This is a genomic window from Bordetella sp., assembly GCF_057362025.1.
In genome coordinates this window covers 1-55,804 of sequence record NZ_JBMQQZ010000037.1, presented here as the reverse complement: position 1 = coordinate 55,804, position 55,804 = coordinate 1, and the positions used below count along the sequence as shown (strand labels likewise).

51 protein-coding genes and 3 tRNA genes (1 of these 54 cut by a window edge) are annotated in these 55,804 nt (G+C 65.1%); 27 read left to right on the top strand and 27 right to left on the bottom strand.

The annotated features are described in order from the left end of the window. From ACO1P8_RS08515 to radC, 4 genes are all read right to left on the bottom strand, one after another. Positions 1-137: the 5' portion of an MATE family efflux transporter gene (locus ACO1P8_RS08515; protein WP_486295449.1), read on the bottom strand. 1,264 nt of this gene lie to the left of the window's left edge; the window shows 137 of its 1,401 coding nt (coding positions 1-137); it begins with the start codon at positions 135-137; the stop codon falls past the left edge of the window. Then, positions 134-1,870, bottom strand: a complete 1,737-nt coding sequence (locus ACO1P8_RS08510; RefSeq protein WP_486295448.1) for an ArnT family glycosyltransferase — start codon at positions 1,868-1,870, stop codon at positions 134-136. The genes ACO1P8_RS08515 and ACO1P8_RS08510 overlap by 4 nt, the downstream gene beginning before the upstream one ends. A gap of 151 nt (positions 1,871-2,021) precedes the next feature. Further along, positions 2,022-2,288 carry a type B 50S ribosomal protein L31 gene (locus ACO1P8_RS08505; protein ID WP_094842898.1) on the bottom strand — a complete coding sequence of 89 codons (267 nt, stop codon included), beginning with the start codon at positions 2,286-2,288 and terminating at the stop codon, positions 2,022-2,024. 233 nt (positions 2,289-2,521) lie between these two features. Beyond that, the gene (gene radC, locus ACO1P8_RS08500; protein WP_486295447.1) at positions 2,522-3,202 is read right to left on the bottom strand and encodes a RadC family protein; all 681 of its coding nucleotides are present in this window, start codon (positions 3,200-3,202) and stop codon (positions 2,522-2,524) included. Positions 3,203-3,309: 107 nt separating this feature from the next. Here radC and ACO1P8_RS08495 point away from each other — a divergent pair, with 107 nt between their 5' ends. From ACO1P8_RS08495 to maiA, 3 genes are read left to right on the top strand one after another with little or no spacing between them, the layout of a single operon-like run. Next, on the top strand, positions 3,310-3,774 hold the full coding sequence (locus ACO1P8_RS08495) for an FKBP-type peptidyl-prolyl cis-trans isomerase (protein WP_486295446.1): 465 nt from the start codon (positions 3,310-3,312) through the stop codon (positions 3,772-3,774). Beyond that, entirely contained in the window at positions 3,774-4,763 is a 990-nt protein-coding gene (gene ispH, locus ACO1P8_RS08490; RefSeq protein WP_486295445.1) for a 4-hydroxy-3-methylbut-2-enyl diphosphate reductase, read from the top strand. The genes ACO1P8_RS08495 and ispH overlap by 1 nt, the downstream gene beginning before the upstream one ends. A gap of 24 nt (positions 4,764-4,787) precedes the next feature. Continuing rightward, complete coding sequence (gene maiA, locus ACO1P8_RS08485) at positions 4,788-5,432, top strand: maleylacetoacetate isomerase (protein ID WP_486295444.1); 645 nt, start codon at positions 4,788-4,790, stop codon at positions 5,430-5,432. 21 nt (positions 5,433-5,453) lie between these two features. Here maiA and garD read toward each other — a convergent pair whose 3' ends face one another. After that, positions 5,454-7,007 (bottom strand): galactarate dehydratase, encoded by a 1,554-nt coding sequence (gene garD, locus ACO1P8_RS08480; RefSeq protein WP_486295466.1) that lies wholly within the window; start codon positions 7,005-7,007, stop codon positions 5,454-5,456. Positions 7,008-7,214: 207 nt separating this feature from the next. On the opposite strand from garD, the gene kdgD reads away from it, so the two are divergent. After that, positions 7,215-8,129 carry a 5-dehydro-4-deoxyglucarate dehydratase gene (kdgD, locus tag ACO1P8_RS08475; RefSeq protein ID WP_094842893.1) on the top strand — a complete coding sequence of 305 codons (915 nt, stop codon included), beginning with the start codon at positions 7,215-7,217 and terminating at the stop codon, positions 8,127-8,129. 129 nt (positions 8,130-8,258) lie between these two features. Here the strand turns inward: kdgD and ACO1P8_RS08470 are convergent, their stop codons facing one another. From ACO1P8_RS08470 to ACO1P8_RS08460, 3 genes are all read right to left on the bottom strand, one after another. Continuing rightward, positions 8,259-9,134, bottom strand: a complete 876-nt coding sequence (locus tag ACO1P8_RS08470; protein ID WP_486295443.1) for an NAD(P)-dependent oxidoreductase — start codon at positions 9,132-9,134, stop codon at positions 8,259-8,261. Positions 9,135-9,164: 30 nt separating this feature from the next. Continuing rightward, on the bottom strand, positions 9,165-9,917 hold the full coding sequence (locus ACO1P8_RS08465; protein WP_094842891.1) for a GntR family transcriptional regulator: 753 nt from the start codon (positions 9,915-9,917) through the stop codon (positions 9,165-9,167). 144 nt (positions 9,918-10,061) lie between these two features. Beyond that, positions 10,062-10,664 carry a diguanylate cyclase gene (locus ACO1P8_RS08460; RefSeq protein ID WP_486295442.1) on the bottom strand — a complete coding sequence of 201 codons (603 nt, stop codon included), beginning with the start codon at positions 10,662-10,664 and terminating at the stop codon, positions 10,062-10,064. A 223-nt stretch (positions 10,665-10,887) separates the two neighbouring features. On the opposite strand from ACO1P8_RS08460, the gene ACO1P8_RS08455 reads away from it, so the two are divergent. Both ACO1P8_RS08455 and ACO1P8_RS08450 read left to right on the top strand, forming a co-directional pair. Beyond that, on the top strand, positions 10,888-12,096 hold the full coding sequence (locus ACO1P8_RS08455; protein ID WP_486295441.1) for a zinc-dependent alcohol dehydrogenase: 1,209 nt from the start codon (positions 10,888-10,890) through the stop codon (positions 12,094-12,096). A gap of 17 nt (positions 12,097-12,113) precedes the next feature. Continuing rightward, positions 12,114-12,575 (top strand): hypothetical protein, encoded by a 462-nt coding sequence (locus ACO1P8_RS08450; RefSeq protein ID WP_486295440.1) that lies wholly within the window; start codon positions 12,114-12,116, stop codon positions 12,573-12,575. Positions 12,576-12,605: 30 nt separating this feature from the next. Here the strand turns inward: ACO1P8_RS08450 and ACO1P8_RS08445 are convergent, their stop codons facing one another. From ACO1P8_RS08445 to ACO1P8_RS08430, 4 genes are all read right to left on the bottom strand, one after another. Beyond that, positions 12,606-13,481, bottom strand: coding sequence for a c-type cytochrome (locus tag ACO1P8_RS08445; RefSeq protein ID WP_486295439.1), 876 nt, complete (start codon positions 13,479-13,481; stop codon positions 12,606-12,608). Next, entirely contained in the window at positions 13,478-15,250 is a 1,773-nt protein-coding gene (locus ACO1P8_RS08440) for a GMC family oxidoreductase (protein WP_486295438.1), read from the bottom strand. The genes ACO1P8_RS08445 and ACO1P8_RS08440 overlap by 4 nt, the downstream gene beginning before the upstream one ends. Next, positions 15,247-16,092 (bottom strand): gluconate 2-dehydrogenase subunit 3 family protein, encoded by an 846-nt coding sequence (locus ACO1P8_RS08435; protein ID WP_486295437.1) that lies wholly within the window; start codon positions 16,090-16,092, stop codon positions 15,247-15,249. Before ACO1P8_RS08435 ends, ACO1P8_RS08440 begins: the two co-directional genes overlap by 4 nt. A gap of 215 nt (positions 16,093-16,307) precedes the next feature. Then, a complete protein-coding gene (locus ACO1P8_RS08430) occupies positions 16,308-16,811 on the bottom strand; it encodes a CinA family protein (protein ID WP_486295436.1) in 504 nt (167 codons plus the stop codon). Positions 16,812-16,943: 132 nt separating this feature from the next. Between ACO1P8_RS08430 and ACO1P8_RS08425 the strand changes: the two genes are divergently transcribed. Continuing rightward, positions 16,944-17,435, top strand: a complete 492-nt coding sequence (locus ACO1P8_RS08425; protein WP_486295435.1) for a DUF421 domain-containing protein — start codon at positions 16,944-16,946, stop codon at positions 17,433-17,435. A gap of 66 nt (positions 17,436-17,501) precedes the next feature. Here the strand turns inward: ACO1P8_RS08425 and ACO1P8_RS08420 are convergent. Next, positions 17,502-17,577 (bottom strand) — tRNA-Thr (locus tag ACO1P8_RS08420). 372 nt (positions 17,578-17,949) lie between these two features. Between ACO1P8_RS08420 and ACO1P8_RS08415 the strand changes: the two genes are divergently transcribed. From ACO1P8_RS08415 to ACO1P8_RS08395, 5 genes are all read left to right on the top strand, one after another. Then, positions 17,950-18,654 (top strand): GntR family transcriptional regulator, encoded by a 705-nt coding sequence (locus ACO1P8_RS08415; protein ID WP_486295434.1) that lies wholly within the window; start codon positions 17,950-17,952, stop codon positions 18,652-18,654. 62 nt (positions 18,655-18,716) lie between these two features. Further along, the gene (locus ACO1P8_RS08410) at positions 18,717-19,394 is read left to right on the top strand and encodes a DUF2848 domain-containing protein (RefSeq protein WP_486295433.1); all 678 of its coding nucleotides are present in this window, start codon (positions 18,717-18,719) and stop codon (positions 19,392-19,394) included. Positions 19,395-19,422: 28 nt separating this feature from the next. After that, positions 19,423-20,742 (top strand): amidase, encoded by a 1,320-nt coding sequence (locus ACO1P8_RS08405; RefSeq protein WP_486295432.1) that lies wholly within the window; start codon positions 19,423-19,425, stop codon positions 20,740-20,742. A 60-nt stretch (positions 20,743-20,802) separates the two neighbouring features. Then, entirely contained in the window at positions 20,803-22,128 is a 1,326-nt protein-coding gene (locus tag ACO1P8_RS08400) for an MFS transporter (RefSeq protein ID WP_486295431.1), read from the top strand. 65 nt (positions 22,129-22,193) lie between these two features. Further along, positions 22,194-22,269 (top strand) — tRNA-Asn (locus tag ACO1P8_RS08395). Positions 22,270-22,690: 421 nt separating this feature from the next. On the opposite strand, the gene ACO1P8_RS08390 is transcribed toward ACO1P8_RS08395, so the two are convergent. Together ACO1P8_RS08390 and ACO1P8_RS08385 are read right to left on the bottom strand one after the other, a co-directional pair. Beyond that, positions 22,691-24,364, bottom strand: a complete 1,674-nt coding sequence (locus tag ACO1P8_RS08390) for a S53 family peptidase (RefSeq protein WP_486295430.1) — start codon at positions 24,362-24,364, stop codon at positions 22,691-22,693. Between the two features lie 70 nt (positions 24,365-24,434). Continuing rightward, a complete protein-coding gene (locus ACO1P8_RS08385; RefSeq protein WP_486295429.1) occupies positions 24,435-25,583 on the bottom strand; it encodes a serine hydrolase domain-containing protein in 1,149 nt (382 codons plus the stop codon). Positions 25,584-25,795: 212 nt separating this feature from the next. Between ACO1P8_RS08385 and ACO1P8_RS08380 the strand changes: the two genes are divergently transcribed. Continuing rightward, positions 25,796-27,007, top strand: coding sequence for an MFS transporter (locus ACO1P8_RS08380; RefSeq protein ID WP_486295428.1), 1,212 nt, complete (start codon positions 25,796-25,798; stop codon positions 27,005-27,007). Positions 27,008-27,012: 5 nt separating this feature from the next. Here ACO1P8_RS08380 and ACO1P8_RS08375 read toward each other — a convergent pair whose 3' ends face one another. Then, the gene (locus tag ACO1P8_RS08375) at positions 27,013-27,264 is read right to left on the bottom strand and encodes a hypothetical protein (protein WP_486295427.1); all 252 of its coding nucleotides are present in this window, start codon (positions 27,262-27,264) and stop codon (positions 27,013-27,015) included. A 373-nt stretch (positions 27,265-27,637) separates the two neighbouring features. Here ACO1P8_RS08375 and ACO1P8_RS08370 point away from each other — a divergent pair, with 373 nt between their 5' ends. Continuing rightward, positions 27,638-28,552, top strand: coding sequence for a LysR family transcriptional regulator (locus ACO1P8_RS08370; RefSeq protein ID WP_486295426.1), 915 nt, complete (start codon positions 27,638-27,640; stop codon positions 28,550-28,552). On the opposite strand, the gene ACO1P8_RS08365 is transcribed toward ACO1P8_RS08370, so the two are convergent. From ACO1P8_RS08365 to ACO1P8_RS08335, 7 genes are all read right to left on the bottom strand, one after another. After that, positions 28,543-29,481, bottom strand: a complete 939-nt coding sequence (locus tag ACO1P8_RS08365) for an SMP-30/gluconolactonase/LRE family protein (RefSeq protein WP_486295425.1) — start codon at positions 29,479-29,481, stop codon at positions 28,543-28,545. The two genes, ACO1P8_RS08370 and ACO1P8_RS08365, sit on opposite strands and share 10 nt — an antisense overlap. After that, entirely contained in the window at positions 29,478-30,494 is a 1,017-nt protein-coding gene (locus ACO1P8_RS08360) for an ABC transporter substrate-binding protein (RefSeq protein WP_486295465.1), read from the bottom strand. Before ACO1P8_RS08360 ends, ACO1P8_RS08365 begins: the two co-directional genes overlap by 4 nt. Positions 30,495-30,551: 57 nt before the next feature. Then, positions 30,552-31,394 (bottom strand): fumarylacetoacetate hydrolase family protein, encoded by an 843-nt coding sequence (locus tag ACO1P8_RS08355; protein WP_486295424.1) that lies wholly within the window; start codon positions 31,392-31,394, stop codon positions 30,552-30,554. Positions 31,395-31,474: 80 nt separating this feature from the next. Next, positions 31,475-32,236, bottom strand: coding sequence for an SDR family NAD(P)-dependent oxidoreductase (locus ACO1P8_RS08350; protein WP_486295423.1), 762 nt, complete (start codon positions 32,234-32,236; stop codon positions 31,475-31,477). A 45-nt stretch (positions 32,237-32,281) separates the two neighbouring features. Further along, on the bottom strand, positions 32,282-33,088 hold the full coding sequence (locus ACO1P8_RS08345; RefSeq protein ID WP_094842874.1) for an ABC transporter permease: 807 nt from the start codon (positions 33,086-33,088) through the stop codon (positions 32,282-32,284). Next, a complete protein-coding gene (locus ACO1P8_RS08340) occupies positions 33,069-33,905 on the bottom strand; it encodes an ABC transporter ATP-binding protein (RefSeq protein ID WP_486295464.1) in 837 nt (278 codons plus the stop codon). The genes ACO1P8_RS08345 and ACO1P8_RS08340 overlap by 20 nt, the downstream gene beginning before the upstream one ends. 32 nt (positions 33,906-33,937) lie before the next feature. After that, positions 33,938-34,960, bottom strand: a complete 1,023-nt coding sequence (locus ACO1P8_RS08335; protein WP_486295422.1) for an ABC transporter substrate-binding protein — start codon at positions 34,958-34,960, stop codon at positions 33,938-33,940. A gap of 162 nt (positions 34,961-35,122) precedes the next feature. Between ACO1P8_RS08335 and ACO1P8_RS08330 the strand changes: the two genes are divergently transcribed. Both ACO1P8_RS08330 and ACO1P8_RS08325 read left to right on the top strand, forming a co-directional pair. Then, on the top strand, positions 35,123-35,539 hold the full coding sequence (locus ACO1P8_RS08330; protein WP_486295421.1) for a RidA family protein: 417 nt from the start codon (positions 35,123-35,125) through the stop codon (positions 35,537-35,539). After that, the gene (locus ACO1P8_RS08325) at positions 35,539-36,603 is read left to right on the top strand and encodes a CobW family GTP-binding protein (protein WP_486295463.1); all 1,065 of its coding nucleotides are present in this window, start codon (positions 35,539-35,541) and stop codon (positions 36,601-36,603) included. Before ACO1P8_RS08330 ends, ACO1P8_RS08325 begins: the two co-directional genes overlap by 1 nt. A gap of 716 nt (positions 36,604-37,319) precedes the next feature. On the opposite strand, the gene ACO1P8_RS08320 is transcribed toward ACO1P8_RS08325, so the two are convergent. Beyond that, positions 37,320-37,396: transfer RNA gene (locus tag ACO1P8_RS08320), tRNA-Met, on the bottom strand. An 80-nt stretch (positions 37,397-37,476) separates the two neighbouring features. Here ACO1P8_RS08320 and scpB point away from each other — a divergent pair. From scpB to ACO1P8_RS08265, 11 genes are all read left to right on the top strand, one after another. Next, positions 37,477-38,769 carry an SMC-Scp complex subunit ScpB gene (scpB, locus tag ACO1P8_RS08315; protein WP_486295462.1) on the top strand — a complete coding sequence of 431 codons (1,293 nt, stop codon included), beginning with the start codon at positions 37,477-37,479 and terminating at the stop codon, positions 38,767-38,769. A 593-nt stretch (positions 38,770-39,362) separates the two neighbouring features. Next, entirely contained in the window at positions 39,363-41,195 is a 1,833-nt protein-coding gene (locus ACO1P8_RS08310) for a pseudouridine synthase (RefSeq protein WP_486295461.1), read from the top strand. A gap of 501 nt (positions 41,196-41,696) precedes the next feature. After that, complete coding sequence (rimP, locus tag ACO1P8_RS08305; RefSeq protein WP_486295420.1) at positions 41,697-42,185, top strand: ribosome maturation factor RimP; 489 nt, start codon at positions 41,697-41,699, stop codon at positions 42,183-42,185. Then, positions 42,182-43,663, top strand: a complete 1,482-nt coding sequence (nusA, locus tag ACO1P8_RS08300; RefSeq protein WP_486295419.1) for a transcription termination factor NusA — start codon at positions 42,182-42,184, stop codon at positions 43,661-43,663. Before rimP ends, nusA begins: the two co-directional genes overlap by 4 nt. A 99-nt stretch (positions 43,664-43,762) precedes the next feature. Further along, positions 43,763-46,891 carry a translation initiation factor IF-2 gene (infB, locus tag ACO1P8_RS08295; RefSeq protein ID WP_486295418.1) on the top strand — a complete coding sequence of 1,043 codons (3,129 nt, stop codon included), beginning with the start codon at positions 43,763-43,765 and terminating at the stop codon, positions 46,889-46,891. A gap of 18 nt (positions 46,892-46,909) precedes the next feature. Next, on the top strand, positions 46,910-47,311 hold the full coding sequence (rbfA, locus tag ACO1P8_RS08290; RefSeq protein ID WP_094842867.1) for a 30S ribosome-binding factor RbfA: 402 nt from the start codon (positions 46,910-46,912) through the stop codon (positions 47,309-47,311). 36 nt (positions 47,312-47,347) lie between these two features. Further along, the gene (gene truB, locus ACO1P8_RS08285; protein WP_486295417.1) at positions 47,348-48,085 is read left to right on the top strand and encodes a tRNA pseudouridine(55) synthase TruB; all 738 of its coding nucleotides are present in this window, start codon (positions 47,348-47,350) and stop codon (positions 48,083-48,085) included. A 10-nt stretch (positions 48,086-48,095) separates the two neighbouring features. Continuing rightward, a complete protein-coding gene (gene typA, locus ACO1P8_RS08280; protein WP_486295416.1) occupies positions 48,096-49,922 on the top strand; it encodes a translational GTPase TypA in 1,827 nt (608 codons plus the stop codon). A 493-nt stretch (positions 49,923-50,415) separates the two neighbouring features. Then, a complete protein-coding gene (locus tag ACO1P8_RS08275) occupies positions 50,416-51,405 on the top strand; it encodes a tripartite tricarboxylate transporter substrate binding protein (RefSeq protein WP_486295415.1) in 990 nt (329 codons plus the stop codon). Between the two features lie 56 nt (positions 51,406-51,461). Continuing rightward, positions 51,462-52,394 (top strand): Bug family tripartite tricarboxylate transporter substrate binding protein, encoded by a 933-nt coding sequence (locus ACO1P8_RS08270; RefSeq protein ID WP_486295414.1) that lies wholly within the window; start codon positions 51,462-51,464, stop codon positions 52,392-52,394. A gap of 86 nt (positions 52,395-52,480) precedes the next feature. Then, positions 52,481-53,470: a Bug family tripartite tricarboxylate transporter substrate binding protein gene (locus ACO1P8_RS08265; protein WP_486295413.1), complete on the top strand. Its 990-nt coding sequence runs from the start codon at positions 52,481-52,483 to the stop codon at positions 53,468-53,470. A gap of 48 nt (positions 53,471-53,518) precedes the next feature. On the opposite strand, the gene ACO1P8_RS08260 is transcribed toward ACO1P8_RS08265, so the two are convergent. The 3 genes from ACO1P8_RS08260 to ACO1P8_RS08250 all read right to left on the bottom strand — a co-directional run bounded on the left by ACO1P8_RS08260 (position 53,519) and on the right by ACO1P8_RS08250 (position 55,772). After that, complete coding sequence (locus ACO1P8_RS08260) at positions 53,519-54,118, bottom strand: nitroreductase family protein (RefSeq protein ID WP_486295412.1); 600 nt, start codon at positions 54,116-54,118, stop codon at positions 53,519-53,521. Between the two features lie 208 nt (positions 54,119-54,326). Continuing rightward, positions 54,327-54,953: an urease accessory protein UreG gene (ureG, locus tag ACO1P8_RS08255; protein ID WP_094842859.1), complete on the bottom strand. Its 627-nt coding sequence runs from the start codon at positions 54,951-54,953 to the stop codon at positions 54,327-54,329. A gap of 138 nt (positions 54,954-55,091) precedes the next feature. Continuing rightward, positions 55,092-55,772 carry an urease accessory protein UreF gene (locus ACO1P8_RS08250; RefSeq protein WP_486295460.1) on the bottom strand — a complete coding sequence of 227 codons (681 nt, stop codon included), beginning with the start codon at positions 55,770-55,772 and terminating at the stop codon, positions 55,092-55,094. Between the last annotated feature and the right edge of the window lie 32 nt (positions 55,773-55,804).

Here is a 55,804-nt window from a genome sequence, read left to right as displayed (position 1 = left end):
GCGTGGCCCGTCATGGCGGTATCCAGGACGCCGAAGGCGATGCCTGCCCACTGGCTGATGAGCACCGGCCAGGCCTGTCGCGCGATGGCGCGCACGGAGGCCCCGAAAGGGGCTTCGGTGGGCAGCGTTTGCGTCATCGGGGAGTGGTGGGGGGGACGCGCAGGAGGCGGAAGACTTCGCTGCGATCCGACAGGCGTCCTCCCTGCCACAGCACGTCCGCGCCATCGCTGTAGGCGGCCGTACCGTCCCGCAGGCTGCTGCGCGAGGTCTGCTGCAAAATCAGCGTGCAGCGGTTGTCATAGGGGAAGTTCAGGTCGTCGAAGACCAGGAAGGATGCGCGCTGGCCGCTGCCCAGTCCGAGCCCGCGCACGCACTCGCCCGGCCGCATGTTCTGCGCCAGCGCCGCGGCCAGTTCGCCGGAGACCTTGCGATAGCTGCGCGCGTAGTCCACGGGCGGTTGCCACAGCAGGACCAGCAGAATCCAGGTGGCGGCGAGTCCGGCCGCCGACATGACCGTGCCGCGCCACAGCGCGGTCGGCCGCACGCGCAGCCGCCATGCCACCAAGAGGATCCAGCCCACCGTGACGGCCAGGGCCAGCGCCACGGCGAGCCAGGAGATTTCCGGCACATAGCCGGTGGTCTGGCGCTGGATATTGCGGGCGATCTTGGCAGGGAAACCGAAATTCAGCGCAATCCATCCCAGCCAGACCGTAGCCGCGGTCAGCGAAAAACACATGACCGCAAACCAGTCCAGCGTATTGACCACGGCCCGCCGCAGGGTGGGCAGCGAAAACGCGGCCAGGCAGGCGCAGGGCAGGACCAGCAGGATGAATTCGCCTTCGGAAGGTTCGTCCGTGAACGCGATAAGGATCAACGGGCATACCAGCATGGCCACCGGCAGCCAGACGTGGGGGGCGTAGCGCCATGCCCACCAGCGCGATAGGGCCAGGATGGCAAGCGGCCAGGTGGGCCACAGATACCAGGGAAGATCGCGTAGCGTGCGCAGCAGGTCGCCGACTTCCGGCAGCGCGTAGTTATCGATATTCCAGAGCTTCCAGTTGCGGATCCAGTATTCGCTGGTCAAGGTGGCGGGAATCCACCACGCCAGCATGATCGCGGCGCACAGCGCGGCGGCCAGCAGCAGCCAGCGGCGCTGGACCCACAGGCCGCTCTTGGGATGGAAGGCCAGCAGGGAGCCCAGCATGATGGGCAGGGCGCCGACCCAGCCGCGCACGAGAAAGCTGGCGGCCAATGCCACGCCCAGGCTGACCGCCCCCACGCGAGGGCGGTCCAGCATGCGCGCCAGCGAATAAAAGGCGGCAGCCTGTGTCGCCATGATGGCGGGAATTTCGGAGGTTTCGTGTACGCGCTGCAGAATGCCCACCGTCGCCAGCAGCAGCAGCAGCGCCGCGTCGGCGAGCATACGCCCGTAGTCGCGCACCGTCGGTTCGCCGCCGAAGGGCAGGGCCAGCGGCTGGGCCTCCGGACGGCGGCCCAGCAGGTAGGTGCCGTACCACAGGGATGCGGTGGTAATGAAGAACCACAGCAGGTTCGGCAGCCGTCCCGCGGTGATATCGCCCATGATCGGGCCGAACAGCCACATCGATGCAGCGCCCACCCACGTGATAAGAGGGCCTTCCTCCGCATGCGCCAGGACGCCGACCTGTGGCAGCATCCAGGTATGGCCGCCATCGCGCACCGCGGTGAGCATGGTCGCCAGTCCCACCACGTCGTCCGTCTTCCACGGATCCCGCATGAACAAGCCGAACACGATATAGGCAACCGCCAGCCCCAGCAATGCCAGCCGGGGCAGTTTGACGGTTGCCGGCGCGGTCAGCCGGGCGGGGGTGGTGCGGGATATGGGGGACACGGGGCGTACTGTACCGGATAGATGACCGTCGTTTCTGTCTGAGAATGATCGGGCGTAAGAAAAAACCGCGCGGCGCCGGTCGGGGCGCTTGCTGGCGGCAAAAAAAAGCAGCCCGCAGGCTGCTTTTTTCGTGCGCGCGCTGTGCCGGCGATCAGGAGGCCGACTTGGCGGCACCCGTGGTGCGGGCGAAACGGGCGCGGAATTTTTCCACACGGCCGGTCTCGACGATGCGGGTCTGCGCACCGGTGTAGAACGGATGCGACTTGGACGTCACGTCGCACTTGAACAGCGGGTAGGTCGTGCCGTCCACGTCGATGGTTTCACGCGTGTTGATGGTGGAACCGATAATGAACTTGTCGCCCGTCTGGACGTCCATGAACACCACTTGGCGGTATTCAGGATGCGTATTCTGTTTCATGGATTTTCCTAGGAGTGCGGGTCGCCTGTGGCCGCCATTCGCGCATGCCTCGGCCGGCGTTGTCTGCGGCGGTGTTGTCTGCCGCAGTGTTATCTGCCGTATTGCCAAGCATGCTTTCCGACTCGTGCTGCCACCACGTATCCAGAAAGAACTCGGCATTCTAGCCCGATCGTCGCCCGTTCGCAAGCCACGGCCCCAAGGGGCCGCCTGGGGGGCTTGCCCTCGGCGCAGGATCACATCCGTCCCTGTTCCGCCATCGACAGCGCGGCGCCCCCGGCGATGATCAGGTGGTCCAGCAGCCGTACGTCCACCAGCGCCAGCGCCTGCTTCAGGTGGCGGGTGAGGCGCTCGTCGGCTTCGCTGGGAATCGCCAGGCCGGAGGGATGGTTATGCGCCAGGATCAGCGCGGCGGCGTGATGGCGCAGGGCGTCGCGCACGACTTCACGGGGATAGACCGAAGCCTGCGACAGCGTGCCCCGCGCGACTTCGCCGGTGGCGATCAGCCGCAGGCGGTTGTCCAGGTAGAGCGCAATGCAGTACTCGATGTCGTAATGGCCGAGCAGGGCGACGCAGTATTGCTTGACGCGGTTGGGCTGGTCCAGCGCGCAGCCTTCCACCAGGTCTTCGCGCATGGCGCGGCGCGCCAGTTCCAGCACGCTCAACAATTGGCAGATCTTGGCGCTGCCCAGGCCGTGGACCTGTTCCAGCGTGTCCGCGCCGGCGCGGAACAGCCCGCGCAGGCCGCCGAAATGGCCCAGGACGTCGTGCGCCAGGGCAAGCACCGGACGCCCGGACGTGCCGGTGCGCAGCACGACGGCCAGGAGCTCGGCGTCGGTCAGCACGCAGGCGCCATGGCGCAGCAGCCGTTCGCGGGGGCGTTCCGTGTCCGTATCCGATGGCTTGGGCGTGGGCATGAGGGCAACTCCTGGCATGGCGCGGCGGGGTAATGCGAAGGCACCCGCGCGCCTGGGACTAAAATGGGGGATTCAGCCCGATACGGTGGCATATCTTGAGCACCGCCATGCCCAGCACGAACGTTTTTGTCCGTCCGGATTCCTACCTCACCCTGCACTACCGCATCGTCCTCGCCTCCGGGCCGGGCGAAGGGTCCGTTTTCGCCGATACCTTCACCGGCCGTCCGGCCACGCTGCAACTGGGAACGGGCCAGTGGGCGCCCGGCATGGAAGCCGCGCTGCTGGAACAGGCCGAAGGCAGCAGTTTCAGCGTGACGCTGCCGCCGGCACAGGCCTACGGCGATCGCAACCCCGAGCTGATTCAGCGCGTCAGCCGCGCCATGCTGGCCGAGCATGCCGGCGCGGACGCCGGCTTCGAGCCGGGCGATCTGGTGGAATTCCAGGCGCCCAACGGTGGCCGCTATTCGGGCGTGCTGAAGTCCCTGGACGATGACGGCGCCTTGTTCGACTTCAATCATCCATTGGCGGGCACGGCGCTGCGGCTGGATGTCCAGATTCTCGGGGTGCTCTGATGACCGCGACTTCCCGCTCCGTGACGGCTCCGCAGGCCGAAGTGCTGCTGGCCCAGCCGCGCGGCTTTTGCGCCGGCGTGGACCGCGCCATCGAGATCGTCGAACGTGCCCTCGAACTGCACGGCGCCCCGATCTACGTGCGCCACGAAATCGTCCACAACCGCTATGTCGTCGCGGACCTGCGCGGCAAGGGCGCGATCTTCATCGATGAACTCGACGACGCCCCTGCCGGCGCCATCGTGGTGTTTTCGGCGCACGGCGTATCCAAGGCGGTGCGTGCCGAGGCCGAACAGCGTGGCCTGCGCGTCTTCGACGCCACGTGTCCGCTGGTGACCAAGGTCCACGTGGAAGTCGCGCGGATGCGCGCGGCGGGCCGCGAGATCGTCATGATCGGCCACAAGGGACATCCGGAAGTGGAAGGTACGCTGGGGCAGTCCAGGGACGGCATGTACCTGGTCGAGACGGTGGAAGACGTGCACGCCCTGCGGGTCGCCGATCCTGAACAGCTTGCCTTCGTGACCCAGACGACGCTGTCGGTGGACGACGCGGCGGCAGTCGCGGCGGCGCTGCGTTCGCGTTTTCCCACCATCATCGAACCGCGCAAGAGCGACATCTGCTACGCGACGCAAAACCGCCAGGACGCCGTCAAGGTGCTGGCGCCGGAATGCGATCTGGTGCTGGTCGTGGGCAGCACCAACAGTTCGAACTCCAACCGGCTGCGCGAAGTCGCCGAACGCAAGGGCGTGACCGCCTACCTCGTCGACGGCGCTGAGGCCATCGATCCTTCGTGGCTGCAAGGCCGCAAGCGCATCGGCATTACCGCGGGCGCATCGGCCCCGGAGATCCTGGTGCGCCAGGTAATCGATCGCGTCAAGGAGCTGGGTGCCGTGTCGGTCAGGACCATGCCGGGCCTGGAAGAGAACGTGGCGTTTCCGCTGCCCAGGGGGCTGGCGCGCAAGCCCGCCGAATCCGACCAGCCGCCGCGCTGAACGGCCATCCCCCAAGGAGCCCGCATGCAGCTTTATAGTTATTTCCGCAGTTCGGCCGCCTACCGGGTGCGTATCGCGCTGAACCTGAAGGGATTGGCGTATGACTATGTGCCGGTGCATTTGCTCAAGGACGGCGGCCAGCAGCTCCAGCCCGAATACCTGCGGCTGAATCCCCAGGCGATGGTGCCGACGCTGGTCGACGGCTCGGCCGTGCTGACGCAATCCATGGCCATCATCGAATACCTGGAAGAAACCCACCCGCAGCCGCCGCTACTGCCTTCCACGCCGATTGCGCGGGCGCGGGTGCGTGCCCTGGCGCAGGGAATTTCCTGCGACATTCATCCGCTGAACAATCTGCGCGTGCTGCGTTACCTGAAGAAAGAACTGGATGTACCGGACGCGGCGCGCGACGCCTGGTACCGGCACTGGGTGCAAACCGGCCTGCTCGCGCTGGAGCATATGCTGGCCGATTCGCCCGACACGGGCGTGTATTGCCATGGCGATAGCCCGACGCTGGCCGACGCCTGCCTGGTGCCGCAGCTGTTCAATGCGCGGCGGCTGGATTGCGACCTGTCGGCCATGCCGGTCATCGCGCGCATCGATGCGGCTTGCCGCGCCTTGCCGGCCTTCGAGCAGGCCGCGCCGGAAAACCAGCCCGACGCGGCTTAGGTGGTCCCGTCCGGCGCTGCCTCAGGTCACCGGCGCCGGATTGAACAAGGCCAGCGCATTGTGCAGCCGCAGTGCCTCGGCACAGCTCTTCTTGCGGCCGCTGGCCACGTCCAGCATGGTATGGAACAGTTCCCAGCCGACATCGGCGATCGTTGCCTCGCCGGTCGCGATGCGGCCGGCGTTCACGTCCATCAGGTCCTGCCAGCGGCGTGCCAGGTCATTGCGCGTCGCTACCTTGATGACCGGCACCTCGGCCAGCCCATAGGGGGTGCCGCGGCCCGTCGTGAATACGTGCAGGTTCATGCCGGCCGCCAGTTGCAGCGTGCCGCAGATGAAGTCGCTGGCCGGCGTGGCGGTGTACACCAGGCCCTTGGACGCGAGCTTTTCGCCCGGCGCGACCACGCCTGAGATCGCCGAGCGGCCGGATTTCGCGATCGATCCCATGGCTTTCTCGACAATGTTCGACAGGCCGCCTTTTTTGTTGCCCGGCGAGGTGTTCGCGCTGCGATCGGCATTGCCGCGCGCAAGATAGGCGTCGTACCAAGCCATCTCGCGGATCAGGGCCTGCGCCACCTCCGGCGTGGCCGCGCGCGCCGTCAATTGCGCAATGCCATCGCGCACTTCAGTGTTCTCCGAAAACATGACGGTCGCGCCCGCGCGAACCAGCAGGTCGCTGGCATAACCGACCGCCGGATTCGCGGTGATGCCCGAGAACGCATCGCTGCCGCCGCATTGCACGCCCACCACCAGGTCCGAGACGGGGCATTCGACGCGACGTCGCGCGTCCAGTCTGGCCAGGTGGCGCTCGGCGGTCCGCATGATGGACGCCACCATCGATTCGAATCCGACGTGCGCCTCGTCCTGCAGGGTGACCGTATCGACGCGGTTGCCGCCGCCCGCGATGGGGATGCTGCCCGGCGGCATCAGGCGGTCCGGCTGCAGCTTCTCGCATCCCAGGCTGACCATCATGGCGGTACCGCCGAAGTTCGGATTGAGCGCGATATTGCGCAGCGTGCGGATGGGGATCACGGCATCCGGCGCGTCGATGGCGACGCCGCAGCCATAGGTATGTTCCAGCCCCACCACGTCGTCCACGTTCGGATATCGCGGCAGTAGTTCGGCGCGGATGCGCTTGACGGCGTGCTCGACCACGCCGGACACGCATTGGACCGTGGTGGTAATGGCCAGGATATTGCGGGTGCCCACCGAGCCGTCGGCGTTGCGATAGCCCTGGAAGGTGTAGCCTTCCAGGGGTTCGGGTTGCGGCGGGACGCGCGTGGAGATCGGCAATCGATCCAGCGCGGGCGGCTCCGGCAGGGTGGTGACCCGTTCGTTGACCCAGCTGCCGCGCGGCAGGGGCTGGGCGGCGTAGCCGATCACGACGCCATAGCGCACGATGGCGTCTCCCTCCGCGAGATCGCGCAACGCGACCTTGTGCCCTTGCGGGATGGCCTCGCGCAGGGCCAGTCCATCGGCGAACACGGCGCCGGCGGGCAAGCCGCCGTCGTTCACGACAATCGCGACATTGTCGTCGTCATGGATGCGTATATAGAGAGGATTTCGCGGCTCGGACATGGCGTCGGTATGAAAGTGGCGGCTAAACGGTGCGATGGCGGAATTGATGTTTGTCATCGTACAACGTATTCCTCTAACTTGTCAGCCAAGTTGGATTTTGTGGCGGACAAGTAGCTGTTCCAAAAAGCGCTGGCAACTCGGGCATGTATGTTGTACGATAACGTATAACTTCTTACCCGCCTCGCAACTCTCCAGTACCGCCCCACAATGACCACGCCGCTAGAACTGAAGCAAATCATCTCGGAAGGCCTGTTGTCCTTCCCCATCACGGACTTCGACGAGCAGGGCGACTTCCGTCCGCGTACCTATATCGAGCGCCTGGAATGGCTCGCGCCGTATGGCGCCAGCGCGCTGTTCGCGGCCGGGGGCACCGGCGAGTATTTTTCCCTGGCGCCCGCCGAATACGCGGATGTCATCCGTACCGCGGTCGACACCTGCGCCGGCAAGGTTCCGATCCTGGCCGGGGCGGGCGGGCCGACCCGCACGGCGATCGCCTACGCGCAGGAAGCCGAGCGGCTAGGCGCAAAGGGCATCCTGTTGATGCCGCATTACCTGACGGAAGCCAGCGCGGACGGCATCGCCGAACACGTCGAGCAGGTGTGCAAGTCGCTGAAGATCGGCGTCATCGTGTACAACCGCGCCAATTCGCGCCTGGGCCCGGACCATCTGCGCCGCGTCGCCGACCGCTGTCCGAACCTGATCGGTTTCAAGGATGGCGTGGGCGATATCGAAAACATGGTGCGCGTGCGCCGCGCCATGGGGGACCGTTTCGCCTACCTGGGCGGCCTGCCCACCGCCGAAGTCTATGCGGCGGCCTATAAGGCGCTGGGCGTGCCGGTGTATTCCTCGGCCGTATTCAACTTCATCCCGAAGACCGCGATGCAGTTCTATCGCGCCATCGCCGCCGACGATCACGCCACCGTCGGCAAATTGCTGGATGAATTCTTCCTGCCGTATCTGGAGATCCGCAACCGGCGCGCCGGCTACGCGGTCAGTATCGTCAAGGCCGGCGCGCGCCTGGTCGGCCGCGACGCGGGCCCCGTGCGCGCGCCGCTGACGGACCTGACGGAAGAGGAAAGCGCCATGCTGGACGCGCTGATCCGCAAGCTCGGACCGCAGTAAGCGCAATCGGCCGGCTATGGCAAAGGGCCTGCTTCACGGGAAGCAGGCCCTTATGCTTTGCGGGCGGCTTCGGCAATGTGGAGCCCAGATGGGATCACCTATGGCCCGTTGGATCACCGGGCCATAGGGTCACTGACGCTTGTTGCGATTCAGCGCCACCTGGCCCAGGACGGCCAGGTCGTGGTCGCCCAGTCCCTGGTCGATGGCCTCGCGCATGCTCGCCGCGACGACATCCGCCAAGGGCAGGGAGGCGCCCGCCTCCCGCGCGGCTTCCTGCGCCAGGGACACGTCCTTCAATCCCAGACGCGCCCGGAAACTCGCCGGCTCGTAGCTGCCCTTGGTCATCAAGGCGCCATAACCCGTGTGCACCGGGCCCGGCAGGATGGTGCTGGTCAGCAAGTCGACCAGCGTACCGGTACCGATGCCGTAGGCGTTGGCCAGGGCGGCGCCTTCCGCCAAGGCCTCCACGGCGCTGGTCAGGATGAAATTCGCCGTCAGTTTCATGGCGTTGGCGGTATACGGCGTATCGCCCAGCATCACCGTCTTGTGACCGACCAGTCCAAAGAGCGGCTCGACGATGCGCACCGCGCCGGCTTCGCCAGCGACCAGCAGCGTCAGCTTGGCGGCGGCGGCCGCGTCGGGCCTGCCCATCACGGGCGCGGCAACATAGCCCACACCCTGTGCCGCGTGGGCATCGGCCAGCCTGCGTGCCGCCGGGATGGAGATGGTGGCCATGTTGACGTGGACGGTACCCTTGCGCATGCGGGACAGCGCGCCGCCATCCAGGAACACCTGTTCGACGGACCGGTCGTCGGCCAGCATGCTGAACACGACATCCGCTTCGCAGGCTTGTGCCGCGTTGTCGGCCACGCGTGCGCCCAGTTCGCGCAGCGGCGCGGCGGCTTGCGCCGAGCGGTTCCAGACGGTCAGCGTGTGTCCGCCCTTGATGAGATTGGCCGCGATCGCGCGGCCCATATTGCCCAGACCAATGAATCCGATATGCATGGCGATGCCTCGAAGCAGGAGGGCCGGCGATCAGGCGCCGCCCGTGTATTCCTGCCCGAGATATTCGTAGGCTTCGGTGTTCACATGGGAAACGCGCCATTCCACCGGCTGGCGGTGATAGGAATAGGCCACGCGGCGAATCTGCAGCAGCGGTTCGCCCTCCGGAACGCCCAGCCACTGCGCGTGGATGGCGCTGGCGCGGCAGGTCCGCAGGCGTTCATCGGTTGCGATGACATTCACGCCGAACATGTCCTGGTAGAGACTATACAAGGTGCTCGGCCGTTCGCGCAGGTGGCGTTCCGTCATGCCGGGAAACAGCGTTTCCGGCAGGCTGACTTCATCGAACATCACGACATCGCCGTGCAGGGACAGCACGTTATTGAATTCGAAGACATGGCCGCCGGCGGGCAGGCCCAGTTTTTCCCGCACCAGCGGCGTCGCCCGGACGCGGCGAAAGCGCGTCAGCTCGGTGGTGGGATAGGATTTATCGCCGTCCTGCCGGACGATGCGGAAGAACTTGAAGAAATGGGAATTGCGCGTGTGGACGGCGACGTAGGTGCCACGGCCCTGGTGGCGCACGAGGATATTCTCCGCGGCCAGCTCGTCAACCGCCTTGCGCAGCGTGCCGATGGATACGCCGAACCGCTCGGCCAGGATTTTCTCTGGCGGAATGGCCTCGCCCTGCTTCCACTCTCCGTGAGCCAGCGCGGTCAGCATTGCCTTTTTGACCTGTTCGTAGAGCGGGCTGCCCAATGGCACTGCCGAGGACGGCTGATGATTCATATCGCTTCCAGAATGATGGCGCGGAATTGTAAGGCGAGGTCCGGATTCGGCTCGTGGTGGATATTATATATATGATTTATATGAATACACCGCAAGCGCGTTACACGCAATAGCGCGGCTCATGGCGCCGCGCGTGGCGCCCCGTCAGACGTCCGCCTCCGTTTTCCGCGGCGCGTCTCCCGTCGCGCCACGCGCCCGCAGGCCGCGCCGCAGCTCCTCGATATAAGGCAGCAATTCCAGCACGACGGCCGCCAGCAGGACGAAAGCCACGTAGCCAGTGGGAAGCGGGGGATCCTTCCATTGCACATCCCAGCGCGCCGCCTCGGACCCCAGCCCGACCAGCGCGAGGAATTGCGGCCAATGAAGCACTGCGACCAGCATGCCCGCCGCCAGCGGCAGCAATTCCAGGAAGCTGTGTACGTGCTGTTCGAACGGCCCGATGTGGCGGCACCGGCTCGCATAGCTCACGTCCCAGAGCGCGGTGGCTTCATGCGCGATGAAGGCCAGGATCATCGCCAGGAACACCAGGGCGTTGACCTGCAGGAACAGGCAGGCAAGCAGGGGGATGCCGATTTCCGCGAACATCAGCAGGTGAAGCGCCGATTCCTTGGGTCCGGCCGTGTGCGCGATATCGGTACGGCGGTGGCAAAGGTAATCCGCGACGCCGGCGGCGATCCACAACGGCATGATGAAGTACATCAGGATGCGCAGCGCGGCATCCCCGGTGTCCTGCATTTCGTTTCCCATGTCCGATCCTTGCGGTTGTTCGCTTTGCGGCGAGCGGCCACGGCGGCGGCCGCATTGCCGTTCAGCAGGTCCTATGCCATTGGGGTTGCCTGGCGATGCTCCACGGTGGCGCGCATGCGGCTTGCTGCGTCAGGCGCGAGTCGCATCGCCGATGCGCCGCCCGGCCGGCCCGCGCCGCGTCCGGCGTCCGCGCCCTATCCGCGCCATTTGCAAGGAGTCATTCATGAAAGCTGTCGTATTCCACGGGATCGGGGACATCAGACTGGACGATGTACCGGATCCCCAACTGAAAGAAGACACCGATGCCATCGTCCGGCTGGTGGCCAGTGCCATATGCGGCACCGACCTGCATTTCATCCGCGGAACGATGGAAGGGGTGAAGCCGGGGACGATCCTGGGCCATGAGGGCGTGGGCATCGTAGAGCAGGTCGGCCCCGGCGTCCGCAACCTGGAGGTGGGCGACCGCGTCGTGATTCCGTCCACCATCGCTTGCGGATATTGTTCGTATTGCCGTGCCGGCTATTACGCGCAATGCGACAACGCCAACCCTCATGGGAAATCCGCGGGCACCGCCTTCTATGGGGGGCCCGACCAGACCGGGAGCTTCAACGGCCTGCAGGCCGAGAAGGCGAGAATCCCCTACGCGCACGTCAATCTGCTCAAGCTCCCGGACGAGATCGACGATGAGCGGGCGATCATGCTCTCCGATATTTTTCCCACGGGATATTTCGGGGCCGACCTGGCGCAGATCGAACCCGGCCGCGCGGTGGCGGTGTTCGGGTGCGGCCCGGTGGGGCAATTCGCGATTGCGTCGGCCAAGTTGATGCACGCCGGGCGCATCTTCGCCATCGATGCCGTACCGGATCGCCTGGCCATGGCGCGGGCGCAGGGCGCCGAAACCATAGACTTCAATGCAGAGGACCCGGTCCAGACCCTCAAACGCCTGACAGGCGGCATCGGCGTGGATCGCGCCATCGACGCAGTGGGGGTGGATGCGGTTCACCCGCATGACGGTCCCGCCTCCAAGCCGGACGAGAATGCCGCCAAGGAGGCGCAGTCGCGCCAGACGGCGCCGCATGCGCATCCCCAAGGGAAAAACTGGGTACCTGGAGATGCGCCGGCCCAGGCTTTGGACTGGGCCGTGCAGGCGCTGGCCAAGGCCGGAACGCTGGCCATCATCGGCGTGTATCCGCCCACCGACAACCTATTCCCCATCGGGATGGCGATGAACAAGAACCTGACGGTGCGCATGGGCAACTGCAATCACCGCAAGTACATTCCCTTGCTGATCGAGCTGGTGCGGTCGGGCCGGGTGGATCCGGCGGCCATCCTGACGAAGCGCGAGCCGCTTTCATCCGTCATCGATGCCTACAAGGCGTTCGACACCCGGCAGCCGGGATGGATGAAGGTAGAGCTTGCGCCGGTGGCGTAGTCGATAAGGAGAACCCCATGAAGCCACGCACGAATAACGCGATTACCGGCCGCATCGCGGTCGCCCTGTCCGGCGCCGCGTTGTGCGCCGCGAGTCCCGCGTGGGCCGCCCCGCACGCGGCCAGGATGCTTATTGCCCAGGCCGACCACGGCGCGGGCGGGCAGGGCGGCGGCTCTACCGGCGGCGGGCAATGGAAGCATCCGGAGTCCGGTTCTACCAGCCCCGAGGGCTCCAGCGCGACCGGGCCGGGAGCAGCCCAGGGGCAGAAACGCGATGCGACGCCCGCAACCGGCCGGCCTCCCGCCACCGGCCGCGCGGACGACGACATGCAAGGACACCACGGCAGCGATACGCCGCCCGGCAGCGAAGGCGCCTCATCGCGAGGCGGGATGGGCAGGAACGACGGCGCGAAGGGCAGCGCGGCCAACAGCGACAAGGGGCCCGGCCATCGTGGCCCGGACACCAAGCCCGGCCATTGAAATCCCTGGCATCGCGTCAACGCGGCCGCTTCATTGCGGCCGCATTCCGGCGTAGTACTTCGCCAGCGCGGCCGTGTCCTGCGCGCTCAACCGCTTGGCGATATCACGCATGGTCCCCAGGTCGTCGTTGGTGCGCTGGCCATTGCGAAACGCCTCCAATTGACCGGAGATATAGGCTTCAGGCTGGGCGGCCAGGCGCGGCAGACTGGGGCCTTCGCCCTCGCCATTGGCGCCATGGCAATTCGCGCAGGCGGCCAGCGCCAGGCCGTTGTCTCCGAAACCATGCAGGCGCTGGCCTCGGTCGGCCGGATTCGCGGCCGGCGCGGCGATCGCCGGCGCCGGCAGGCTGCCGTAGTAGCGCGCCACCGCCGCGATGTCCTGGTCGTTCAATCCCTTGGCAATGCCCGTCATGATGGGGTGCTGGCGCGTGCCGTCGCGATAGTCCAGCAATTGCTTGGCGATATACGCGGGCGGTGTGCCTGCCAGGATGGGAAACACCGTCCCGGCCGCGGGTACGCCTTGCGCACCATGGCAGGACGCGCAGGCCGCGACGCCGGCCGACGGCTTGCCGGCGTTCGCCAGCGCGGCGTCGATCGGTGCGTTGGCATCCTGAGCCAGCAGCTGTTCCCAGCGTGCCTGGGGGAACGAGAAATCCGTGGCCTTGCGCGGCGGCGGCGCCGGCGGAGCGGCGGCAGCCTGCGGTGCGGGCGCGCCGGGCGCCGCGGCCTGCGGCGGCGTCTTGGGGGCGGGCGCCGATTCGCTGGCGGCTTTCCCGGCGCCGGGCGACGGCGGATTCTCGCGATGCGGCGGAATGCGGAACAGCGACGATACGCCGGCGACCAGCACGATGAACGCCGCGCCGACCGTCGCGGCGCCTTTGGCAAGCGCGGCCATGTTCGCGTTCATATTTTCACCAGCGGGCCGGGAGCTTTCAGGTAATCGCGCTTGACGGCATCGACGATCCAGTACGCGGTGGCGCCGACCGTGCCCGTGGGGTTGTAGCAGGAGTTCTGCGGGAACAGCGACGCGCCCGTGACGAACACGTTGGGGACGTCCCAGCATTGCCCGTACCGGTTGACCACGCTGGTGCGCGGGTCCGCGCCCATCGCGGCCCCGCCGGTCAGGTGCGTGGACTGGTAGCTGGCTGAGGTATAAGGCCGGCTGCGCGGCGCGGGTTCGGTATGAACGACGCCGCGCATCGCCTTGCCGATCTCGTCGCCCTTCGCGGTGACGAAGCGCGACATGCGGATGTCATTGTCCGGGAAGTCGTAGGTAATGCGCAGCAGGGGCTGGCCCCAGGCATCCTTGTACGTAGGGTCGAGGTCCAGGTAGCTGCCGCGCGTTGGCAGCGCCGATCCCGTAATGGTGATGGGTATGGCGTGGTTGTAGTAGCGCTTGACGGCCTTCTTCCACTCGCCACCCCAGTTCGGCGTACCCGACGGCACGGGATGGTTGCTGATTGGCGTGCCGCTGACCACCTGGATCTGGATATACGCGCCGCCGACGAAGCCCTGCGGGCCATGGTCGAAGTTATCCGTACAGAAGTCGTCCATCGTCACCGCCACGGCGCCGGCACCCATGAAGGGATTGATCGGCGTCTTCTCGTCGAAAAAGAGCCCCACGCCGGACGTGGTCTGGTGCGTGTAGTTGCGTCCCACCACGCCTTCGTTGGTCTTGGGGTCGTAGGGTTTGCCGATCTTCGAAAGCAACAGCAGCCTGACGTTGTTGATGCTGAACGCGCACAGGAACACCAGTTCGGCCGGCTGGAATACTTCCTCTCCCGCTTCATCGACGTAGGTCACGCCGGTCGCGCGCTTCCTGTCCCGGTCCAGCTCCACGCGCAGCACGTGCGCACCGGTGCGCACTTCGAAGTTGCTCAGCTTCATCGCCACCGGCAGGATGCACACCTGCGGGGAAGCCTTGGCGAAATGTTCGCATCCGTAGTTGGAGCAGAAGCCGCAGTACACGCAGGCGTTCATATGCAGCCCTTCGGAATTGACGTATGGGCGTGTGCACAACGCCGAGGGCTGAACGTAGGGGTGGTAGCCCAGCGAGCGTGCCGCGTCGCCGAACAGCGCCGGCGCGTAGGGCACTTTCATCGGCGGGTTGGGGTAGGGGTTCGAACGCCAGGGCTCGAACGGGTTTCCGCCTTCCTGCTTCCGGCCCTTCAGGTTGCCCGCGAAACCCGAGGCACCGATCAGGCGGTCGAAGCGATCGTAGAAGGGTTCCAGTTCCTCGTAGCGTACCGGCCAATCCTGCGCGGTGATGTCTTCATCGAAAATGTTGGCGCCGTACTTGCCGGTGTAGTGCGATCGCAGCTGGAATTCGACTTCGTCGAAGCGGTAGTAGGCGCCGGACCAGTGATTGCCGGCGCCGCCCAGATGCGTGCCGGGATAGGCGAACGCCCAGCGCCGCATCGGCAAAGCGGTCTGGTTGATATTGTTCCGGAAGGTGAAGGTCTCCGTGGCGGCGTTCTGGTGCAGAGCGTGCCTGCGGACGTACTTGACCTCGTCATGCACCATGGGGCCCTGGAAATCCGGGGAAGGCCAGCGCGGCTGGCCGCGCTCCAGCATGACGACCTTCTGGCCGTTGGCCGCCAATTCCTTGCCGATGATCGAGCCGGTCCAGCCGCCGCCCACGATGGCGACGTCCACGGAGGGAAGTGTACGGGTCATGCGGTCTCCTTCGCGCCGGTGCCCAGATCGCTGCGTGGGCGGGGCACATCGCGCGGGGCATCCCGCTTCATCGGGGCCACCGGCTGGCCATTCATTTTCATATCGTGGACGGGGCTGTTCGCGATGGAGACCGGGGGGCGCACGAAGGCCACGCCGTGCCGTTCGATGTCGTTCGAATAACTGGCGTAGGCGCCAGGAAACTGCACCAGCTTCCAGCCCACCATATCGCGGTTGCCGCCGTGGATGGGATCGCAGAAGAATCCCTCGACCGTGGTGTCCATCAGCGCGGCGAAGAAGATCGCCGAGGGCAGCGGCGAAAAGTCCAGCTTGCCGGTTTCCATGAGTGTCAGCGTTTCATCCTGCGCCGCGGCGTCCAGTTCGGCGAAGGACTTGCCGTTGCGGCTTTGCCGCACGGCTTGCGCCAGGCGCGCCAGACCGGTGCGGAACATCTGCGCGGGTGTGTACGAAAGCTGATACCCCTGCTGCGGCGTGCCCGCCGCGAACGGCCCGGATTGATAAAACTGGTCGCCGGCGCCCCACGCGCCGGCCAACTGCTGATCGATGTATGCCGTCACGCCCGCCTCGCGCGCGCCGGGACCGAGCTCGTCGGTCGGAATCAGCCGCGCGACGATCGCGTCCATCAGGGCGGCCTCTTCGGTATTGAAGAATTTCCAGGTGGGGTTGGCCGCCGCCTGCGCCGCAGTCGCGGCAGGCGCGGCGGCATCGTGCGGCTGACCGTCCGCCGCCGATACCTTGCCCGTCAGCGCGGCGGCCGGCAGCCCGACGGTAATCGCCTTCAGTACCTGCCGGCGCGATGCGGGGTCGACGGTCTTGGGTTTCATGCGGCCTCTCCGTGCAAAGAGCCGCTCGGACTGCAACTGTTATGCCCATGGCCGACGGAAAGGGCGGCCGGTCGGGGAGGCCATGCGAGCGCGCCGGCCGCCCGACGGGCCATGCCCGGGGACGTGTGGGTCGATACGGCCTGGGGGGGCGATGCGCGGCGGAGCCGCCGATGCAAGGAACGCCGACGGATGAGTAGGTGCGGGAATGAGGCCGGCTACCTGCCGTCCTTGCGCCATTCCCGGTACAGGGCCGGCATCCGTTCCAGCGCATAGGCCGCGGCGGCTTTCCGGATGCCATGCCTGCCGCCGTCGAAGTTGCGCGTCTCCGCGTACACCGCCGGCGCCGCATCGGCCGGACTGGCCTTGAAGACCCAGGCGTAGCATTGTGTGCCGGGGGGCAGTCCGTCATCCGTGCCGTCGGCCAGCCCGGTATTGGCGATTGCCACATTGGCGGGACTGCGGGCGGCGGCGCCCATGGCCATTTCGCGCGCAATCGCTTCGCTGGTGAGATTGTGCGTGTCCAGGATGCGTTGCGACAGGCCCAGGCAGCGCCGCTTGGCGTCCGGGGAATAGACGACGAAGGCGCAGTCCAGCAGTGCTCCTGCCCCGGGTATATCGGCCAGGATGCTGGCGATCAGGCCGGCCGTGCAGGATTCGGCGGTTACCAGCGTCAGATCGTTGTCGCGCATGAATACGGCGACGCGTTCGATGGTATTCATGATGGTTTCCTCCCTGCCCATGCGCGAGCAACCTCCGGACCCGGGTTCGGAGGTTGCTTAAGGATGGGCTGACGGACGCGGCGCCGGAGCTGGCGCATGGCAGGCGCCGCGCCCGCACAAGGAGAAAGCCCCATGGATATTCAATGGAAAGACATCATTGCGTTCAGCATGTCGCCCGCCGAACTCGCGATCCGTGGCACGTTGATCTATTGGTTCATTTTTATTCTGATGCGCGTGGCGGGACGCCGGGACGTCGGCTCGCTGGGCATGGCGGACCTGCTGGTGGTGGTGCTGATCGCCGACGCCGCGCAAAATGCCATGGCCGGCGAGTACAAATCGGTGCCGGACGGCATGGTGCTGATCGCCACGATCGTCTTCTGGAGCGTAGTCATCGACCGCCTGGCCTATGCGTGTCCGGCCTTGCGGCCTTTCCTTATCCCGCCCAAGCTGTGCGTCGTGAAGGACGGCCAGATGCAAAAACGCGCAATGCGGCGCGAAAGCATTACCGTCGACGAGCTGAGCAGCGAACTGCGGCAGAAGGGCATCGAGGACATATCGCAGGTGCGCCGCGCGTACATCGAACCGGATGGTTCGGTCAGCGTGATCAAGCGGGCCGGGCAGTAGGCGGGCCGCAAAGCGCTGGGCAGCAAAAGCAAAAGGCCAACCCCTATGGGTTGGCCTTTTCGGATCTGGTGCCGGCAATAGGAGTCGAACCTACGACCTTCGCATTACGAATGCGCTGCTCTACCAACTGAGCTATGCCGGCTGAAAGATATCGCGGCCGGGTTGCCCCTGCATGCGCACCGTATGCGCAACCGACTGCGCAATTACTGTCCACATCTACCGCCACATCTACTTGCGTTTACCGCTGGCGATTCGACGATGTCATACGGAGACATCTTGAACCGCTTCCAGGATGGCTGTCCCGGAAAAGACCGAGATCATATCAGAGTTTTTGGATGCGCGGAAAGTGCCCCGATGCCCCGCAGGCGGGCCCCGTTCGGATGGTGCGGTCGCCGTTCCGACATGCGCCGCGGCGACATGCGGGCGGTCGTTCGCAGGCGGTCGCGGGTAATCCCTGATACGAGTAGTGTGATATATCAGAGTATTATCACTTGCGTTTTAGTGATCGATATTCATGGCTCGACATTCCATCCAGCTTCCCAGGCAGGACACCGCCGCGCCGCCCGCCGCGGGCAGCCGTGCGTCTTCCGGCGCCGCGCTGCGCGAGCTCGCCTATGCCGAGATCAAGCGGCGCATCATTTCGTGCGAATTCCGCCCTGGCGAGGCCATCAACGAATCCCAGGTGGGCGCCTTGCTCGGCCTGGGCCGCACGCCGGTACACCAGGCGCTGCACCGCCTGGAAAGCGACGGCCTGGTGTCCATCCTGCCGCGCAAGGGCGTGCTGGTGGCGCCGCTCTCGCTCAACGAAGTGCTGGATATGATCGAGGTCCGGCTGAGCAACGAGCTGCTGTGCGTGACGCTGGCCGCCGAACGCGCCCACGGCAGCGACATCCATGCCATGCGCGACATCGTCGAGCGTTCCGCCGCGCTGCTGGAGCACCGTGACATCAACGGGCTGATGCAGCTGGACCTGAAGTTCCACAACGCGATATCGGCCGCGTCGCGCAACCGCGTGCTGGCCGAATTGCTGCGCGGATTGCATGAAAAGCAGGCGCGCTTCTGGTTTTTGTCCTTGCAGGATCCCGGACACCTCGCCAACGTCTACCACGAGCACATGGCCGTGCTGGACGCGCTGGAGCGCCGCGACATCCCGGGCGCGCGCGAGGCTATCCGTGCCCACATCGACGAATTCCGCAAGAACATCATCCGCTCCATCTGAAGCCGGGGCGCGAACTTTCATCGCGGTCCGTGCGGCCGCAGCATCAAACGAGGTTTATCGCCATGCCGCAATTGAATTTCCACGTCGCCGGGCTGGGCGACCGCGCCATCCTCATCGACCGCCTGGTCATTGCCGGCTGGGCTGGCCGCGACGCGGCGGCCGTGCAGCACCATATCCGCGAGTTGCAGGAAATCGGCGTGAAACCGCCGTCGACCGTGCCCTGCTATTACCCGCTGGCGGCATCGCTGTTCACCACCGACGAGGAAATCGAAGTCCCGCGCGCGGATTCCTCCGGCGAGGTCGAGGCCGTGCTGTTGTCCACGCCCGACGGCCTGCTGGTCGGCATCGGTTCGGACCACACCGATCGCAAGGTCGAGGCCTACGATGTAACCGTCTCCAAGCAAATGTGCGCCAAGCCAGTCAGCCGGGAGCTGTGGCGTTTCGAGGAGGTGGCGGGCCATTGGGATCAATTGGTGTCGCGTACCTGGCGGGTTCGCGACGGCCAGCGGGCGCTGTACCAGGAAGGCCCCATGACCAGCCTGCGCGATCCGCGCGAGCTGGCGGAAAAATATGCGGGCAAGCCGGGGCTGCCGGTCGGCACCGCCATGTACTGCGGTACGCAGACGGTGATCGGCCAGCTCGGCTATGGCGAGCAGTTCGAGGTCGAACTGCATGATCCCGTGTTGAACCGCAGCCTGCGCCACGCGTACCGCGTGCGCGTCCTGCCTGTTACCGACTGAACCGGCGCCGCCGGAAAAGGATCCATCCATGCAGACCATCAAGCAATTGCAGGCCGACCTGCAGGCCGGGCGCACCACCAGCGAGAAATTGGTCGAACAGTGCCTGGCAGCCATCGAGTCGTATCGCAAGGCGGGCGGGGCGGCGTATCTGCACGTCGACGCCGATGCCGCGCTGCAGGCGGCGCGCGCCAGCGATGCCGCGCGCCGCGCGGGCAATGTCCCTTCGCCCATCGCCGGTCTGCCTGTTTCGATCAAGGACTTGTTCGACGTGCGCGGCCAGGTGACGTCGGCGGGCTCGCGCGCGCTGGCGTCGTCCGCCCCGGCCGCCGATGACGCCGTTGCCGTGGCCCGGCTGCGCGCCGCCGGCGCGGTGTTGGTCGGTCGCACCAACATGAGCGAATTCGCGTTTTCCGGATTGGGCTTGAATCCCCACTACGGCACCCCGCGCGCACCTCACGACGAATCCCGCGTTGCCGGCGGCTCCACGTCGGGCGGCGCGGTCAGTGTGGCCAAGGGCATGGCCGTCGCGACGCTCGGCACGGATACCGGCGGCTCCATCCGTATCCCGGCTGCCTTCTGCGGCCTGACGGGTTTCAAGCCGACCTCGCATCGTGTGCCGCTGCAAGGCGGCGTGCCGCTGTCGCGCACCCTGGATTCCGCCGGGCCGCTGGCCAACTCGGTCGACTGCTGCGCCAGCCTGGATCGCGTCCTGAGCGGCGACACCCTGGACACGCGACCGGCGTCTTTGAAGGGATTGCGTCTGTACGTGACGCGGGATTTCGTCTTCGACGGCGTGGATGCCGCCGTGGCGGCCGCTTTCGAATCGGCGGTGTCGCGCCTGTCCGCGCATGGGGCGCAGATCGTCCCCTTCGAATTCCCGGAGCTGCACCAGTTGCCCACCATCAACGGCGGCGGCGGTTTCACGGCGGCCGAAGCCTGGCATTGGCATCGGCAACTGCTGGCGGACAAAGGGCAGGAATACGACCAGCGGGTGGCCATGCGCATCCGCCGCGGCGAGAAACAGTCCGCGGCCGACTACATCACCCTCTTCGACGAGCGCGCGCGGCTGATGGCGGTGGCCGCGGACCGCCTGCGGGATGCCGATGCATGGCTGATGCCGACCGTCGCCGTGCCGCCGCCGCGCGTCGACGACCTGGGCACGGACGAGGCGTTCTTCGCGACCAATGCACTGGTCCTGCGCAATACCAGCGTGATCAATTTCCTGGATGGCTGCGGCGTGTCGCTGCCGACGGGGCAGCCCGGCATCGGCCTGGCGGTCTGCGGACTTCGGGGTGCGGACGCGCGCATCCTCCAGGTGGCGGGCGCGATCGAACCTGCCTTGAACTGAATCAACATCATCCCCGCCGCGGGGCGGGGCTATCCACTCGTTCACTCACGGAGCATTTCCATGTCGTCCACCGTTACCCCGGCGCAGGGTGGGGCCTCCGCGCCGTTTCCGGCGGAGCGCACGCTCGCGTATCGAAAGATCGCCACGCGCCTGATCCCCTTCCTGGTTTTCCTGTTCGTGCTGGCGTGGATAGACCGCGTCAATATCGGCTTCGCCAAGCTGCAGATGCTGCAGGATCTGCAGTTCAGCGAAACGGTCTATGGCCTGGGCGCCGGCATTTTCTTCATCGGCTACTTCCTGTTCGAAGTGCCCAGCAATCTGCTGCTGGAGAAAATCGGCGCGCGCCGGACCCTGGCGCGCATCACCATCCTGTGGGGGCTGGCTTCCATGGCGATGATTTTCGTCAAGACGCCCACGCAGTTCTACGTGATGCGCTTCCTGCTGGGCGTATTCGAGGCCGGCTTCTTTCCCGGCGTGGTGCTGTACCTGACGTACTGGTTCCCGTCGGATCGCCGCGCCCGGATCAACGGGTATTTCATGACCTCGTTCGCCATCGCCGGTGTGGTCGGCGGCCCGGTCGCCGGCTTCGTCATGAGCGTCATGTCCAATGTCGAAGGATTGGCCAACTGGCAATGGCTGTTCCTGATCGAAGGCATTCCTTCCGTGCTGGCCGGTTTCGCCGTGCTGGCCTGGTTGCCCGAAAAGCCCGCCGACGCCAAGTGGCTGAATGACAGCGAACGCGCGATCGTGGCACGCGACCTGGAGGCGGACCGGCGCGACCCGGCCAAGCATTCGTCGCTGCGCGAAGCCTTCAACGGGCGGGTATGGCTGTGCGCGCTGATCTATTTCTGCATCGTCAGCGGCAATGCCACCATCGCGTTCTGGACGCCGTCCATCATCAAGGAACTGGGCGTGCAGGGCAACTTCCACATCGGCCTGGTATCGGCGATTCCCTTCATCCTGGGCACCGTCGCCATGGTGATGAACGGCATCCATTCCGACCGCACCGGCGAACGCCGCATGCATAGCGTGCTGGCCAGCCTGGCCGCGGCCATCGGCCTGGTATTGACGGGCTATTTCCTGGGCAGTCCGGTCGCGGCGATGTATGCGCTCTCCTTCGCCGCCATCGGCATCCTGGCCGCCTTCCCGGTGTTCTGGTCGCTGCCTGCTGCCTTCCTTACCGGCACCGCCGCGGCGGGCGGCATCGCGCTGATCAACTCCGTCGGCAACCTTGCCGGCTTTGCCGCACCGTACCTGATGGGCTGGCTCAAGGACAAGACCGGCAGCCTCGCTTCGGGCCTGTATAGCGTCGGCCTGATGGAGCTCTGCGCGGCCTTGCTGGTGCTGTTTTTCATCAGGATCAAGCGCGACGCGCCGCGCACATAACGACGAGAGAAGTGGGATTTGCACTGCCCAAAAAAATCATGATATAGTCTCGCTTCTCTAACAGATCCCCGATAGCTCAGTCGGTAGAGCGACGGACTGTTAATCCGCAGGTCGCTGGTTCGAGCCCAGCTCGGGGAGCCAAATTCGTTAGAGAATCAAGCAGTAAAAAAGTAGTTAAAACCGCCCAAGCTGGCGGTTTTTTCTTTATGCGCGCACCGCCCTGATCGGCGGTTTTTGTCGAGACGATCCGCGGATTGATCACCTACCCGTCGCCGGATAATTCGGTCCGGGTCCCCAGCCGCGATCGCTCGCCCACGGATTGGCGGCGCCGGGGTGCGGCGGGCCGGGATGGTCGAAGCGTCCATCATTGGCGCAGCCCAGCAGCAACATGCCCAGCGCGCATGAGGCAGCCAGGGAAAGAAACCTTTTGCGGGGATACATACGCACCTCCTGACACCGTCGGTATGGTTGGTCAATGCAGCATAACGCAAGAGCGGCGCGTGCGCGGGAGGTCGACTGCTGTGCAGGCACGCATGGTCCCCGCCCACCGGCCGTGACGGTGTCATGCCGTGGACGCGCCTATTCCCAACGCCTTGGCGATATTCGAGCCGAGTGGCGATCCCAGTCCGCAGCAGGCATTCCATGGGACGCCGGCCTGAGCAGAGAACGAAACATCGCTGTTCGGCGCGCCGTTATTGCCCTCGGTGATGGGCTTGCACAGGGCCGCCCGGGCGTAAAGCTGGCACGCATATAGCCACGGGTTCAGGAAGCCCAGCGGTTTTCCGCCATTGCCTTCGATCAGGCGGGCGAACAAGGCCGCCCACATGGGCGCCGCCGCGCTGGTTCCGTAGAAATTGCCGGTGTTATCCGGGTCGAGCGCGTAGCCGCTCGATACCGCGGCGTTGCCCGCGACGTCCGGAATGCCGCGCCCGGCCAACCTGTCCGTGTTGAACGAATCCGGCAGCGATAATCCCTCCTGGTAATCGGGAACATCGAAGAGCGTACTGAGTCCGCCGCCGGTCGCGCATTTCTGGTACGCCTGCCCGAGTTCGTTCCACACGACCTCTCCCTGCAGCTCGCGTTCGTTGTCGAGCAGGAGCTCCGTGCCGCCGCACGCCAGCGAAAAAGGCGAGGTGGCCGGAAAAGCGCAGTTCTGCTCGTAATGGCCGCTGGGATTGCCCAACGCACCGTAATCGCCCGAGGACACGCATACGGTCACGCCTTGCAGGCCAGCGATCGCGAAAAGCAGATGCACGCTTTGCGCGGTCTGGACGGCCCAATCCGATTCGGGAGTACCGAGGCTGATGGACATGACATGGCAGGGAAAGGCCGGCCGGTCCAGCGCGGCCATCAGCGAATCGATCCAGGGGTCGCAGCTGTATCCGTAGCTTGCCGCCTGGCCGTAGACGACCAGCGTGGCCCCCGGTGCGACGGCCCCGGCCAGTTTGATGTCGAGCATGGCCTCGCCATCGTCCGTCGGTGGCAGGATGGTCGTCTCGCAGAACGGCTCGTCCATTTCCTCCATCGGCCGTATCACTTCGACCTTTACCGTTAGTCCGAGACTGGAGAAAAACGCGTCGATGTTCCTGGTGTCGAGAACCAGATAGTCCTCGATGAATGCGACTGTCGCGCCCGCGCCCGTGAACAGGGTCGGATACTGGTAGTACTGGTCCGCCACGGTGATGGGCGGATTGCTCGCCATGGTTTCCATGCTGACTTCGCACGGAATCTTGTCGGTCTGCCGGGATACCAGGGATGAAATTTCGTCCAGCCCCAGGACCGCGGCGACATGCGGGGTCAACGTGGCGGGCAGTTCCAGCGTGCCCGCATACCCTCTGAATACGCGGCCCTCATGCTGATACATGGACAACTGGACGCCAAAGGCGCGCGCCAGGTCGCCAGCCTTGCCGACCACGGTGGCGAACAAACTGCCCAGCGCCACGCGATCCAGGACGAAGCCGTGTTCGCTACAGAAGGCACGGACCGCATCCAGCGCTTCCGGTGGCGGGCCGAATTCCGCGGCCAAACCCTGCGGGTCGAGGAATCGTCGCCCCATGGGATGTTCCTTGCCGAGCCTCATGGCGCGGTCGAATACTGCCTGATCGCCGCCGCGCGGATGCAATCGCAGGGTGACGCGCAGTATCTGACCCGCATCCGCGAGGCCGGCCGGTCGGGTCAAAAGATGCGCGGGCAATGCGCTCGCCTGGAATACGGGCGCTTGTCGTGATTGCGTCATGGGGTCTCCTTGTTGCCGTGTACGGTCAGGCAGGTCGCCGCCAGGCGGCGTGCGGACATCTCGACGGGTATCAATTGGGACATTCGGGCGTGGTCGGTGGCTTGGGGAACACCGAGCGCTGCGCGGGCGTGCCGCGTATCTTGCCCAGCAGGATGCGCCCGCCGCCGTCCACCGCCGCGCCGGCCGCGCCCCGGTCCGTATTCCCGAAGACGAAAACGCCGACCTTCGCGCCCGGGTCGAATGCCATATAGGTGTTGTAGCCGGCCAGCTCGCCGTTCTTGTCGAAGTAGTCGTCGGACCGTTGCCAGCCCAGCCCCATCGACAAGGCGTCCGACGATGGCCAGGGCTCCTGCGTGGCCGTGATCGCGTCGCCGAGATCGCCCGCCGGAGGATCGATCTGCGCCTCGAGGAACGCAAGCATGTCATCGAGGGTGGAGGACAGCGCACCGGCGCCCAGGCCGGCGGATTGGAGTGACCAAGTTGGCGGATCGACCGGCGTATATGCGTATGTGCCGCCATGGTCGGTGTAGTTGTAGCCCTGCGCGATGACATCGGCACGCTCGGCGTAGCCCACCTGGGTTTTGTCCATGCCCAAGGGCCGGGTGATCTGCTGCACGACAAGGGACGGCCACTGCTTGTAAGTCGCATCCCAGTAGGTGCTCCGGCCGTCCGATTGATAGGCGTGCGACAGCACATCGCCCAGCAGCGCGAATGCCGGATTGCTGTATTGCCAGTACTGGCCCGGAGGATAGGGGGGCTGGAAGTCGGCCAGGAACTGCCCCAGCGACGTAAACGGGTAATCGCCGAAGCGCGGACGCGGGCCGCATACCGGCGTGGGGAAGCCCGCGCTATGCGTGGCCAGGTGCCACAGCAGGACCTGACCGTTCGGTTGGTTGAACGTGACATTGGCCGGCAGCAGATCCTCCACCGGCGTTTGGGGGCCGACGGGGTTTTTCGCCCCGGACGCGGCCAGCGGCAGCAAAGTGGCGGTGAAGATCTTGCTATTCGATCCGATGAAGAAAACGATGTCCTGGTACTTGGGCAGCGGTTTGCCGCTGTGCAGGATGATGTCGCCAATGCAGAAAAAGTAGCGCGCTTTATCGAGGGTGACGCCGATCAGGAATCCCCGGCATTTGCCGGCCTTCGGATCATCAGGATCCGCGACGCGCGGATCGAAGATTTCGCTTACCAGGGCAGTCAACTGGTCGGGACTTATCATCGCGGCGCTCCAGCGGGGCGGGATGCCCCGGAAATAAGCAGCGCCAAGAATATGGCAGCTATCGGGACGAAACAACTTCAGACGCGAAACCGCAAAACAAACCGCGATTCGGCAAAAGTCGCAACGGATCGTCTTTGCTTCATCGGCATCGGCCGTGCGTACAATAGCGCGCTGCGCTGCAGCATTTTCATCCTTGCTTCCCTGGACACCCCATGACCGACCAGCCTGCCGTGCCTCACCGGTTCGGCCTCGTTCTTCTCGCCCTTGCCGTGGGCAGTTTCGCGATCGGGACGACCGAGTTCGCCACCATGAGCCTGTTGCCGTCGTTCGCCGACAGCCTGCATATCGATGCGCCGACGGCCGGACACGTCATCAGCGCCTATGCCCTGGGCGTCGTGGTCGGGGCACCCGTGCTCGCGGTACTGGGCGCCAGGTTGCCGCGGCGCACGCTGCTGATCCTGTTGATGGCCCTGTTCGCCATCGGCAACGGCTTGAGCGCCGTGGCGCCCAACTACCATGCGATGCTGGCCGCGCGTTTCCTCAGCGGCTTGCCGCATGGCGCGTATTTCGGCATCGCCTCGCTGGTCGCGAGTTCGCTGGTGCCCGCGAACCGCCGCACGGTGGCGGTCGGGCGGGTCTTCCTGGGACTGACCTTCGCCACCATCGTCGGCGTGCCGCTTGCCAACTGGCTGGGGCAGGCCGTGGGCTGGCGCTGGAGTTTCGCGCTGGTCTCGCTGCTGGCGGTATTGACCATGACCAGTGTGCGCCTGTTCGCCCCGCACACGCCCGCCGATCCGGCATCCAGTCCCCTGCGCGAACTCAGCGCGCTACGGCGTTCGCAGGTCTGGCTGACGCTGGGCATCGGTGCGGTCGGCTTCGGCGGCTTGTTCGCCGTCTACACCTATCTGGCCGATACGCTCGCTGCCGTGACGCATGTGTCGGCCGCCGCCGCGCCGCTGGTCCTGAGCGTCTTCGGCGTGGGACTGACGGTGGGCAACATGGTGATTCCGCTCTATGCCGACCGTGCCATCATGCGCACTGCCGGGCTGTTGCTGTTATGGACCGCCGCAGTGCTGGCGCTGTTTCCGCTGATGGCGGCCAACCTGTGGCTGATCATGCTCAGTGTCTTCCTGATCGGCCTCGGCGGCGCGCTGGCGACGGTCTTGCAGACGCGCCTGATGGACGTGGCCGAAGATGCCCAGGGACTGGCGGCGGCCTTGAATCATTCCGCCTTCAATACCGCAAACGCGCTGGGTCCCTTCCTGGGCGGCCTGGCGATCGCGGCGGGTTATGGATGGACATCGACCGGATGGGTGGGCAGCATGCTGGCCATCGCCAGCATGCCCTTGTGGCTGATCGCCGTGACGCTGCAGCGCCGCCGCGCCAGGACGTTGACCGGCGTGCCGAGCCGGCAGGCCTGCTGACTCCATCATTCCCGCGCGGATCCGTCCGCCATGTGCCGCTGCATCGCGGCGGCCGCGCGGATCAGCGCGTCGCGATGCAGGCACAGCGCCGATATCCGCTTTTCCATCGCCCGCGCTTGCAGTTTTTCGCGCCACGCCAAAGCGCGTTGCAGCTTCAGGCTGGCGATCAACCGGTGCTGGCACTCCAGTTGATGGCGGCATTCGGCTATCAGCAGGTCTGTCTTGCGCAGATCAATGTATAGCTCATGCTGCTCCATGGCGCGACTCCGTGGACTGTAGAAACCGGGTGCGGCAGCAAACCGCGCGCCGCCACTCCCGCTTTCTCCAGGGGGGAATGCACAGGGATGGCGCTCTTATCCGTAGGGTCGTGTCGACGGCCGCGTCTAGCCGTCCTATGGTCAGCGACTACTCCCGGACGTTGGAATACCATTCCCGCCTCGCGTTGTATAGTGCTGACGCCATGTGGCGGCCGTCGCCGGCCGGTCCGGCGGCCCCTGCGTCCCGGGAAGCCGGGCCCCTGCGGCGGCAGGGGCCGCCAGGATTACACGCCCGTGCAAGAACTACCGGCGGGGCCCGGCACCATGCCGGTTATCCGTGGGCGTCGGCGCGTCCCGGCTCTGGAGGAGGCTGATGCGGTTCGACCTGTTGTCGCTCAAACTGTTCGTCGCGGTCTGCGAGCACTTGAATATTTCACGCGCGGCCGATGCCGAGAGCATCGCGCCGTCCGCGGTCAGCAAGCGCATCTCCCAGATGGAAGACATGCTGCACACGCCGCTTTTCCTGCGCAGCAACAAGGGCCTGGAACTGACGCCGGCCGCGCATTCGCTGCTTAACCACGCGCGCGTCATCCTGCGCGACCTGGCGCAGATGGAAAGCGAGCTGTTCGACCATGCCGAAGGCCTGCGCGGCCAGATACGGCTGCATGCCAGCCTGTCGACCATCGTGCAGTATCTGGCGAACGATATCCGCGACTTCCTGGCGCTGCATCCTGCCTTGCGTATCGATCTGCAGGAAAGCCTTAGCCCCGAAGTGGTGCGCGCGGTCGCGGAGAACGCGGCCGATATCGGTATTTTCGGCGGCAACGCGCTGGTGCCCGGCCTGCGCGTCTATCCGTACCATAGCGACCGTCTCGTCGTCATAATGACCTCGGACCACGTGCTGGCCAAGGCGCGCAAGGTGACTTTCCAGCAGGTCGCCGAATACGAGCTGGTGGGGCCGCAGCCGGGCAGTTACCTGAATTCCCTGGTTTTGCGCGCCGCCGCCGATCTGGATTTTCCCTTGCGCTTTCGCATCCGCGTCAACGGTTTCGAGCCGGCGCGCAGCATGGTCGAAGCCGGGCTGGGTATCGCGCTGGTATCGGAACACCACGCGGCGCGCTATGTGGCTTCCGGGCCGCTGGTCGCTGTTCCCCTGGACGAGGACTGGGCCATGCGTCACTGGAAAATCTGCGTGCGCGATGCGGAGTCCCTGCCGGCCCCGGTGCAGCTGCTGCTCAAGCACCTGGGCGAACATAGCGAAGGCCAGGCGAAGCGTCGTCAGCCGTAAGGCAGGGCCAGACCCTGGTCCGGCCACGGCATGGAGATCAATTGGCCGGTTCCCGATAGGGTGATGTACGCCGTCCTGCGGTCCGGCCCGCCGAAGCAGATATTGGTGACCATGGGATCCGGCAGCATCACCTGGCGCAGGATTTCGCCGGATGGCGCGATCACCGTGATGCAGCCGGTAATCAAGGTGCCCACGCAGATGTTGCCGTGCACGTCCACCGCCATGCTGTCCAGCCGCTGGTAGCCCGGCAGCGTGCATATCAGGCGACCGCCGTTGGGCGAAGGGAAGGGGTGTTTGCGCGGCCTGCCCGGCGCGTCCAGGTCGAAGGCCCAGACGCGGCCGGTTTCGGTTTCGGATACGTACACCGCCTTTTCGTCCGGCGACAGGCCGACGCCATTGGCAGTGGTCAGCGGATACGCGACTTCGACGATCATCGATCCGTCCGCCAGGGCGTAGTACAGGCCTGCATGGTCACGATCCCGCGTGCGGTTCTTGCCGAAGTCGGTGAAATAGAAACCGCCCTGGCTGTCGAAGACCAGGTCGTTCGGGCCGCACAGCGGCGCGTCGCCGCAGCGGTCGTACAGCGTGCGCAGCTCGCCGGTGCGCGGGTCGTAACGCTCGATGCGGCCGCTGGTGTAGTCCGGATGCATGCCGGCGCGCGTGCGGTTGTAGCCGGCGATCGTCTGGAACAGGAAGCCGCCGTTATTGGCCACGTAGAAGGCGCCATCCGGCCCGACGGCCAGGCCGTTGGGTCCGCCGCCTGTTTCGACCAGCACTTCCACGCCGCCGTCCGGCGCGACGCGGCTGATCGTTTCGCGCTGGATCTCCACCAGCACGACCGAGCCGTCATCGCGCGCCACCGGCCCTTCCGGAAAAAGCAATCCGGTCGCCAGGACCTTGAAATCCTGCATCGCTGTGTCGGGGTTCATTGCTGCTTGGGTACCTTCTGGACATAACGGTTGTCGTAGGTCGCATCCAGATCGATCCTGGCCGCCGCGATCTGCGGGTCGAAGGCGGCCAATACGTTGCGCACGGTCTTGGCGGCCTCGTCGGTCATCACACCATCGTGCGACAGGCAGGCGCGCATATTGGCGAAGGCCTGCGCGAACACTTCCTTGTCGGCCAGCGCGTACTCCGGCGGCACGGCCGCGGCAACCTGCTCCGGCGTGGCCTGCGCCAGCCATTGCTCCGCATGCACGATGGCGGCGGCGATGGCCTGGACTGTGTTGGGGTACCTGTCGACGAAGGCCTTGGTGGAATACACCGCGGCTTCCGGATAGTTGCCGCCCAAGGCCTGGCGCGTCGCTTCGGGGCTGCGCATCGCTGCCAGCGGGAACAGATCGCCGCTGTCCTGCAGGATGGTCGCCACCGGATCGTTGGACATCATGGCATCCACCTGTCCGCTGCGCGCGGCGGCCACCGCGCCGGAGGACGATCCGACGCCGATGATGGACACTTCATCAGGTTTGACACCGGCCCGGCTCAGCAAATAGTTGGTGCCCATATGGAAGCTGGACCCCGGCGAGCTGACGCCGATGCGCTTGCCTTTCAGGTCGGCATACGACTTGATCCTGTCATGGCTGGCCTTGGTGACCCCGAACACGAAGCCCGGGCAATTCGCCTGGATGGCGAAGGACACCAGTTTCTGGCCTCTTACCGCCATGGTGATGGTGTTCGAATAGGCACCGGCGACAAAGTCGGCGCTGCCGCCCAGCAAGGCCTGCAAGGCCTTGGCGCCGCCGCTGTAGACGCCGATCTCGACGTCCAGCCCCGCCTGCTTGAAGTAGCCGCGGCTGCTGGCGATGACGAAAGGCAGATAGGGAAAGCCGACACCGGCGGCCGCCAGGTGCAGCTTGGGCTTTTCAGGGGCACCCTGGGCCCGCGCGGCCAGCGGCGTGCCGGCAAGCAATGCAAGGGAAACCGCGGCGGTGGCGTAACGCATCATCATGTTGTTCTCCTCCTGGTATGTCCGGCGCGGCGAGGCGCCGCGCCGTTCTTCTTATCCTTGGACGACATCCTGGCGCTGCGTGCCCAGGCCTTCTATGCCCAGGGTCACGACATCGCCGCGCTTCAGGTACACCTGCGGGTTCTGGCCCAGGCCGACCCCGGGGGGCGTGCCCGTCGAGATGATGTCTCCCGGCTGCAGCGACATGAACTGCGAGAGGTACGACACCAGGTAGCGCACGCCGTACACCATGGTCGCGGAGCTGCCGTTCTGGTATCGATGGCCGTTCACTTCCAGCCACATCGACAGGGCTTGCGGGTCGGCAATCTCGTCGGGGGTGACCAGCCATGGACCGATGGGGCCGAAGGTGTCGGCCGATTTGCCCTTGGTCCACTGGCCCTGGCGTTCCGCCTGGAACGCACGTTCCGACACATCGTTGATCAGGCAATAGCCGGCCACATGCGCCATGGCATCGCTTTCGGCCACGTACTTGGCGGGTTTGCCGATGACCACGCCAAGCTCGACTTCCCAGTCGGTCTTTTCCGAGCCGCGCGGAATTTCGATCGGATCGTTGGGGCCGGTGATGGCGCTGGTCGCCTTCATGAAGATAATCGGTTCGGGCGGTACCGTCGCGCCGGTCTCGGCGGCGTGGTCGGAGTAGTTCAACCCGATGCAGATGAACTTGCCGGTGCCCGTCACGCAGGGACCCAGGCGCGGCGTGCCGGGAACCGGCGGCAGGGTGGCGGGGTCGATCGTTTTCAGCCGATCCAGCGTTTCCGGCAACAGTGTGGCCGCGTCGACGTCGGCGATATGACCGGACAGGTCGCGTATACGGCCCTGCGCGTCGAGCAGCCCCGGTTTTTCCTGACCCTTGGCGCCGTAGCGTAGCAACTTCATCTTCAACTTCCTTATGCGTGTGAAATGCCGGATGGCCGGTGCCATCCAGGAGAAAGCCCTGTCTGTGCTTCGTGCCGTTCTCAGTACGTGGCGCGTCCACCGGACAGATCGAAAACCGCGCCCGTCGTGAATGAGTTTTCCTCGCTGACCAGCCAGGCGATCATCGACGCCGCTTCGTGCAATTCAAGGAAACGGCCACGTGGAATCTTGCTGAGCATGTAGGCGATATGCTCGGGCGACTGCTCCATCGCGCCGGGTGTGCGCGCCACCGCCGGCGTCACGCAATTGACGGCGATATCGTGGGTAGCCAGTTCCTTGCCCAGCGACTTGGTCAGCGCGATCACCGCGGCCTTGGCGGAGCTGTACGCCGCCGCGTTGGGGTTGCCTTCCTTGCCGGCGATCGACGCCACATTGACGATGCGGCCGTACTTCTGCGCGATCATGACGGGCGCGACGGCGCGGCAGCAGTAGAACGTGCCGTTGACGTCGACATCGATGACCTTGCGCCACTGGTCCAGCGGATATTCCGCCACGGTGGTGTTGGGCCCGATAATGGCGGCGTTGTTGATCAGGATGTCCAGCTTTCCCATCGCGCGCAGCGTACCCGCCACGCCGGCTTCGACGCTGGCGTAGTCGGCGATGTCCACGGCTTCGGTATGAACGCCGTGGCCTTCCGCGCCGAGTTCTTTTTTGACTTTCGCCAGCAGGCCGGTGTTCACGTCCCACAGGACGACGCGCGCGCCGGAATCCAGGAAGCGGCGCGCCACCGTCAGGCCGATGCCTTGCGCGCCGCCCGTCACCACCGCGACGCGGTCTTTCAGATTGATTGAATTCGTTTGCAAGATGCAGTTCCTTTTATTGCGTTTTTCAATGCGATGAAGAATTGGTCAGGCACTGGCCGCGACCGTCTGGCCGGCCACGGGACGCCAGCGCATGAAGTGATCCTCGAACAGCGACACGGCGGTGTCCAGCACGAGCGCGAACACGGTCAACAGCAGGATGCCCGCGATCACCGCATTGATATCGAAGACGCCTTCGGCCAGCAGGATGAGGTAGCCGACGCCTTTCTCGGACCCCAGGTACTCGCCTACGACGCTGCCCACGAATGCGATGCCCACCGCGTTGTGCAGGCTGGAAAACACCCAGCTCATCGCCGACGGCATGTAGACATGCCGCATCAGCTGGCGCGAGCTCGCGCCCAGCATGCGCGTGTTGGACAGCACGGCCGGGCTGACTTCCCGCACGCCCTGGAAGACGTTGAAGAAGACGACGAAGAACACCAGCGTGACGCCCAGGGCGATCTTCGACCAGATGCCCAGCCCGAACCACAGCGCGAAGATGGGCGCGAAGATCAGCCGCGGCATCGAGTTGAAGGCCTTGATGAACGGGTCGGTGACTACGGCCAGGAAGGGATTCAGCGCCAGCCATAGTCCGCAAGCCAGGCCCAGGACGGTGCCGATGATGAAGGCCAGCAGCGTTTCGATCAGCGTGGTGTACAGGTGGATGAAAATCGAACCGCTGGCGAACCAGGTAACGATGCGCTGCGCTACCCCGACGGGATCCCCGAAGAAAAAGGGCGACAGCCATTGCCGGTTGGTACCCAGCCACCACAGGAAGATCGCGCCCGCGAGCAGCAGCAGGCGGGTGGACAGCACCAGGATGCGATTGCGTGGATCAAGAGCGAGCGCTGGCATAGCTTTTCAATACCTCCCCTCGGAGTACTTCCCATATCTCGGTGTGCAGTTGCAGGAAGCGTTGGGTCATGCGGATCTCCGCGACTTCGCGCGGTCGTTCCAGGTCGATCTCGAACTCCGCGATGGGGCGCGTGCCCGGACCGGCGGACAGGACGATCACGCGGTCCGACAGCGAAATTGCTTCTTCCAGATCATGCGTGACGAAAATCACCGACTTGCGATCGGCGGACCACAGGCGCAGCAGTTCGTCTTCCATCAGGTGGCGGGTCTGGATGTCCAGCGCGCTGAAAGGCTCGTCCATCAGCAGGATGCGCGGATCCAGGACCAGCGCCTGCGCCAGGCCGGCACGCTTGCGCATACCTCCCGACATCTGGTGCGGATACTTCTTGCCATGCCCGGCCAGGCCGACGCGTTCCAGCCATTCCCGGGCGGATTCCAGCGCCCTGGCCTTGGGCATGCCGTGGAATATCAGGCCGGCGGCGATGTTGTCCTCCGCCGTCTTCCAGGGCATCAGCGCATCCACCTGGAACAGGTAGGATGCCTCTTTGTTCAAGCCCTGCATCAGCGGCTGGCCGAACACGCTCAGCGTGCCCGCCGACGGGCGCATCAGGCCCGCCGCCACATTCAGCAGCGTGGATTTGCCGCATCCCGTGGGGCCGACCACCGAGACGAACTCGCCATCGCGGATTGCCAGGTTGACGTCGCGTACCGCGGTGTAGGTCTGCCCATGGCCCTCGTTGCTGGCAAAGGTGCATGTCACACCGTCGAAATGCAGGGCTTCCCGCGCCGTTGCCGTCTCCTGGCACGTCCGATGCATGGGGTCGTCGATACTGCGCAGCATGGCTCCTCTCATCGCACGGTTTCTCCGGCCTTCTTGACGTAGCGGTTGTCGTAGGTTGCCGCCAGGTCGATATGCGCGGAGGCGATGGATGGATCGAAGGCGGCCAGTACGTCGCGTACCGTGCGCGCGCCCTCGTCCGCGATTACGCCGTCCCGGGACAGGCAGCGGCGGCTGTTCTCGAAGGACTTGGCGTACAGGTCCTTGTTGTCGACCAGGTATTCCGCGGGCACCGTGGCGACCACTTGCTGCGGGGTTGCCTTCGCCAGCCAATGTTCGGCGCGTACGATGGCATCGGCGACCGCTTGTACGGTGCGTGGGTTCTTGTCCACGAAGGCCTTGGTGGCGTAGATGCTGGACTCGGGGTAGTCCGAGCCGAAGACCTGCTTATTGCCATCGGCCGTCCGCATCTCCGCCAGCGGCTTCAGGTCGCCGCCGTCCACCAGCACGGTGGCGACGGGGTCGTTCACGATCAGCGCATCGATCTGGCCCGCGCGCACCGCCGCGACCGCGCCGGCGGCCTGGCCCACGCCGATGATGGATACGTCGTCCGGCTTCAGCCCGGCCTTGTGCAGGATGTAGTTGACTACCATGTGCGTGCTGGAACCGGGCGCGCTGACGCCCACCCGCATGCCTTTGAGGTCGGCGGGCGATTTCACTTTGTCGAAATTCTTTTTGGATACGCCGAAGACCCATCCCGGGCACACCACCTGCGCCGCGATGGTGACCAGTTTCTGGCCCTTGGTCGCCATGGTCAGCGTGTTGGAGTACGCGCCCGCGGTCATATCGGTGCTTCCGCCCAGCATCGATTCCAGCGCTTTCGATCCGCCGGAAAACGCCGCGATGGTCACGTCCAGTCCTTCGTCGCGGAAGTAGCCCAATTGCTTCGCGATGATGGCGGGCAGGTAGGTGATACCCGTGGACGCCGCGCCGATGTGCACTTCCTTTTTTTCGGGGGGCGTCTTCGATTGTGCCGCGGCCGTGCCGCACACGATCGCGGCGGCGCCAAGCGCAGCCGCCAACAGCGTCTTCATGTTTTGTCTCCTTTCTTGGTTTTAGCCGCGATGGCAGGCATCGCGGCGACTAATGATGCATGCGGATGCGCGGCCCCGGCGTGGTTTTTGGGAAAACCACCATCTCGAATCGCGATGGCAGCCGGTGGGGGACCCGGCACGGTCCGTCCGGACGAAAACGGTATGATGGCCATACGACTTATCCCACTCATGGCGACCATGATCGAACGTATCGAAACCGCCGCCGCGCCTTTACCGGCCGGCCATTACTCGCAAGCCATCAAGGCCAACGGCTTTGTCTTCGTCTCGGGGCAGTTGCCGTTCCCTCCGGGTTCGAAGCGCATCCTGCCCGACGGCATCGCGGCGCAGGCCAGGCAGTGCCTGGAGAACCTGCAGGCGATCCTGGATGGAGCCGGGACCACCCTGGAGAACCTGGTCAGCGTGCAAATCTTCATCCCGGATGTGGCGCTATGGGCGGAGGTCAACGCGGTATATGAATCCGTCATGGGCGCCGCGCGGCCCGCACGCACCGTCGTGCCCACTACCGCGTTGCACTATGGTGCCCTGATCGAAGTGAACGCGGTCGCGCTTTGTCCGTGATGTCGTCCCAAGGTCCTGCGGACGCCCGTATCGGCGTCACGGTGCTGACCGGTTTCCTTGGCAGCGGCAAAACGGCGCTGCTGAACCGCCTGGTGCGCGAGCCGCGTTTCGCGCAATCCGCGGTGGTGATCAACGAGTTCGGCAGCATCGGCATCGACCACCATCTGGTCCGCCATGTGGCGGACAACGTCAGGGTGGTGGAGGGCGGTTGCATCTGCTGCATGGTGCGCGGCGGCCTGGCCGATACCTTGCGCGATCTTTTCCTGCTGGCCCTGCGCCGCGCGATCCAGCCGTTTCGCCATGTGCTCATCGAAACCAGCGGCCTGGCCAGCCCGGCGCCAGTCCTGTTCACCCTGCGCCATGAACACTTCCTGGCCGAGCGCTACGTTTATGAAGGCACCATCGCGGTTGCCGATGCGCAGCGCGTGATCGGGCAGATCGCGTCCGAACCCGATGCCGCCCAGCAACTGGCCCTGGCCGACGACATCGCCATCAGCAAGTCCGACCTGGTATCGCCTGCCCAGGTCAGCGACGCCAGCAACGCGGTGCTGCGCCTGAACCCGGCCGCGCATATCCATGTGCTGGATCCTCAAGGTCCGCTGCCGTCGGCCTTGCTGGCGCAGCGGCTATATCGAGGCCAGGCGTCCGCCGCGCCGGACGGCACGCCGTGGTTGGGGCGCTATACCCGTGGCGGCTGGCTTGGCGGCCGCGGTGCCGCGCCGGCGGGAGGGGCGCATGATGTCGCCGTGGCCGTTCTGACGTTGCCGGCATCGGTATCGCGCGCCGCATTCCTGCGCGGGATGTCGGCCTTGCAAGCCGAATTGGGCGCATCGCTGCTGCGCATGAAAGGACTGGTCCGTTTCGAAGGCGATATGGCGCCCAGTGCCGTGCATGCCGTGCACGACCAGCTATATCCCTTCGTGGCGCTATCCGAATGGCCGGAGGGCGAGCCGGAGGGCGAGCCGGAGGCGCGGCTCGTCTTCATCGCCCGCGGCCTGGCGGCGGAAGAACTGGACAAGCGGGTTCGCTTGCACCTCGGACTAGGGCAATTGGGCGGTGGCTGAGCAGGCCGCTCGAATCCCCGGGGCCTGCCGATAGGGCCGTGTCAATGGCGTGTCGCGTTTTTTCCCTATGGAACCGTTAATGTGGGTATAATTTGTAGGTTCCTGCAGGCGGTGCGGCTTGATTACAGACGGCCAAAGATGGGCATGCCCCAGGCAGGCCGTTTCGGGTGGTTCGCGTATTTTTCACCCGCCTTCGCCTTTCCGTCGTCACGCAGGTTTAATCGGCAATAAAAAGACGCTCCGATAATCCCGGGGTCATGCCGGACGGCTCAGTTCAATCTTTATCGGCGCCGCGCCAGGTATTCCCCGTCAGGGGTGCGCGGATACTGTCCGCCCGTCGTCCATTGCCATATCGTTCCTTTTCGGCATTTGCGGTTCGTGGTTGCTTTACGCATGCCCGAGCGCCGCATGGGTATCGCAGACCAGCCTTATTGGCCGAGGTTTTTTTGCAAGCGTTTTTCTGGTTCGAGCCGCAGTCCGCGGCTGCTTTCGCACAGACGTGTGTCAGTGTCGTGCAGGCCTGTGCCGCGCGGCAGAGCCGCGCGTGTCCGGCGCCGGATGCGCATGGACGCCTGCGCGCGCATGTGGCGCGGGCGAGGGCGCGTTCTTCGGATATGTCGCCCAGCCAGGTTGCGTCGTCGAGCCGGGCTTCGTCGTTTTCATCGACAAAACAAAAAAGGCTTGGCGGATTCGCCAAGCCTGATCTGTTTGCTGTTTGGTTGCGGGGGCAGGATTTGAACCTACGACCTTCGGGTTATGAGCCCGACGAGCTGCCAGACTGCTCCACCCCGCGTCTGGAGAAAGAGATATTACTTCAGTTTTTCAGCCTTGGCAAGCCAGGGCCTTACTTACCACGATGAATTGAACATATCGATGAACGATAGCGAGGCAACACTGGTGATAGAAACGGCACTGCTGTGCGCGCCGCAGCCCATGCCGCGTGCGGAGCTGCGCAGGCTGTTTTCCGAGGACGACGGCGTGGACAACGCCCGCCTGGATGGCTTGCTCGAAGCGCTGCAGGATGCGTGGAAGGATCGCGGACTGGAACTCACATCGCTGGCTGGCGGCTGGCGTTTCCAGAGTCGTCCTGCCATGCAGCGCTACCTGGAACGCCTCAGTCCGGAAAAACCGCCCAAGTATTCGCGTGCAGTGCTTGAAACACTGGCCATCGTGGCCTGGCGGCAGCCGGTTACGCGCGGGGATATCGAAGACATACGTGGCGTGACCGTCTCCTCGCAGATCGTGAAGGCACTGGAAGACCGGGGCTGGATCGAAGTCATCGGTCATCGGGACGCCCCCGGACGTCCTGCACTGTTCGGCACCACACGCCAGTTCCTGGACGACCTGGGCCTGCGGGCGTTGGACGAGTTGCCGCCGCTCGAAGCTGGCGGCGCCATGGCAGCGCTCGAGGGGCTGGATCTTACCGGCGCCAATGCCGGCGGGGGCGACGGCGAGGGGCAGGACGACTCCGCCAAGGCTGCGAGCGGCGCGGCGACCACCGACCTTCCCGGCACGAGTCATGCGGAACCGGCGGAAACCGATCCGGACGCGCTTCAGGGAGAGCCGGCGGACGCCGATCTCGCCGGCACGGATCAGGAAGAGCCGGCGGACGCCGATTCCGTCGGCGCTAGCCATGCAGAGCCTGTGGATGCCGACCCCGCCGACGCGGACCATGCGGAACAAGACACAGACATGCCTGGCGCTGAGACGCTCGACGGACGGGACGATGCGTCGGATGCCGTTCATGCGCACGCCGGACAGGAGCAGGGCGGGGCGCCTGAGATCGCGCCGTCCGGTCCGGTTGGCGCCGAAGAACCTGGAATGCCCGATACCGGTTCGCGCGAAAACGGTGTTGAACAGCAATCGGACGATATGCGCCGTGACGTTCCCCGCGAGATCCTCGCGGCCACCGGCCCGACGCCTCATCAGCCGGAGATCCCGGCACCGGATCGGGACACCATCGACACCGGAGGCCATCGTCCGGAGATTCTCCCTCCCGGGCAGCATCCCGAAATTGTTCCGCCCGGCGGGACCCCTGAAATCGATCCCACGGAGCCGGCACCCGAAATCGCGCCGCCCGCGCCGGGAGAGACGCCAGAGGTGCCTCCCGACCCATCCGATAACGACAATGAACAAGACGCGCCTGGCGCGCCGCGTAAAGAGTGAATTCTGGAGTAGTCCCAGTGAGTATCAATAAGAACGTGCAGGACGATGTCATAGATCCGCGTGAAACGGCGGTCGGCGCAGCGTCGCCGCGCGCAGACGGCGCCACGCCGGCGGAGGGCGCGGACGTGAGCCCTGCGCCGCGCGCGCGCACCCGACGCCCGTCGCGCGCCAAGGCCGAAGCGGCCGGCACGGCTGCGGTGGATCCGCAATCCGTGCCTTCCGGCATGGCGGGCGAGGCGCAAGCCGTCGAGGCCAAGCCCGCGCGCAAGCCACGGTCCCCGCGGCCCGCCAAGGCACCTGCCGCCGATGCGCAACGGGAGGCCTCCGTACCTGCCCCAGCCAGCGACGCGCCGGCTGTCTTAGCCGCGCCGCCGTCGGCAGGCGAGGCAACGGTCGAGCAAACAGCGCCTCGTGCGCGCGGGCGCAGGCCTCGCGTGACCGCTGGAAGCGAGCAAGGTTCGCTGCCCCTGGAAGGGCAGGCTGGCCCCGACGTCCAGGCCGGGCAAGTCGAGCCGTCCGCGCCGGCGAAGCGTTCCGCGCGCAAGCGCAAACCGGTGGAGACTGCCGAAAGCGGGTCGACCGGTTCCTTCGGCATGGAAGCGGCGGTCGGCCAGGAGGGCGCGCGCCCGGCTGGCCCGCGAGATACCGCGCCTCGGGATCATCACACTGACGACGCCGGCGCGCAGGCGGATTTTTCCGCCGATGCCGGTGGGCCGGCGCCGTCCGGCGTATCCGGGGCGGATGCGGATGGTGCCACCGCCAATCGTGGACGCGGCCGCAAACTGCGCACGCCTTTCCGTCGCCGTCGCGGCGATGCCGCGACGGGCACCGAGGCGGGCGGGGATGCCGGCGCGCAAGGCTCTCCGATGCAGGGTGCCGGCGCACTCGATCCCGAGGCCATGTCGCCCGGTGGCGAACGGGAAGCGGAACAGGCGCTCGCCTACCTGGAAAAGACCGCCCGCATGGAGCAGCGCCTGAACAAATACCTGAACAGCGAGGCCGTGATGCCCAAGCTGCACAAGGTATTGGCGGATGCGGGCATCGGCTCACGGCGCGAGATGGAAGAGTTGATCGTCGCGGGCCGGGTTTCCGTGAACGGAGAACCGGCCCATATCGGGCAGCGCGTCGCCAGCGGCGACCAGGTTCGCGTCAACGGCAAACCCATCACCCGCGTCAATACGCGCAAGCCTCCGCGAGTGATCCTGTATCACAAGCCCGCGGGCGAAATCGTCAGCCATGACGATCCGGGTGGCCGGGCCAGCGTGTTCGCGCGCCTGCCGAAGCTGCGCACCGGCAAATGGCTGTCGGTTGGTCGTCTCGACCTGAACACCGAAGGGCTGCTGATTTTTACGACCTCGGGCGATATGGCCAACCGCATCATGCACCCGCGGTATGGCACAGAGCGCGAATACGCCGTTCGCGTGCTGGGGGAAATGGATGCCGCGCAGCGCGCGTCGCTGGTCGAAGGCATCGAACTCGAAGACGGCAAGGCGGCTTTCGGCGCGCTGGACTACCTGGGTGGCGAGGGCAGCAACCGCTGGTATCGCGTCACGCTGCAGGAAGGCCGCAACCGGGAGGTTCGTCGCATGTTCGAGGCCGTCGGCGACACGGTCAGCCGGCTCATCCGCACGCGTTTCGGCGACGTGGTCCTGCCGCGCAATTTGCGGCGGGGGCGTTGGGAAGAGCTGGATCCCAATCTCGTTACCGCGCTGATGGTGCAGCTGGGCCTGTTGCGCGACGACGACGACGGCGGGCGCCGGCCCAAGCAGCCGCAGTCGCACGACAGCGCCTTGCCGCCGGGCTTCGGCACGCTGCAGAACAATGGCATGAACGGCGCGCGGATCGGCCGGCGTGGCAAGTTGCAGGGCGGCCGTCCCGGCAAGAGCGCCGGCAGCGGCATGTCGTATCCTTCCGATCCCTTCGGTACCGGCCTGCTGGTCACGGGCGGCTACGCCAACGGCCATCCTTTGGGCAACGATGGCGGCGGCTCGCGCGGCGGCAAGGGGCAGCAGCGCCGCGGCCCCGGTAAGCGGCCCGCGCAGGGGCAGGGCCAAGGTCAAGGGCAGCCGCAAGGCCAAGGACAGGCTTCCGGACAGCACCAGCCCCGTGGCAAATCGGCGCGCAAAGGCAAGCCGGGTGCCGGCGGTGGTGGCAGGCCGGGCGCCGGCGGCTTCAATGCGCAGGGCCAGGGCCAGGGCCAAGGCCAGGGGCAGGGGCCCGCGGGCGCCCCGGGCAAGGGGCCGCAACGCGGTCGTCCCGGCAAGAATTCCGCTCCCGGCAAGAAGCGCGGCAATCCCAACGCCAAAGGCCCGCGCACCGGCGGCGGCAGTGGCGGTCGTGGCGACGATTGGCAGCCGCGCGGCGCCGCCGCCCACGAGTCGCGCCTGGGCGTGATCGGCGGCGTTCGCGGACGGGGCTCGCGATAAGTCGGTATCAGTCCGGCCCTGAATACGTAAACCCGCGACGCATCAGGTAATTTTGCCCGTTATGTGGTAAGATTGCTGGTTTTCGTGGGGCATCCCTGTGGGCGGCGAAAGCTGTGCCGATGCGCGACGGTCGTGCTGCTGATTGCGGCGGATCGTGTCGCGGGGGGTGTGGCAGGGTATGCGGCGGGGGCGTGCGGCAAGTTTGGGCATGTCTTTAGGCATGCCTGGGCGTAGCTGGGCGTACCTTTAAGGGCTTTAAGGGGAATACCTTAAAGGCAAGACCTTTACGGGCATACCCTTTAGGGGCACGTCCAAACTGCGCGGTGTGCGGGACGCCCCTGGCAAGAACCAAATATGGCGCGGACGGCGGTTTCTCCGGCGGGCTTCATGCACGTTGGGGTCTCCCCGGGGCGTGGTGTGGGGCCGGTTGAACGGCTCCGGGCCGCGCCGGTACCACGTGATAACAATGGGCTGGGCTTACAGCCCATTTTTTTCGAGCATATGGCTGATTTATTCGCATTGACCCAGGAAGCGCTGTCCGGCATGGACGTCGAACTCGTCGACGTCGAGCGGGCGGCGCTTGGCCTGTTGCGCGTCACGATCGACCGCCCTGAAGGCGTGCGCATCGAAGATTGCGAACAGGTCTCGCGCCAGTTGTCGCGGGTCTACGAGGTCGAGAATATCGACTACAAGCGATTGGAGGTCGGATCGCCCGGCGTGGATCGCCCGCTGCGCACCGAGGGCGACTTCCATCGTTTCGCGGGACAGCGGGTGGAAGTCAAGCTGCGGCAGGCCGTGGAAAACCGCAAGGTCTTTACCGGCACGCTCGTTGCAGCCGCCGGGCAAGCGGGACAGGACCAGGGGAAAGCGGTTTTCGGCGTGGAATTTGAGGCAAAGAAGGACGATATCCAGGTGGTGAACTTCACGTTCGACGAAGTGGAGCGCGCCAAGCTGGATCCGGTCCTGGATTTCAAAGGCAAAAAGCGATGAGTCGCGAAATTCTTCTGTTGGTCGACGCCTTGGCGCGCGAAAAGAACGTATCGCGCGAAGTGGTGTTCGGAGCGCTGGAAAGCGCGCTGGCTTCGGCCATGAAAAAGCGCTTCAAGGAAGACGCGGACATCCGTGTTTCCATCGATCGCGAAAGCGGTAGCCATGAAGGGTTCCGCCGTTGGCTGGTCGTGCCCGACGAAGCCGGACTGCAGGAACCTGACAAACAGGAAATGTATTCCGACGCCCGCGAGGCCGTGCCCAATATCCAGATCGGCGAATACATCGAAGAGCCTCTGGAGCCCATCGAATTCGGTCGTATCGGCGCGCAGGCGGCCAAGCAGGCCATCCTGCAAAAGATCCGCGACGCCGAGCGCGAACAGGTGCTGAATGACTTCCTCGAGCGCGGGGAAACGATCGTGTCCGGCACCGTCAAGCGCATGGACAAGGGTGACGCGATTATCGAAACGGGCAAGATCGAAGCCCGTTTGCCGCGTTCGGAAATGATCCCCAAGGAAAACCTGCGCGTGGGCGACCGTGTGCGGGCTTTCGTGTTGCGCATCGACCACGCCGCGCGCGGCCAGCAGGTGATCCTGTCGCGCACCTCGCCGGAGTTCATCCGCCAGCTGTTCGAAAACGAGGTTCCGGAAATCGAGCAGGGCCTGCTCGAGATCAAGGCCGCGGCCCGTGATCCCGGCGTGCGCGCCAAGATCGCCGTCATCGCCTACGATAAGCGCATCGATCCCATCGGTACCTGCGTCGGCATGCGCGGTTCGCGCGTCACCGCGGTGCGCAATGAGCTGGGTGGCGAGCAGGTGGACATCGTGCTGTGGTCGGAAGATCCGGCGCAGTTCGTCATCGGCGCCCTGGCGCCCGCCAACGTCGAATCCATCGTCGTCGATGAAGACAAGCATGCCATGGACGTCGTGGTGGACGAGGAAAACCTGCCCAAGGCCATCGGTGCCAAGGGACAGAACGTCCGCCTGGCCTCCGAGCTGACCGGCTGGCAGATCAACATCATGACGCCCGAGGAAAGCCAGAACCGGCAGGAAGTCGAGCGCTCGGCCTTGCGCAACACGTTCATGAGCAAGCTGGATGTGGACGAGGAAGTCGCCGACATCCTGATCGACGAGGGCTTTACGGGGCTGGAGGAAATCGCCTACGTTCCCATGCAGGAACTGCTGGAGATCGAGGCTTTCGACGAAGACACCATCAACGAGCTGCGCACCCGCGCGCGCAATGCACTCCTGACCGAAGCCATCGCCCAGGAAGAGCGCCTCGAAACCGCGCAGGACCTGCTCGAGCTCGAAGGCATGACGCCGGATCTTGCCGCGCGTTTGTCAGAGCGTAAAGTGCACACCCGCGACGACCTTGCCGAACTCTCCACGGACGAGTTGGCGGAAATCTCGGGTCTCGAGGAAAACCAGGCCAGCGAGCTCATCATGCGGGCTCGCGCGCACTGGTTTGACGAGGAAAAATAGTACCTAGGCGGGGAAGCGCCCGAGCGCGTCTTCCCGAACTTGTTTTATTGGATAGCGCTAGTCATATTGTTATATCGCCGTACACAGGAAGAAAGCCTAATGTCGAGCAATACCGTCGCCCAGTTCGCTACCGAGCTGAAAATGCCTGCCAATGTGCTGCTGGACCAGCTGCGCTCGGCCGGCGTTGACCTCAAATCGGTCGACGACGCCGTCACCGACAGCGACAAGGCGAAACTGCTCGACTCGCTGCGCCGTGCGCATGGCGGGGCTGCCGAGGGCAAGAAGATCACGCTGACGCGTCGCCAGACCTCCGAAATCCGCCAGGCGGATGCCACGGGGCGGTCGCGTACGATTCAGGTCGAAGTGCGCAAGAAACGCGTCTTCGTCAAGCGAGATCCGGCCGAACTGGCCGCCGAAGCGGCCGCCGGCCGCGCCCAGGCCGAGTCCACCGAGCCGCCCGAGGCAACGGTCGCGCCGGTCGCGGCAGAGACCGTCCAGCCTCCCGTTGCCGCTACGCCTGCTGCCCCGCCGACGGCAACGGCCGCGCCGGCCGAGGCTCCGCAAGCCGACGCCACGCCCCCGCAGGACGAGGCCGCCCCGGCCGTTGCCGAGCGCGCGCCCGTGCCGCCGGCTGCCGCCGAAGCAACGCCGCCGGCCCCGCAGGCGGCCGAGCCTGTAGTCCAGAAAGCCGCGCAGGAGGCCCCCCCGGAGGCCCATCCGGCGCACGCCGAACCCGAATCTATCCAGCCGGAACCCGAACACGAGGCACCCGTGGCACCCGCCGCCGGCCCCGCCGCCGAGCCGCCGGTCGAAGCTGCCCAGCCAGAGCCCGTGAATACGTCAGATATCAGCGCGGTTTCCGAAAAGCCGGAAACCGGAAGTCCCGTTGCACCGAAGATCCCGACCGCAGCCGTGCCGCCGTCGCCCTCGCAGGACGAGCGTTCGCGCCCCGGCATGCCTGTGCCGCCCAAGCCGGCCGTTTCCAAGGGGCCGCGCGCCGGCGACGCGCGCCGAGGGCCTCCACCGGCGGCCTCGCCGGCCCAGGTCATGAGCACCGCGCAGCGTGACGAAGCGCGCCGGCAGGCCGAGGCCGAGGCCGCGGCACTGCGTGAAATGCTGAACCGTCCGCGCAAGGTACTGCGCGCGCCTGAACCGGAACAGCCGGCGCCGGCCGCCGCCATTTCCGGGACGCTGCACAAGCCGGCCGCCAAGGCGGGCGGTGCGGTCAAGAAGGACGCCAAGCCGGGTGCCGGCGCCGGCACGAAGAAGACGATCAAGACCGCCGAGGTCTCGTCGACGTGGACCGACGACAGTGCCCGCAAAAAGCCAGCCGACAAGCCGGCCGGCGCACCCAGCCGCGATGGCTGGCGCGCGGGCGGCAAGGCGGGCGGCAAGTCCGGCGGCCGGGGTGGCCGCAACCAGCAGTCCGATCGCCGCGGCGTGGTGGAGCAGGCTCCCCAGGAATTCATCGCGCGTGAAGTCCACGTGCCCGAAACCATCACCGTGGCCGATCTCGCCCACAAGATGTCGGTCAAGGCCGCCGAGGTCATCAAGCAATTGATGAAGCTGGGCCAGATGGTCACCATCAACCAGGTGCTGGACCAGGAAACGGCCATGATCGTGGTCGAGGAACTCGGCCACAAGGCCATCGCCGCGAAGCTGGACGATCCGGAGGCCTTCCTGGACGAGACCGCCGCGCCGGAGGGCGAGGATGCCGAGCTGCTGCCGCGCGCGCCGGTCGTGACCGTCATGGGCCACGTCGACCACGGCAAGACCTCGCTGCTGGACTACATCCGCCGCGCCAAGGTCGCCGCCGGCGAAGCCGGCGGTATCACGCAGCACATCGGTGCCTACCACGTCGAAACCGACCGCGGCATGGTTACCTTCCTGGATACCCCGGGCCACGAGGCCTTCACCGCCATGCGGGCGCGCGGCGCCAAGGCGACCGACATCGTCATCCTGGTGGTGGCGGCGGACGACGGCGTGATGCCGCAAACGCGTGAAGCCATCCACCATGCCAAGGCCGCCGGTGTGCCGCTGGTGGTGGCGGTGAACAAGATCGACAAGCCGGACGCCAATCCGGAGCGCGTCAAGCAGGAACTGGTGGCCGAAGAGGTCGTCCCGGAAGAATACGGTGGCGACGTGCCTTTCGTGAGCGTGTCGGCCAAGACCGGCGCGGGCATCGACGACTTGCTGGAAAACGTGTTGCTGCAGGCCGAAATCCTGGAGCTCAAGGCGCCCGTCAACGCGCATGCCAAGGGCCTGGTCATCGAAGCGCGCCTGGACAAGGGCCGCGGTCCGGTGGCGACCATCCTGGTGCAGAGCGGTACGCTCAAGCGTGGCGACGTCGTGCTGGCGGGTGCCAGCTTCGGCCGCGTGCGTGCCATGCTGGACGAGAACGGCAAGCAGGTGCAAAGCGCCGGTCCTTCCATTCCGGTGGAAATCCAGGGCTTGACCGATGTGCCGGCCGCCGGCGACGAACTGATGGTGTTGTCGGAGGAACGCAAGGCGCGTGAAATCGCGCTGTTCCGCCAGGGCAAGTTCCGCGACGTCAAGCTGGCCCGCCAGCAGGCCGCCAAGCTGGAGTCCATGTTCGACAACATGGGCGAAGGCACGCAGACTCTCGCGCTCATCGTCAAGACCGATGTGCAGGGTTCGCAGGAAGCCCTGGTTGCCGCCCTGACCAAGCTGTCCACCGAGGAAGTCCGCGTGCAGGTCGTGCACGCCGCGGTGGGCGGTATTTCGGAAAGCGACGTCAACCTGGCGATCGCATCCAACGCGGTGGTCATCGGCTTCAACGTGCGGGCCGACCAGAGCGTCAAGAAGCTGGCCGAGTCCAACGGCATCGACCTGCGCTACTACAACATCATCTACGACGCCGTGGATGAGGTTAAGGCAGCCATGTCGGGCATGCTGGCACCGGAAAAGCGCGAGGAAATCATCGGGCTGGTGGAAATCCGCGAGATCTACACCGTCTCCCGCGTCGGCAATATCGCCGGTTGCATGGTGCTCGACGGTATCGTCCGCCGCGATGCGCAGGTACGCTTGTTGCGCAACAACGTGGTCACCTGGACCGGCCATCTGGATTCGCTGCGCCGGTTCAAGGACGACGTCCGCGAGGTCAAGGCCGGCTTCGATTGCGGCCTGACGCTGCGCGGCAACAACGACATCCAGGTGGGCGACCAGCTGGAAGTCTTCGAGATCAAGGAAATCGCGCGGACGCTGTAAGCATCCCGCGCTCAGCGCATGAGCCGTCATAAAACCAAAGCGATCCCCGGCCGCAACCTGCGGCTGGCCGACCAGATCCAGAAGGACCTGGCCGGCCTGATCCAGCGCGAAATGGATGTCGCGCGGGCCGGGCTGATCACGCTGTCGGGTGTCGAACTGTCCGCGGACTACGCGCACGCCAAGGTGTATTTCACCGTGCTGGGCGCCGAACCGGGGGTGGCCGAGGGCCTGCTCAACGACAAGGCGGGCTGGCTGCATTCGCAGCTGTACCGCATGCTGCATATCCACACGGTGCCGACGTTGCGTTTCGTGCATGACGAGCAGGTCGCGCGCGGGATAGAGATGTCGCGTCTGATCGATCGTGCCAACCAGCCCGGTTCCTACCGGACGGAACCCGACGAACCGGAAGACCAGTCCTGAGGGGCTGTCGTCACGGCGTTTTTCTCGGATAAGACGATGGCCAAACGACGCGGGCTGATGCTCGACGGTGTCCTGCTGCTGGACAAGCCCGAAGGCTTGTCCAGCAACCATGCCTTGCAGCGCGCGCGGCGTGCGATGGATGCCGCCAAGGCCGGCCATACGGGTACGCTGGACCCGTTCGCCACCGGCCTGCTGGTGTGCTGCATGGGCAAGGGTACCAAGCTGTGCGGCGTGATGCTGGGCGCGGACAAAGGCTATCGCGCCACGCTGCGTTTCGGCGAGGAAACCGATTCCGGCGACCTCACGGGCAATGTCGTGGCACGCGCGCCCGAAGGCTTCGCCGGTGTGGACGAAGCGGCCCTGCGCGACGTGCTGTCACGTTTTCAGGGCACGATTACCCAGGTTCCGCCGATGTATTCCGCATTGAAGCGTGACGGCAAGCCTTTGTACGAGTACGCACGCGCCGGCGTGGAAGTCGAGCGCGAGCCCCGGCAGGTCACCTTGTATCGCGTCGAACTGCTGTCCTGCGACGGCATGACGGCGGTGATCGATGTGTCGTGCAGCAAGGGTACCTATTTGCGCACGCTGGCCCAGGATATCGGTCGCGAACTGGGTTGTTACGCGCATCTCGTGGCCTTGCGGCGCACGCAGGTCGGCCCCTTCGCGCTGGATCGCGCCGTCACGCTGGACGCGTTGCAGGCGATGCCGGACCCCAAGCTGGCATTACTGCCCCTGAATGAATTGCCGGCGGGCCTGGCGCCCGCCTTACCTTAAAGGATCGTTTATGACTCGCGCCCTGCGCAACGTCGCCATCATCGCCCACGTCGACCACGGCAAGACCACGCTGGTCGACCAGCTGCTGCGCCAATCCGGCACCTTCCGCGAAAACCAGGCCGTCACCGAGCGCGTCATGGACTCGAACGACCTGGAAAAGGAACGGGGCATCACCATCCTGGCCAAGAATTGCGCCGTGGAATACGAAGGCACCCACATCAACATCGTCGATACCCCGGGGCACGCGGATTTCGGCGGCGAGGTCGAACGGGTGCTGTCCATGGTGGACGGCGTGCTGCTGCTGGTGGACGCCGTTGAAGGGCCGATGCCCCAGACCATTTTCGTGACGCGCAAGGCGCTGGCGCTGGGCCTCAAGCCCATCGTCGTGGTCAACAAGATCGACCGTCCCGGTGCTCGTCCCGATTTCGTCATCAATGCCACCTTCGAGTTGTTCGACAAGCTGGGCGCGACGGAAGAACAACTGGACTTTCCGGTCATCTACGCCTCGGGCTTGTCGGGGTATGCGGGCATGACCGCCGACGTCCGCGAAGGCGATATGCGTCCGTTGTTCGAAGCGATCCTGCAGCACGTGCCGCAGCGCAATGACGATCCGAACGGCCCGCTGCAACTGCAGATCATTTCGTTGGACTACAGCAGCTATGTCGGCAAGATCGGTGTGGGCCGCGTCAACCGTGGCCGTATCCGCAGCGGCATGGACGTGCAATACCGCTTCGGGCCCGAAGGCGAAAGCGGCAAGGGTCGCATCAACCAGGTGTTGAAGTTCAAGGGCCTGGAACGGGAAGTCGTCAGCGAAGCGGAAGCCGGCGACATCGTGCTGATCAACGGTATCGAAGGCATCGGGATCGGCTGCACCGTCATGGACGCGGCCTCGCCGGCGGAAGAGGCGCTGCCCATGCTGCGCATCGACGAGCCCACGCTGACGATGAACTTCATGGTGAATACTTCGCCGCTGGCCGGCCGCGAAGGCAAGTTCGTCACCAGCCGCCAGCTGCGCGATCGCCTGGACCGCGAACTCAAGTCCAATGTGGCCTTGCGCGTGCGCGATACGGGCGACGACACGGTATTCGAAGTGTCGGGCCGGGGCGAATTGCACCTGACCATTCTGCTGGAAACCATGCGCCGCGAAGGCTACGAGCTGGCGGTGTCGCGTCCGCGCGTGGTGTTCAAGGAAGTCGACGGCGAACGGCACGAACCCTTCGAACTGCTGACGGTGGACGTGGAAGACGCCCACCAGGGCGGTGTGATGGAGGAGCTGGGCCGGCGCAAGGGCGACCTGCTGGACATGCAGCCGGACGGCCGTGGCCGTACCCGCCTGGAATACCGCATTCCGGCCCGTGGCCTGATCGGTTTCCAGAACGAGTTCCTGACCATGACTCGCGGCACCGGGCTGATGAGCCACATTTTCGATGAGTATGCGCCTGCACGCGAAGGCAGCATCGGCGAACGCCGTAACGGTGTGCTGATCAGCCAGGACAACGGCGAAGCCGTTGCCTATGCCCTGTGGAAGTTGCAGGATCGCGGCCGCATGTTCGTCAATCCTGGCGATGCGCTGTACGAAGGCATGATTATCGGTATCCATAGCCGCGACAACGATCTGGTCGTCAACCCCATCAAGGGCAAGCAGCTGACCAACGTCCGCGCGTCGGGTACGGACGAAGCCGTGCGCCTGGTGCCGCCCATCCAGATGTCGCTGGAATACGCGGTGGAGTTTATCGATGACGACGAACTGGTCGAGGTCACGCCCAAGTCGATTCGCCTGCGCAAACGCTACCTGACCGAGAACGAACGCAAGCGGATGTCGCGCGCCAGCGCCTGACGCCGTAGTGGCGGGTCGCCACACATCTCGATCGATTCTTTCGGCCTTTCGTTGACGAATGATGTCAACGAAAGGCCGAATTTTTTGCGGCTGCACATCGCGGCGCCGGAAAGACGGTACGGCGAGGCCAAATCGGGCGTCGGCGCCGCATTTGCTACGGCTGTGACAAGAACCTTGTGAAATCCGAAACCGCCGTGCGGCGGCTAGACGAGATGTTCGGAAACATTCCGCGAGGTCGGCCTGCGTTCTAGCAGGGGCTCGCATTTGGGCGGATCGTCGTATCCGCCGGCAACATCTTGACCGCGCGGATGCGCTCGCAACCTCAAATCGTTTGCCTCGATTTTTGCTGCCGGGAAGACCTGGGCGGACTGCCGGATATCTGTGCCCGGCAACGAAGGAAAAGGAACCCGCCTATATAACAGGCCACTGATGCCGTCGCTCCTAACGTGGAGTCAACTTTTCTTTCTGACTGCGAGAGTATATGGAGACGGAAATGAAGTTCTGCAAACGGGAGTTGGCGGCAATTTCCCTGATCGGTGGTCTATTACCTATGGCCGTATTCGCATCCGAACCGGAAACCGTGTATCCGCAGCGTCCGATCACACTGGTCGTCGGTTTCACGCCGGGGGGAGGATCCGACGGTCTGGCTCGGATTGTGGCCAAGCATCTCGGGGATGAACTGGGCCAAAGGGTAATCATCGATAACCGTCCGGGAGCCGCGAGCAATGTCGCCGCCGAGTTCGTGGCCCGCGCCGTGCCGGACGGCTATACGGTGTATCTCAGTACTCGCTCGAACACGACACACAAGACGATGTATGAACATCTCCGGTTCGACATGAGCAAGGACCTGGTTCCTATCGGGCTCCTCGCCACCGTACCCAACGTCATCGTGACCAGCGCGCAGTCGTCTATCGGGCATGTCCGGGATGTCGTTGCGCTTTCTGAAGCTCATCCCGAATCACTGACTTGCGCTTCATCCGGGGTCGGCTCGACTGGCCATTTGCTATGCGAGCTGTTTCAGCGCGAGACGAAAACAAGCATGCTGCACATCGCGTACAAAGGCAGCGCCCCCGGCTTCGTCGACTTGGCCGGCGGCCGTGTGGATCTGCTGTTTTCCGTCTTGCCGGCGGCGTTGGCACACATTCAGGCCGGCACGGCCCGGCCTATTGCCGTGATGTCGCGGCAAAGGGCAGCAACCATCCCGCAGGTACCTACATTGGATGAGACCGGCTTCCCTGGCCTTAGTGTCGACACGTGGTTTGGCCTGATGGCTCCCGCGGGGACCCCACAGCGCGTGGCCCAGCGATTGAACGAATCCATTAATGCCGTGCTATTGAATCCAGCCTTGCAAGCTGCCTTCATGGCGCAAGGCTATGTTGCACCGCTACAGCCCAATACGGCAGAGACGTTCGGCCAATTGATCGCCGAAGAAACCGAAAGATGGACAGCGATAGCCCGGGAGCGAGGCATCCGACCGGGTTGATACGTTTCGCTGGGCGTATGCCGGGCAATCCGCATTTCTTCCGACGACGAGAGCACATGGATACAAGGGTACAGCACCGCAAAAGACGGTTGGCCGCGTTTGCGGTGCTTGGTGGCTTGCTGCATGCCGGAGCACGGGCGTTCTCTACGGAGCGCCCGTATCCGAAGCGGCCAATTGCTTTGACGGTCGGCTATCCGCCCGGCGGCGGCGCAGACATCCTGGCACGATCGCTGGGCGAATATCTGGCGCGCGAGCTGAAGCAAAAGGTCGTGGTCCACAACAAGCCGGGTGCGGCAAGCAATATCGCGGCGGAAGCCGTGGCGCACGCCAGGCCGGATGGGTACACGCTTTATATCAGTACACGCGCCAATACGATCCACAAGACGATGTATGGAAACTTCGATTTCGATGTCGCGAGCGATTTTGCGCCTGTCGGCGTGCTCGCCAAGGTACCGAATGTCATCGTCACGGCCAGCGGTAGCTCCATCGCAACCATCGGGGACCTTATTGCGTTTGCGAGTGCGCAGCCGGGCCGGCTGACGTACGCATCCACCGGTGTCGGATCGGATACCCATCTGCTGGGTGAACTGTTCCAGCAGCAAACCGGGATCGAGCTCTTGCATGTGCCTTACCGGGGTGGCGCTGCCGCGATGGCAGACGTCATCAGCGGCCGAGTCGATATGCTGATCTTCTCGTTGCCCGGCTCGCTTCCTTACATCAAGGCGGGGGCGGTTCGCGCGATCGCATTGATGTCCGACGCAAGGCTCCCCGCTATCGAGGACACGCCTACCCTGGCGGAAGTGGGCGTTCCTGGCGTCGATCTGGAAACCTGGTTCGGCCTGATGGCGCCTGCGGGGACGCCGCAGCCTGTGATCGCGAAGCTGAATGAGGCGGTCAATACGGTCTTGATGAATCCCGGCCTGCGAGCCACCTTGGCCGGCCGAGGCTATGTCGTACCCCTGAGCGCAAGCCGGTCCGCCACGTCGTAGGGGGCGAGCACCGATGCGTGGCAGAGAGCCCGTGACTGCCATCTTTCGAGCGATCGGTACTTCACCACACAATAACGGAGTCAACGATGAAATTCTGCAAGCGGGAACTTGCCATAATCACCCTTATAGGAACTGGCTTTCCTATGGGTGCTCTCGCTTCCGATACCGAAGTGGCTTATCCCGACCGCGCTATCAATCTGGTCGTCGGGGCGGCGCCGGGCGGTGGGGCGGATGGCCTGGCGCGTCTGCTTGCCAAGCATATGGCGGACAATCTGGGCCAGAAGGTCCTGGTCAGTAATCGCCCGGGCGCGGCCGGCAATGTCGCGGCGGAGTTCGTCGCGCGCGCAGCCCCCGATGGATACACGCTTTTTATCAGCGTCCGTCCCAATACGATACACAAGATCATGTACGAACATCTGAAGTTCGACATACGTAGCGATCTGGTGCCGGTGGGTCTTCTCGCAAGGGTACCCACGGTCTTCGTGGCCGGCAGCAGTGGGCCGGTGGAAGATATCGAGGATGTTGTAGGACTCGCCCAAGCCTACCCTGGTGCGGTGAGCTGCGCTTCAACCGGCGTGGGCTCCACAGCGCATCTTATGTGCGAACTGTTCCAGCAAGAGACCCACACCAGTATCCTGCATGTGGCGTATCGCGGCAGCGCACCGGCATTCACCGACGTTATCGGTGGTCGTGTGGACTTTCTGATCGCCGCGTTGCCGGCTGCCATACCCCATATCCAGGCAGGTAGCGCGCGTCCGATAGCCGTACTGTCAACGCAACGAGCCGCCATATTGCCCGGCGTTCCCACGGTCGAAGAGGCCGGCCTGTCGGGGATAGACCTGGACGCGTGGTTCGGATCGATGGCGCCTGCCGGTACACCGGTGACGGCGATCAAGCGCTTGAACGACTCGATCAATTCGGTATTGTCGAAACCGGAGGTACAAGAGGCCTTCACGTCCCAAGGCTATATCGCGCCTTTACGCCCCAATACTCCCGAGGCGCTGGGGCAGTTGATCGCGGAAGAAACCGAAAGGTGGACGACGATAATCCGGGAAAGGAATATCAAGCCTCGCTGACGCGAGCACAGGGGTGACGCCCGGCAAGCGAGGCCGGGCGTCACGGTCTTAATGATGCACGCGGAAGCGCTGCGTGTCGTCCATGAAGGCCTTCTCGCCGAAGGGGGCTTCATTGGAGCCGAACGGCATTTGGGCGCGCAGCTTCCAGCTGGCGGGAATGTTCCATTCCTTCGCGACGGCCTCGTCGATCACCGGGTTGTAGTGCTGCAGGCTGGCGCCGATGCCGGCGTTGGCCAGGGTAGACCACACCGACAATTGCGCCATGCCCCCGGCCTGTTCCGACCATACCGGGAAGTTGTCGGCGTAAAGCGGGAATTTCTCCTGCAGGCCCTTGACCACGTCCTGGTCTTCGAAGAAGAGGACAGTTCCCGCACCCGCGGCGAAGCTGTTGAGTTTCTTCTCGGTATTGACGAAGGCGTCGGCCGGCACGATCTTGCGCAGCGTGTCCTTGGCGATGTCCCACAGTTTGGTGCTCTGCGCGCCGAACAGGATGACGGCGCGCGAGCTTTGGGAGTTGAAGGAAGAGGGGGTGTGCTTGATGGCTTCCTGGATCAGCGCCGTGACGGCTTCGTGGGATACGGGAAGTTTGTTGCCTAGCGCGTATTGCGTGCGACGGCGCTTCAGCGCGTCGAGAAAAGCGTTATCCATCCGAAAAAAATCCTATGTTGGTGGGCGGAAAAAAGTGCGAACGTGAATGATCCCATCCTTCCGGCCTGGATCGGTTTCATCCATGGCGGAGATATGGTTTTCAGTGTCATGTCAGATTTTGTGTGGGTCGGGGCTCGTGGACCCGATGGAGAGCACGGCTGTTTTTATTCGTCTCTCCCAAGCCCGATGTCGTGACCGTCGCCGCCGTTCAAGCCGCCAGCAGGCCCCGCGTCTCGATGAACCGCACAATGTCGGCCAGTCCCGCGCCTGCTTTCATGTCGCTCATGACGTAAGGACGCGTGCCGCGCATGCGCTTCGTGTCTTCTTCCATGATTGCCAGCGATGCGCCGACCATGGGAGCCAGGTCGGTTTTGTTGATGACAAGCAGATCCGACTTGGTGATGCCCGGTCCGCCTTTGCGCGGGATTTTCTCGCCGCCAGCCACGTCGATGACGTAGATCGTCAGGTCGGACAGTTCCGGACTGAAGGTGGCGGCCAGGTTATCGCCGCCGGACTCGATGAAGACGATGTCCGCGTCGGGAAAGCGTCCCAGCATGCGGTCCACGGCTTCCAGGTTGATGGAGGCATCCTCGCGGATCGCGGTATGCGGGCAGCCCCCGGTTTCGACGCCCATGATCCGTTCCGCCGGAAGGGCGCCGGCCACGGTCAACAGACGCTGATCTTCCTTGGTGTAGATGTCGTTGGTGATGACGACGAGGTCATAGCTGTCCCGCATCGCCTTGCACAGCATTTCAGTCAGCGTGGTCTTGCCGGAGCCGACGGGGCCGCCGATGCCGACACGCAAGGGGGGATTTTTCTTGGTGCGTTGGGTCATGGTCGTGGATGCGGGTTCTTTGGGGAGGGAAGTGATGGAAGCCTGGGTATGCCGGGGTGGGTGAATCCGGATGGTGGCAAGTCGATAGGGATCTGGGGTTGGCCAATGGGGATCTGGCGTGCCAGCGGGTTGTCGGCGTCAGGATCGGAACAGCCGCGAATACTGCGTCTCGTGGCGTGCGGACAGGATCCCCAGCATGGGCGAGAAGGTGGATGCTTCCTCCTCCGGCGTGGCAGCCGCGCGGCGGGCCCCGGCCTGGATCGCGCCGTGCAGACCGAACAGGATGCGCTGTCCCGCGACCTGGCCCAGCGGTACCGCTTTCAGGGCAGCGGCCACCTGGTTTTCGGTCCAGGCGAACAGCCAGGCGGAAAGGCAGTCCTCGAGCGTGGCGCCGGCACGCTGCGCCGCGTAGGCGTAGGCGGTAGGCAGGCTGAGCGGCCGCATCGCGCGCAGCGCGGCGCGGCTTTCGGTATCGCCCCATTCCAGTTCGTCCAGCAGCCGGGACAGGGACCAGCCCATTTGCTCTGTTTCCTGGCGCAGTTCGGTGGATTCCCGCATGGCGAGCAGCCATTCGTTCAAGGCTGCCACCGCGCCGATATCGCCATTGCTCCAATTGCGGAATTGCTGGCCCAGCAAGGCAGCCTCGCCATCGGCGGCGATATCGAGTCCATTCGCGATCCAGTGCCTCGCGTCGTCGGCGTTGCCGATCACTCCTGCCTCGATGGCTGCTTCCAGGCCCTGCGAATAGCTGAAGGCGCCGATGGGCAAGGCCGGCGATGCCAGATGCAGCAGCGCGACCAGTTCAATGCTTGTGCCCATGGCGATGCGGGGAGTCGTTGGCGGGCGGGTGG

Excerpts from the sequence above, each read along its gene's own strand:
- radC (WP_486295447.1), bottom strand. The coding sequence starts at position 3,202 with ATGCCCACGCCCAAGCCATCGGATACGGACACGGAACGCCCCCGCGAA.
- garD (WP_486295466.1), bottom strand. The coding sequence starts at position 7,007 with ATGTCCGAGCCGCGAAATCCTCTCTATATACGCATCCATGACGACGAC.
- ACO1P8_RS08270 (WP_486295414.1), top strand. The coding sequence starts at position 51,462 with ATGGATACAAGGGTACAGCACCGCAAAAGACGGTTGGCCGCGTTTGCG.
- ACO1P8_RS08505 (WP_094842898.1), bottom strand. The coding sequence starts at position 2,288 with ATGAAACAGAATACGCATCCTGAATACCGCCAAGTGGTGTTCATGGAC.
- ACO1P8_RS08360 (WP_486295465.1), bottom strand. The coding sequence starts at position 30,494 with ATGCGTTACGCCACCGCCGCGGTTTCCCTTGCATTGCTTGCCGGCACG.
- ACO1P8_RS08470 (WP_486295443.1), bottom strand. The coding sequence starts at position 9,134 with ATGCATATCGGATTCATTGGTCTGGGCAATATGGGCCGCGCGATCGCG.
- ACO1P8_RS08435 (WP_486295437.1), bottom strand. The coding sequence starts at position 16,092 with ATGAAACCCAAGACCGTCGACCCCGCATCGCGCCGGCAGGTACTGAAG.
- ACO1P8_RS08335 (WP_486295422.1), bottom strand. The coding sequence starts at position 34,960 with ATGAAGACGCTGTTGGCGGCTGCGCTTGGCGCCGCCGCGATCGTGTGC.
- ACO1P8_RS08405 (WP_486295432.1), top strand. The coding sequence starts at position 19,423 with ATGCAGACCATCAAGCAATTGCAGGCCGACCTGCAGGCCGGGCGCACC.
- ACO1P8_RS08410 (WP_486295433.1), top strand. The coding sequence starts at position 18,717 with ATGCCGCAATTGAATTTCCACGTCGCCGGGCTGGGCGACCGCGCCATC.
- ACO1P8_RS08495 (WP_486295446.1), top strand. The coding sequence starts at position 3,310 with ATGCCCAGCACGAACGTTTTTGTCCGTCCGGATTCCTACCTCACCCTG.
- ACO1P8_RS08440 (WP_486295438.1), bottom strand. The coding sequence starts at position 15,250 with ATGACCCGTACACTTCCCTCCGTGGACGTCGCCATCGTGGGCGGCGGC.
- kdgD (WP_094842893.1), top strand. The coding sequence starts at position 7,215 with ATGACCACGCCGCTAGAACTGAAGCAAATCATCTCGGAAGGCCTGTTG.
- ACO1P8_RS08330 (WP_486295421.1), top strand. The coding sequence starts at position 35,123 with ATGATGGCCATACGACTTATCCCACTCATGGCGACCATGATCGAACGT.
- ACO1P8_RS08425 (WP_486295435.1), top strand. The coding sequence starts at position 16,944 with ATGGATATTCAATGGAAAGACATCATTGCGTTCAGCATGTCGCCCGCC.
- ACO1P8_RS08310 (WP_486295461.1), top strand. The coding sequence starts at position 39,363 with ATGGAAGCGGCGGTCGGCCAGGAGGGCGCGCGCCCGGCTGGCCCGCGA.
- scpB (WP_486295462.1), top strand. The coding sequence starts at position 37,477 with ATGAACGATAGCGAGGCAACACTGGTGATAGAAACGGCACTGCTGTGC.
- ACO1P8_RS08385 (WP_486295429.1), bottom strand. The coding sequence starts at position 25,583 with ATGATAAGTCCCGACCAGTTGACTGCCCTGGTAAGCGAAATCTTCGAT.
- ACO1P8_RS08265 (WP_486295413.1), top strand. The coding sequence starts at position 52,481 with ATGAAATTCTGCAAGCGGGAACTTGCCATAATCACCCTTATAGGAACT.
- ACO1P8_RS08365 (WP_486295425.1), bottom strand. The coding sequence starts at position 29,481 with ATGAACCCCGACACAGCGATGCAGGATTTCAAGGTCCTGGCGACCGGA.
- ACO1P8_RS08380 (WP_486295428.1), top strand. The coding sequence starts at position 25,796 with ATGACCGACCAGCCTGCCGTGCCTCACCGGTTCGGCCTCGTTCTTCTC.
- ACO1P8_RS08390 (WP_486295430.1), bottom strand. The coding sequence starts at position 24,364 with ATGACGCAATCACGACAAGCGCCCGTATTCCAGGCGAGCGCATTGCCC.
- maiA (WP_486295444.1), top strand. The coding sequence starts at position 4,788 with ATGCAGCTTTATAGTTATTTCCGCAGTTCGGCCGCCTACCGGGTGCGT.
- infB (WP_486295418.1), top strand. The coding sequence starts at position 43,763 with ATGTCGAGCAATACCGTCGCCCAGTTCGCTACCGAGCTGAAAATGCCT.
- rimP (WP_486295420.1), top strand. The coding sequence starts at position 41,697 with ATGGCTGATTTATTCGCATTGACCCAGGAAGCGCTGTCCGGCATGGAC.
- ACO1P8_RS08375 (WP_486295427.1), bottom strand. The coding sequence starts at position 27,264 with ATGGAGCAGCATGAGCTATACATTGATCTGCGCAAGACAGACCTGCTG.
- ACO1P8_RS08415 (WP_486295434.1), top strand. The coding sequence starts at position 17,950 with ATGGCTCGACATTCCATCCAGCTTCCCAGGCAGGACACCGCCGCGCCG.
- ACO1P8_RS08450 (WP_486295440.1), top strand. The coding sequence starts at position 12,114 with ATGAAGCCACGCACGAATAACGCGATTACCGGCCGCATCGCGGTCGCC.
- ACO1P8_RS08345 (WP_094842874.1), bottom strand. The coding sequence starts at position 33,088 with ATGCCAGCGCTCGCTCTTGATCCACGCAATCGCATCCTGGTGCTGTCC.
- ACO1P8_RS08355 (WP_486295424.1), bottom strand. The coding sequence starts at position 31,394 with ATGAAGTTGCTACGCTACGGCGCCAAGGGTCAGGAAAAACCGGGGCTG.
- ACO1P8_RS08430 (WP_486295436.1), bottom strand. The coding sequence starts at position 16,811 with ATGAATACCATCGAACGCGTCGCCGTATTCATGCGCGACAACGATCTG.
- ACO1P8_RS08275 (WP_486295415.1), top strand. The coding sequence starts at position 50,416 with ATGAAGTTCTGCAAACGGGAGTTGGCGGCAATTTCCCTGATCGGTGGT.
- ACO1P8_RS08455 (WP_486295441.1), top strand. The coding sequence starts at position 10,888 with ATGAAAGCTGTCGTATTCCACGGGATCGGGGACATCAGACTGGACGAT.
- ACO1P8_RS08260 (WP_486295412.1), bottom strand. The coding sequence starts at position 54,118 with ATGGATAACGCTTTTCTCGACGCGCTGAAGCGCCGTCGCACGCAATAC.
- ACO1P8_RS08325 (WP_486295463.1), top strand. The coding sequence starts at position 35,539 with ATGTCGTCCCAAGGTCCTGCGGACGCCCGTATCGGCGTCACGGTGCTG.
- ureG (WP_094842859.1), bottom strand. The coding sequence starts at position 54,953 with ATGACCCAACGCACCAAGAAAAATCCCCCCTTGCGTGTCGGCATCGGC.
- ACO1P8_RS08460 (WP_486295442.1), bottom strand. The coding sequence starts at position 10,664 with ATGGGAAACGAAATGCAGGACACCGGGGATGCCGCGCTGCGCATCCTG.
- ACO1P8_RS08370 (WP_486295426.1), top strand. The coding sequence starts at position 27,638 with ATGCGGTTCGACCTGTTGTCGCTCAAACTGTTCGTCGCGGTCTGCGAG.
- ACO1P8_RS08465 (WP_094842891.1), bottom strand. The coding sequence starts at position 9,917 with ATGAATCATCAGCCGTCCTCGGCAGTGCCATTGGGCAGCCCGCTCTAC.
- ACO1P8_RS08400 (WP_486295431.1), top strand. The coding sequence starts at position 20,803 with ATGTCGTCCACCGTTACCCCGGCGCAGGGTGGGGCCTCCGCGCCGTTT.
- ACO1P8_RS08445 (WP_486295439.1), bottom strand. The coding sequence starts at position 13,481 with ATGAACGCGAACATGGCCGCGCTTGCCAAAGGCGCCGCGACGGTCGGC.
- ACO1P8_RS08250 (WP_486295460.1), bottom strand. The coding sequence starts at position 55,772 with ATGGGCACAAGCATTGAACTGGTCGCGCTGCTGCATCTGGCATCGCCG.
- rbfA (WP_094842867.1), top strand. The coding sequence starts at position 46,910 with ATGAGCCGTCATAAAACCAAAGCGATCCCCGGCCGCAACCTGCGGCTG.
- typA (WP_486295416.1), top strand. The coding sequence starts at position 48,096 with ATGACTCGCGCCCTGCGCAACGTCGCCATCATCGCCCACGTCGACCAC.
- ACO1P8_RS08340 (WP_486295464.1), bottom strand. The coding sequence starts at position 33,905 with ATGCATCGGACGTGCCAGGAGACGGCAACGGCGCGGGAAGCCCTGCAT.
- ispH (WP_486295445.1), top strand. The coding sequence starts at position 3,774 with ATGACCGCGACTTCCCGCTCCGTGACGGCTCCGCAGGCCGAAGTGCTG.
- nusA (WP_486295419.1), top strand. The coding sequence starts at position 42,182 with ATGAGTCGCGAAATTCTTCTGTTGGTCGACGCCTTGGCGCGCGAAAAG.
- truB (WP_486295417.1), top strand. The coding sequence starts at position 47,348 with ATGGCCAAACGACGCGGGCTGATGCTCGACGGTGTCCTGCTGCTGGAC.